Source organism: Pseudoalteromonas sp. TAE56, from assembly GCF_000497955.1.
GTDB lineage: Bacteria > Pseudomonadota > Gammaproteobacteria > Enterobacterales > Alteromonadaceae > Pseudoalteromonas.
Map to the genome: position 1 here is coordinate 1 of NZ_AUTN01000057.1, position 57,671 is coordinate 57,671.

General features: G+C 39.2%; 49 protein-coding genes and 2 pseudogenes (1 of these 51 running past the window's edge). 11 read left to right on the top strand and 40 right to left on the bottom strand.

Annotated elements, in window-relative coordinates:
* The first annotated feature begins 5 nt into the window (after positions 1-5).
* The 7 genes and pseudogenes from L656_RS1000000123385 to L656_RS0102180 all read left to right on the top strand — a co-directional run bounded on the left by L656_RS1000000123385 (position 6) and on the right by L656_RS0102180 (position 8,410).
* On the top strand, positions 6-311 hold the full coding sequence (locus L656_RS1000000123385; protein ID WP_446727526.1) for an Ig-like domain-containing protein: 306 nt from the start codon (positions 6-8) through the stop codon (positions 309-311).
* A complete protein-coding gene (locus tag L656_RS1000000123390) occupies positions 271-2,103 on the top strand; it encodes an Ig-like domain-containing protein (RefSeq protein WP_024598025.1) in 1,833 nt (610 codons plus the stop codon). Before L656_RS1000000123385 ends, L656_RS1000000123390 begins: the two co-directional genes overlap by 41 nt.
* Positions 2,104-2,125: 22 nt before the next feature.
* A pseudogene (locus L656_RS1000000123395) lies at positions 2,126-2,326 on the top strand (hypothetical protein); the annotation flags it as partial.
* Positions 2,327-2,575: 249 nt separating this feature from the next.
* Positions 2,576-3,694, top strand: coding sequence for a delta-60 repeat domain-containing protein (locus tag L656_RS1000000123400; RefSeq protein ID WP_024598027.1), 1,119 nt, complete (start codon positions 2,576-2,578; stop codon positions 3,692-3,694).
* A gap of 9 nt (positions 3,695-3,703) precedes the next feature.
* Entirely contained in the window at positions 3,704-4,537 is an 834-nt protein-coding gene (locus L656_RS0102165) for an MBL fold metallo-hydrolase (protein WP_024598028.1), read from the top strand.
* Positions 4,538-4,557: 20 nt separating this feature from the next.
* Positions 4,558-6,777 (top strand): CHASE2 domain-containing protein, encoded by a 2,220-nt coding sequence (locus tag L656_RS0102175; RefSeq protein ID WP_076915753.1) that lies wholly within the window; start codon positions 4,558-4,560, stop codon positions 6,775-6,777.
* A complete protein-coding gene (locus L656_RS0102180; RefSeq protein WP_024598030.1) occupies positions 6,749-8,410 on the top strand; it encodes an HD domain-containing phosphohydrolase in 1,662 nt (553 codons plus the stop codon). Before L656_RS0102175 ends, L656_RS0102180 begins: the two co-directional genes overlap by 29 nt.
* Positions 8,411-8,691: 281 nt before the next feature.
* Here L656_RS0102180 and L656_RS01000000121830 read toward each other — a convergent pair.
* The 13 genes and pseudogenes from L656_RS01000000121830 to L656_RS0102245 all read right to left on the bottom strand — a co-directional run bounded on the left by L656_RS01000000121830 (position 8,692) and on the right by L656_RS0102245 (position 21,886).
* Positions 8,692-10,124: pseudogene (locus tag L656_RS01000000121830) on the bottom strand (NAD-dependent succinate-semialdehyde dehydrogenase).
* A gap of 339 nt (positions 10,125-10,463) precedes the next feature.
* Positions 10,464-10,802 carry an ISC system 2Fe-2S type ferredoxin gene (fdx, locus tag L656_RS0102190; protein WP_002958430.1) on the bottom strand — a complete coding sequence of 113 codons (339 nt, stop codon included), beginning with the start codon at positions 10,800-10,802 and terminating at the stop codon, positions 10,464-10,466.
* A gap of 11 nt (positions 10,803-10,813) precedes the next feature.
* A complete protein-coding gene (hscA, locus tag L656_RS0102195) occupies positions 10,814-12,676 on the bottom strand; it encodes a Fe-S protein assembly chaperone HscA (protein ID WP_024598031.1) in 1,863 nt (620 codons plus the stop codon).
* A gap of 41 nt (positions 12,677-12,717) precedes the next feature.
* Positions 12,718-13,245, bottom strand: coding sequence for a co-chaperone HscB (gene hscB / locus L656_RS0102200; protein ID WP_024598032.1), 528 nt, complete (start codon positions 13,243-13,245; stop codon positions 12,718-12,720).
* Between the two features lie 95 nt (positions 13,246-13,340).
* Positions 13,341-13,664 carry an iron-sulfur cluster assembly protein IscA gene (gene iscA / locus L656_RS0102205; protein WP_007377674.1) on the bottom strand — a complete coding sequence of 108 codons (324 nt, stop codon included), beginning with the start codon at positions 13,662-13,664 and terminating at the stop codon, positions 13,341-13,343.
* A gap of 12 nt (positions 13,665-13,676) precedes the next feature.
* Positions 13,677-14,060, bottom strand: a complete 384-nt coding sequence (gene iscU / locus L656_RS0102210; protein ID WP_002958426.1) for a Fe-S cluster assembly scaffold IscU — start codon at positions 14,058-14,060, stop codon at positions 13,677-13,679.
* 41 nt (positions 14,061-14,101) lie between these two features.
* On the bottom strand, positions 14,102-15,319 hold the full coding sequence (locus L656_RS0102215; RefSeq protein ID WP_002958425.1) for an IscS subfamily cysteine desulfurase: 1,218 nt from the start codon (positions 15,317-15,319) through the stop codon (positions 14,102-14,104).
* A gap of 24 nt (positions 15,320-15,343) precedes the next feature.
* Complete coding sequence (gene iscR, locus L656_RS0102220; RefSeq protein WP_007586371.1) at positions 15,344-15,835, bottom strand: Fe-S cluster assembly transcriptional regulator IscR; 492 nt, start codon at positions 15,833-15,835, stop codon at positions 15,344-15,346.
* 236 nt (positions 15,836-16,071) lie between these two features.
* A complete protein-coding gene (gene trmJ / locus L656_RS0102225) occupies positions 16,072-16,797 on the bottom strand; it encodes a tRNA (cytosine(32)/uridine(32)-2'-O)-methyltransferase TrmJ (protein ID WP_024589846.1) in 726 nt (241 codons plus the stop codon).
* Positions 16,798-16,954: 157 nt separating this feature from the next.
* The gene (locus tag L656_RS0102230; RefSeq protein WP_024598033.1) at positions 16,955-17,710 is read right to left on the bottom strand and encodes a class I SAM-dependent methyltransferase; all 756 of its coding nucleotides are present in this window, start codon (positions 17,708-17,710) and stop codon (positions 16,955-16,957) included.
* A gap of 57 nt (positions 17,711-17,767) precedes the next feature.
* Complete coding sequence (locus L656_RS0102235; RefSeq protein ID WP_024598034.1) at positions 17,768-18,946, bottom strand: response regulator; 1,179 nt, start codon at positions 18,944-18,946, stop codon at positions 17,768-17,770.
* A gap of 139 nt (positions 18,947-19,085) precedes the next feature.
* Positions 19,086-21,125 (bottom strand): oligopeptidase A, encoded by a 2,040-nt coding sequence (gene prlC / locus L656_RS0102240; RefSeq protein WP_024598035.1) that lies wholly within the window; start codon positions 21,123-21,125, stop codon positions 19,086-19,088.
* An 86-nt stretch (positions 21,126-21,211) separates the two neighbouring features.
* Complete coding sequence (locus L656_RS0102245) at positions 21,212-21,886, bottom strand: DUF2461 domain-containing protein (RefSeq protein ID WP_024598036.1); 675 nt, start codon at positions 21,884-21,886, stop codon at positions 21,212-21,214.
* A gap of 78 nt (positions 21,887-21,964) precedes the next feature.
* Between L656_RS0102245 and gorA the strand changes: the two genes are divergently transcribed.
* From gorA to L656_RS0102260, 3 genes are all read left to right on the top strand, one after another.
* Complete coding sequence (gene gorA, locus L656_RS0102250; protein ID WP_024598037.1) at positions 21,965-23,326, top strand: glutathione-disulfide reductase; 1,362 nt, start codon at positions 21,965-21,967, stop codon at positions 23,324-23,326.
* Between the two features lie 264 nt (positions 23,327-23,590).
* Entirely contained in the window at positions 23,591-24,223 is a 633-nt protein-coding gene (locus L656_RS0102255) for a hypothetical protein (protein ID WP_024598038.1), read from the top strand.
* A gap of 107 nt (positions 24,224-24,330) precedes the next feature.
* Positions 24,331-25,167, top strand: a complete 837-nt coding sequence (locus tag L656_RS0102260; RefSeq protein WP_010553762.1) for a mechanosensitive ion channel family protein — start codon at positions 24,331-24,333, stop codon at positions 25,165-25,167.
* Between the two features lie 54 nt (positions 25,168-25,221).
* Here L656_RS0102260 and tldD read toward each other — a convergent pair whose 3' ends face one another.
* The 25 genes from tldD to L656_RS0102385 form a co-directional block, all read right to left on the bottom strand.
* Positions 25,222-26,661 carry a metalloprotease TldD gene (gene tldD / locus L656_RS0102265; protein ID WP_024589854.1) on the bottom strand — a complete coding sequence of 480 codons (1,440 nt, stop codon included), beginning with the start codon at positions 26,659-26,661 and terminating at the stop codon, positions 25,222-25,224.
* Positions 26,658-27,497, bottom strand: coding sequence for a carbon-nitrogen hydrolase family protein (locus tag L656_RS0102270; protein ID WP_024598039.1), 840 nt, complete (start codon positions 27,495-27,497; stop codon positions 26,658-26,660). The genes tldD and L656_RS0102270 overlap by 4 nt, the downstream gene beginning before the upstream one ends.
* A complete protein-coding gene (locus L656_RS0102275) occupies positions 27,494-31,351 on the bottom strand; it encodes a YhdP family protein (RefSeq protein ID WP_024598040.1) in 3,858 nt (1,285 codons plus the stop codon). The genes L656_RS0102270 and L656_RS0102275 overlap by 4 nt, the downstream gene beginning before the upstream one ends.
* The gene (rng, locus tag L656_RS0102280; protein WP_007586345.1) at positions 31,351-32,823 is read right to left on the bottom strand and encodes a ribonuclease G; all 1,473 of its coding nucleotides are present in this window, start codon (positions 32,821-32,823) and stop codon (positions 31,351-31,353) included. Before rng ends, L656_RS0102275 begins: the two co-directional genes overlap by 1 nt.
* Before the next feature lies 1 nt (position 32,824).
* Positions 32,825-33,394: a Maf family protein gene (locus L656_RS0102285; protein ID WP_024598041.1), complete on the bottom strand. Its 570-nt coding sequence runs from the start codon at positions 33,392-33,394 to the stop codon at positions 32,825-32,827.
* The gene (mreD, locus tag L656_RS0102290) at positions 33,394-33,873 is read right to left on the bottom strand and encodes a rod shape-determining protein MreD (protein ID WP_024598042.1); all 480 of its coding nucleotides are present in this window, start codon (positions 33,871-33,873) and stop codon (positions 33,394-33,396) included. Before mreD ends, L656_RS0102285 begins: the two co-directional genes overlap by 1 nt.
* Complete coding sequence (gene mreC / locus L656_RS0102295; protein ID WP_171972332.1) at positions 33,866-34,708, bottom strand: rod shape-determining protein MreC; 843 nt, start codon at positions 34,706-34,708, stop codon at positions 33,866-33,868. Before mreC ends, mreD begins: the two co-directional genes overlap by 8 nt.
* Entirely contained in the window at positions 34,708-35,751 is a 1,044-nt protein-coding gene (locus tag L656_RS0102300) for a rod shape-determining protein (protein ID WP_007586338.1), read from the bottom strand. Before L656_RS0102300 ends, mreC begins: the two co-directional genes overlap by 1 nt.
* A 134-nt stretch (positions 35,752-35,885) precedes the next feature.
* The gene (locus L656_RS0102305) at positions 35,886-37,934 is read right to left on the bottom strand and encodes an SUMF1/EgtB/PvdO family nonheme iron enzyme (protein WP_024598044.1); all 2,049 of its coding nucleotides are present in this window, start codon (positions 37,932-37,934) and stop codon (positions 35,886-35,888) included.
* 121 nt (positions 37,935-38,055) lie between these two features.
* Positions 38,056-41,799, bottom strand: a complete 3,744-nt coding sequence (locus L656_RS0102310; protein WP_024598045.1) for an H-type lectin domain-containing protein — start codon at positions 41,797-41,799, stop codon at positions 38,056-38,058.
* On the bottom strand, positions 41,796-42,287 hold the full coding sequence (locus tag L656_RS0102315) for a hypothetical protein (protein ID WP_024598046.1): 492 nt from the start codon (positions 42,285-42,287) through the stop codon (positions 41,796-41,798). Before L656_RS0102315 ends, L656_RS0102310 begins: the two co-directional genes overlap by 4 nt.
* Positions 42,277-43,116 (bottom strand): PulJ/GspJ family protein, encoded by an 840-nt coding sequence (locus L656_RS0102320; RefSeq protein WP_024598047.1) that lies wholly within the window; start codon positions 43,114-43,116, stop codon positions 42,277-42,279. Before L656_RS0102320 ends, L656_RS0102315 begins: the two co-directional genes overlap by 11 nt.
* Positions 43,116-43,667 carry a prepilin-type N-terminal cleavage/methylation domain-containing protein gene (locus tag L656_RS0102325; protein WP_024598048.1) on the bottom strand — a complete coding sequence of 184 codons (552 nt, stop codon included), beginning with the start codon at positions 43,665-43,667 and terminating at the stop codon, positions 43,116-43,118. Before L656_RS0102325 ends, L656_RS0102320 begins: the two co-directional genes overlap by 1 nt.
* Positions 43,654-44,145, bottom strand: a complete 492-nt coding sequence (locus tag L656_RS0102330; RefSeq protein ID WP_024598049.1) for a type II secretion system protein — start codon at positions 44,143-44,145, stop codon at positions 43,654-43,656. The genes L656_RS0102325 and L656_RS0102330 overlap by 14 nt, the downstream gene beginning before the upstream one ends.
* A gap of 8 nt (positions 44,146-44,153) precedes the next feature.
* Positions 44,154-44,696 carry a prepilin-type N-terminal cleavage/methylation domain-containing protein gene (locus tag L656_RS0102335; protein ID WP_024598050.1) on the bottom strand — a complete coding sequence of 181 codons (543 nt, stop codon included), beginning with the start codon at positions 44,694-44,696 and terminating at the stop codon, positions 44,154-44,156.
* Positions 44,697-44,718: 22 nt separating this feature from the next.
* Complete coding sequence (locus L656_RS0102340) at positions 44,719-45,303, bottom strand: pilus assembly FimT family protein (RefSeq protein ID WP_024598051.1); 585 nt, start codon at positions 45,301-45,303, stop codon at positions 44,719-44,721.
* Between the two features lie 4 nt (positions 45,304-45,307).
* A complete protein-coding gene (locus L656_RS0102345) occupies positions 45,308-46,528 on the bottom strand; it encodes a type II secretion system F family protein (protein ID WP_024598052.1) in 1,221 nt (406 codons plus the stop codon).
* Positions 46,515-48,242, bottom strand: coding sequence for a GspE/PulE family protein (locus L656_RS0102350; protein ID WP_024598053.1), 1,728 nt, complete (start codon positions 48,240-48,242; stop codon positions 46,515-46,517). The genes L656_RS0102345 and L656_RS0102350 overlap by 14 nt, the downstream gene beginning before the upstream one ends.
* A complete protein-coding gene (locus L656_RS0102355; protein ID WP_024594537.1) occupies positions 48,239-49,381 on the bottom strand; it encodes a tetratricopeptide repeat protein in 1,143 nt (380 codons plus the stop codon). The genes L656_RS0102350 and L656_RS0102355 overlap by 4 nt, the downstream gene beginning before the upstream one ends.
* Positions 49,378-50,280 carry an ExeA family protein gene (locus tag L656_RS0102360; RefSeq protein ID WP_024598054.1) on the bottom strand — a complete coding sequence of 301 codons (903 nt, stop codon included), beginning with the start codon at positions 50,278-50,280 and terminating at the stop codon, positions 49,378-49,380. The genes L656_RS0102355 and L656_RS0102360 overlap by 4 nt, the downstream gene beginning before the upstream one ends.
* 2 nt (positions 50,281-50,282) lie before the next feature.
* The gene (mshL, locus tag L656_RS0102365) at positions 50,283-51,941 is read right to left on the bottom strand and encodes a pilus (MSHA type) biogenesis protein MshL (RefSeq protein ID WP_024598055.1); all 1,659 of its coding nucleotides are present in this window, start codon (positions 51,939-51,941) and stop codon (positions 50,283-50,285) included.
* Complete coding sequence (locus L656_RS0102370) at positions 51,925-52,251, bottom strand: agglutinin biogenesis protein MshK (protein ID WP_024594540.1); 327 nt, start codon at positions 52,249-52,251, stop codon at positions 51,925-51,927. The genes mshL and L656_RS0102370 overlap by 17 nt, the downstream gene beginning before the upstream one ends.
* Positions 52,229-52,906, bottom strand: coding sequence for a hypothetical protein (locus tag L656_RS0102375; protein WP_024598056.1), 678 nt, complete (start codon positions 52,904-52,906; stop codon positions 52,229-52,231). The genes L656_RS0102370 and L656_RS0102375 overlap by 23 nt, the downstream gene beginning before the upstream one ends.
* The gene (locus L656_RS0102380; protein ID WP_024598057.1) at positions 52,903-53,502 is read right to left on the bottom strand and encodes a PilN domain-containing protein; all 600 of its coding nucleotides are present in this window, start codon (positions 53,500-53,502) and stop codon (positions 52,903-52,905) included. The genes L656_RS0102375 and L656_RS0102380 overlap by 4 nt, the downstream gene beginning before the upstream one ends.
* Positions 53,499-54,422: a hypothetical protein gene (locus L656_RS0102385; RefSeq protein ID WP_024598058.1), complete on the bottom strand. Its 924-nt coding sequence runs from the start codon at positions 54,420-54,422 to the stop codon at positions 53,499-53,501. Before L656_RS0102385 ends, L656_RS0102380 begins: the two co-directional genes overlap by 4 nt.
* Positions 54,423-54,498: 76 nt before the next feature.
* Here L656_RS0102385 and L656_RS0102390 point away from each other — a divergent pair, with 76 nt between their 5' ends.
* A complete protein-coding gene (locus L656_RS0102390; protein WP_024598059.1) occupies positions 54,499-55,407 on the top strand; it encodes a 1-aminocyclopropane-1-carboxylate deaminase/D-cysteine desulfhydrase in 909 nt (302 codons plus the stop codon).
* Here L656_RS0102390 and L656_RS0102395 read toward each other — a convergent pair.
* Positions 55,404-57,023: an EAL domain-containing protein gene (locus L656_RS0102395; RefSeq protein WP_029750602.1), complete on the bottom strand. Its 1,620-nt coding sequence runs from the start codon at positions 57,021-57,023 to the stop codon at positions 55,404-55,406. The two genes, L656_RS0102390 and L656_RS0102395, sit on opposite strands and share 4 nt — an antisense overlap.
* A gap of 525 nt (positions 57,024-57,548) precedes the next feature.
* Positions 57,549-57,671, bottom strand: partial view of a response regulator gene (locus L656_RS0102400; RefSeq protein WP_024598061.1) — the final stretch only. Its footprint extends 2,607 nt past the window's final position; only the last 123 of its 2,730 coding nucleotides appear in the window; its start codon lies beyond the right edge, outside the window; it ends in the stop codon at positions 57,549-57,551.

Here is a 57,671-nt window from a genome sequence, read left to right on the forward strand (position 1 = left end):
ATCAAATTCAATATACACCGGCAGCCGACAGCAATGGCTTAGCAACAGTTACATATACTGTTAGTGATAATAATGGTGGAACGAATACCGCTACGGTTACTATTACGATAACTGCAGTGAACGACGCACCTGTTGCTAATAATGATACCGCAACCATGGCTGAAGATGCAGCGCCAATATTAATAAACGTATTAGCAAATGACTCAGATGAAGACGGCGATAGCCTAACGATAAGTGCAGCCTCAGCTGATATTGGTTCGGTTTCAGTAGTTGGCTATCAAATTCAGTACACACCGGCAGNCAGCCGATAGCAACGGCTTAGCAACAGTTACTTATACTGTTAGTGATAATAATGGTGGAACGAATACCGCTACGGTCGCTATTACTATAACTGCAGTGAACGATGCACCTATTGCCAATAACGATACCGCGACCATGGCTGAAAATGCAGCGCCAATACTGATAAACGTATTAGAAAATGACTCAGATGTAGATGGCGACAGCCTGGCGATCAGTGCAGCATCAGCCGATATTGGCTCAGTCTCAGTAGTTGGCAATCAAATTCAATACACCCCTGCACCGAATGAAAATGGACTCGCCACTATAACCTATACTGTTAGTGATAATAATGGTGGAACGAACACTGCTACACTCACTATTACGATAACTGCAGTAAACGATGCGCCTGTTGCCAATAACGATACCGCGACCATGGCTGAAGATGCTGCACCAATACTGATAAACGTATTAGCAAATGATACTGACTCTGATGGCGATAGCTTGGTGATTGCTTCAGCCTCAGCTGATATTGGCTCGGTCTCGATAATTGGCGATAAAATTCAATATACACCTGCAACCAATATCAATGGACTTGCCACAGTAACTTATACTGTTAGTGATAATAATGGTGGAACCAATACAGCCACAGTAGCCATTACCGTAACAGCCGTTAACGATGCCCCCGTAGCGTCAGTTCAAATTTTTAGTATTAATGAAAATGCTACAGATGGTGACATTATAGGAACTGTTAGCGCGTCAGATATTGAGAACCAGACTTTAACTTATAGTTTAACTGGCGGTGACACTGCTTTATTTGAAATTAATAGTAGCTCTGGTGTTTTATCAACCGCAGGTGAAAGCCCATTTGATTTTGAAACAACTAATCAATATATCTTAAATATCACTATAACTGATGATGGCACCCCTAATGAAAGTTCAAACGTTAACATAACCGTTAATATTACTGATGAAGTTGAGCTTTTTATACCAACTGAAGATGTGGCATTTGGCCGCCCAATTACAGGAGAGCTTGATCTTTCAGACATTTTTTCTGGTGGCGAATTTAAAGACAGTATAGAGCTTAATGGCAACCTTTATTTTGTTGGTTTTACCAACAATGCTGATAAAGACCTTCTTATTGTCTCTTACTCAAACAATGGTGATATGAATACTGCCTTTAATAACACCGGCACTAAAATACTCGATTTAGATCAAGACGAAGAAGCCACCGCTATTATTTCTGACGGTACAGATCTTTTCATTGCCTATTCTAGTTTTGATGGCACCCATAATGAAGCTTGTATACTTAAAATGGATCTTGCTGGAACATTAAACACTGGTTCGGATGATGACGATGATGATGATGACGACGGTGATAGTGGCGCAGATATTCAGTGTACAACGCTTAATAGTACTACCGTTATTAATGACCTTGAAATTGATGGCGATAAATTACTGGCTGTGGGCAAACACTTTGACGGCACTCAAAACGATAGCCTATGGATACATTACAAAAAATCAGATTTAGATTTTGAGAACTCTACTCCAGCTATTGTAGATGTTAGCGGCGCTAATCGAGATGATGAAGGCTTTGCCGTTAAGAACTTTGATAAGTCTGATTACTTAGTTGTAGGGAGTGTTACCAATGCAGAGGGAACAAAAGACTCTCTACTTCGTTATTTAAAATCTGATGGCGATAATGACAATAACTTTAATGGTGGCGCTGCACTAACAATTGATATATCTGATAATGATACAGACGACGAACTTTTTGCGGTAGGNTACTGCCTTTGCCGGTGGGTATGTAACAAGAACCAGCGGTGAAAAAGAAGCCGTAGTATTAGCTATTAATGAAGATGGGGAACTAATTACCACTTTTGGCAGTGCTGGTATAGCAATTTACGATGTTGATGGTAATGGCGGAAATGGTAATGGCGGCGCTAAAATTTCCGGTATTAAACACGAACCTATTAACAATGGTATTAGTTTTTCGGGGACTACAGGCGTATCAGCCTCAGAAAAATTATTTTCAGCACGGATTAATGATGAAGGTACTTTAGATGGTGCCTATGGCACCTCCGGCATTAATATAATTGATGGTATAAGTGGTAAGCAATTTGCCAATACTTTAGCTATCGACTCTAATGACACTATTTGGGTAGCTGGTGTTAACGATGATTCAAATACAAAACCGTTTATTGCAGCAATTGACGACCAAGCCACATTATTTAGTAACTTTGAAACCAATGGTTACTTTACCTTTACTAATTCAGTAGATGCAACTAACGATGAATCAATGCACGTTTTACAGCTTAGCAATGGCCCTGATGCTGGGAAATATATTCTTGCATCAACTGCTAAATCGGGCTCAACGACTAAGTTAGTATTAACACGCTTTACGAGTGCGGGTGATATCGATACTGGCTTTAGCGAAAGTGGCCATAAAGAAATTGCCATAGGTTTGAGTAACTCACGCATCGCTTTAACCGAGCAAAGCGACGGTAAATTAGTTATTGCAGGCTCTAAAAATAGTGAAAATGGTGAAGCGGGTTTTGTAGCTAAAGTTGATCAGTCTGGTAATTTAGACACATCATTTGCAACAGACGGGGTATACACAAGCTCTGTAAGTGGCGCAGAATTGGTAAACCTGACAGATATTGCACTTGATAATAGCGGTAACATTATTTCTGTTGGATCAATCGTAACAAGCGGTACTCCTAGCCCAATCGTTATAATGTTAACGCCAGAAGGCACCCTCGAGCCTAACTTTGGCACTGGCGGAAGTATCATAGGCTCTGCCTTTGAGTACTATAACCGCGTACATACCGACAATGCAGATATTTTCATTGGTGGTAAATCAGTATTAAGTGGCACTTCAAAGCTAATTGCATTGAAGCTAAGCTCAAACGGTACTGAGGTCTTTAAATATGTAGGTGAAGAAACCACAGATACCGACAATAAAATAGCGCAGATTTTAACTGACACAACCGGGAAGTTATATTTAATAGCAAACCTTATTGATTCGCCAAATAAAGCCAATGTTATTAGGTTGCTTGTTACGGGTGCGCTTGATACTAGCTTTGCTTTAAATGGTGTCGGTGAATATACCTTGGCATCAAGTGGTGACACTGAGCTAAGCGGTGCGGCGCTCAATAGCAGCAATCAACTTATTTTAGCAGGCAAGGCTAACGATAAAGGAATGTTAGCGCGTATTTTAACTAACGGTACTTTAGATAATACGTTTGGAGCCAGTGGTGCCGGATTTTATGAAGCAAGCCAATGTGCCAGCACACATGTATTTACTTCAATTATCTTGCAAAATGATACTCAAGTTGTCCTAAGCAGCACCTGTAATGATACTAACTCTAACAATGTTAGTATTTCTAAATTCAATTTTGAAGAAGATGGAGCTTAGCCTAAAATTATGAAAGTTGAATTTTTTGGTGTTAGAGGCTCAATGGCTTCAGCTGGAAGTAATACCCACATTTTTGGGGGAAATACCTCATGTGTGTACATTGAACAAAATAATGGCAAAGATCTTATTTTAGACTCTGGTACCGGTATTGTAGAACTCGGTACACGTTTATTAGAAACACAAAGCCCTATCAATATTTTGCTAACACATAATCATTGGGATCATATTCAAGGGTTTCCTTTTTTTAAACCTATATACCAACCCAATCGCGATATAACTATTGCTGTGGGTAACGTTGATGATAAAAAAAGCCAAGATGCCATATTAAAGCAAATGAGTGGTTCGTACTTTCCGGTGTGTTATCAAGATTTACCTGCCAACATTACGCTTAATACTGATTTATCGCCTCAAAAGCAGTTTACACTTAATGGTTTTTTGGTTTCGACTGCTCAACTAAATCACCCAGGTGGTGGTACTGCTTATTGTATTAAAGCGGATGAAAAAAAGGTGGCTTACGTTACCGACAATGAGCTAAACCCGCCAGAAAAAGCAAAAACAAGCATTAGCGAATGGGTCAACTTTATTGAAGGCGCTGATTTACTGATTCATGATGCTCAATTTATAGATGCAGACTTGCCTCTTAAACATGGTTGGGGGCATAGCACTATAGATCAGGTTGCTGAGCTGGCTATAAAAGCGAGTATTAAAAATGTGGTTATTATTAGCCACGACCCATCAAGAACCGATGAGCAGTTATCAGCTATAGAAAAATACCTACAAATAAATTACGGAAAACAAGTAACGATTGAATGTGGTCGAGAAGGACGAGTTTTTGATTTTTAGCCTATCAAGGAGCGTTACTCATTAGTTCCTTAAAACCAATTACTTCAAAGCACTTTTTCATTGGCGCTGTTATTACATTATTAATCGCATCAATAGAGCTATTTTCAACTGGGTCGCTCGCAAAGTTAGTTAACCGCGTAGAAGGTATAATATACGACTCTCGGCTTTTACTAACACTTTCAGAGGCGCCTAGGCGCATTGATGAATCTGTAGTAATAATTGATATCGACGAAAAGAGCATGCAAGAACAAGGGCGCTTTCCTTGGAGTCGCTCAAAAGTAGCTGACCTTGTTACAAAGCTTACTGATGCAGGTGTTATTGTTATTGCATTCGATATATTTTTTTCTGAGCCGGAAGAAAACCCTGTTACAAAAATCATGTCCGAAATACCCGATTTATCAAAAAAGTACACTATTCCCTTTGCTGAAATTACTAAACAAGTCGATGCAGACTCAAAACTAGCAAGCGCACTATCTAAAAATGATACTGTTCTTGGTTTTTTATTAATTGATGAACAACTCACAAATCAAAACTTGCCAGCTAAAAGCAGTGTTGTATGGGCAAATGCGGATCATACTAATTCACAAATAAACCACTTCCCTGGTGCTATTGTAAATATTCCTAAGCTGCAAAATGCGACAACGGGTACCGGTTTTATTAATGCACATAGCGATGAAGATGGTTTTATACGTAAAGCAGCTCTTGTAAATCGAGTTGGCGATACACTCTACCCTTCTTTAGCACTTGAAGTTGCTCGGCTGTATACCCTTGCTGAAAACATAGAAACCCGTTCCAATATATTAAATGATATAACCTTATTCGAAGGTATAAAGTTTCAAGATAAGTGGATTCAAACTGATGAGTATGGGCAAGTATTAATTCCTTACAAAGGCCGTGCGCATAGCTTTCCTTATTATTCGGCTACCGATATTTTGACCCAGCGAATTGGCTCAGAGGAATTAGAAGGCACTGTAGCGTTTATTGGCACATCGGCAATTGGGCTCGCTGATTTAAGATCAACGCCTGTTGGTTTGCAGTACCCTGGTGTTGAGGTACATGCCAACATATTTGAAGGATTAATGCACCCAGAACTACTTCCATCTAAACCTAATTGGTCACTGGGAGCAAGCTTACTCATCATTGCATTAACTGGTAGCGTATTGTCGTTTTTTAGCCACGGTAAGAGCGCACGTTTTATTATTATTTTGTCTCTTATAGTCACAAGTGTCGTTATATTTTCAAACGTTTATTTATGGTCAGTACAAAAAATTAGTTTACCTTTATTAATGCCTCTTTTACTTATCATTATATTAGCGGGTTACTACATCATTGTTGGATCTATCGCTGAGATGAAGCACAGCCGAAAAATAAAATCGATGTTTGACCAATATGTACCTCCTGAGCGTATAGACCAAATGATATTACAAGGTAAAAGTTTATCTCAAAAAAGTGAGCGAAAAAATATGACGGTGCTATTTGCCGACATCCGTAGCTTCACTTCTTTATCCGAAAGTATGTCACCTCATCAATTAAGCGACTACTTAAACGAATATCTTACAGCTATTACCAAAATCATATTTGATCATAACGGAACTATTGATAAGTACGTAGGCGATATGGTGATGGCATTTTGGAACGCCCCACTAAAAGATGAAAACCACGCTCGCCATGCTGTTGAAGCCGCAATGGCTATGATAAACGGGTTAACGCAAATAAATCAGTTATTTGCAGAAAGCAGCCAGCCTGCAATAAAAATTGGTATAGGCTTAAGTACTGGCGACATGAATGTAGGTGATATGGGATCGGTTTACCGTAAAGCCTATACAGTTCTTGGTGATACTGTTAATTTAGGTGCTAGAGTAGAAAGCTTGACCAAATTTTACGGCGTAGCTATTCTTGTTACAGAAGAGACTATGAAGGAATGCCCTCATATTTCATTTCGTTTAATAGATAAAGTGCAAGTTGTCGGAAAAACAACGGCGGTACAGTTGTTTGAGCCTATAAACTTTATAGATAAGCTCGATGAAGAGCAGTTAAATGAAGTTGAAAAATCTCAGCAAGCCATAACTCTTTTTTATAATAAAAAATGGCCACAAGCACTTAGCTTATTTAAAGAACTACAAAGCACGACCGTATTTAGCTCTGACGTTTATAGTATTTTTATCGAACGTATTAAGGGCACTGATTTGCAAACACTCGCTAAGGATTGGAATGGTGCCTTCAAACATACTAAAAAGTAGTAAACATATGCGACAGCACATTATAGATAAAACAAATCTTCAGCATTTTATCGATATTAGCATTAGGCTAACAACAGAAAAAAATTCGTCTAAGTTACTTGATGAAATACTGCAAGTTGTGATGTCGATAGCAAATTCTGATGCTGGCAGCATTTACTCTATTACCCCAAACAAACAACTCAAGTTTGAAACGGTAATAAATAAATCATTGAATCTCTATTTAGGTGGCACTTTAGGGAGCCCTGTTGATTTTCCTAATATAGATCTTTTTATTGATGGCAAACCAAATGAAACAGCTATTGTTGCTCACTCCGCGAACTCTGGCGAAGTGATTAATATTCCTGACGTGTATGATGCCCTGCCCTTTGATATGAGCGCAGCTCGCAAAATGGATGCACGCACGGGTTATCGCTCTGAGTCCATGCTAACAATTCCCTTGAAAGATCATGAAGATGATATTATTGGTGTCATTCAGCTTATAAATGTTAAAGATGAGCAAAATAAAAATATTCCTTTTAGTGAAGAACTCGCCACTTTAATTCGATCTTTTGCCTCTCTAGGCGCTATTTCATTAACTAACTCAACACTGATTAAGGGAATGGAAGATCTTTTTTCAACCTTTGCTGAAACAATTGCAATGGCAATAGATGAAAAATCACCTCATACCGGCGGCCATTGTAAAAGAGTACCAGCGCTCACATTAATGTTAGCTGATGCAGTCCATGATATAGATAAAGGCCCATTGGCTTCATTTTCGATGAGTGAAGCTGACCGCCATGAACTTGATATAGCAGGCTGGTTACATGACTGTGGGAAAATCGCGACTCCCGATCACATTATGGAAAAGTCGACAAAACTAGAAACTATTTTTGATCGAATAAAATATGTAGATGCTAAATTTGAAATAATTAGCCGAGATTTAAAAATAGCGTATCAGCAAAAAATCATCTGTGCGATGAAGCTGCAAAAACCTATCGAAGTTCAACAATTTGAACGACTACTTGATACCGAACTTAAACAGTTGGCATTAGACCGTGCATTATTACAGCGTGTGAATGTAGGAGGCGAGTTTTTGGGTGATGCAGAACTTGAGCACATTGAACGCATTGCAAACAAATACCAACTCGTTATAAATGATATTAATACACCATTGCTCTCAGCTGATGAAGTTGAAAACTTAACAATACGAAGAGGCACGTTAACCGAAGCCGAACGTGAAGTAATGAAGCGTCATATGGATGTAACTAAAAATATTTTAGATGCTCTGCCGTTCCCTAAACACTTAAGCAATGTTACTGAATATGCTTTAGGTCATCATGAAAAACTTGACGGTACTGGTTACCCTAGAGGTTTAACCAAAGAGCAAATGTCGGTGCCTGCAAGGTTAATGGCTATTACGGATATTTTTGAAGCGCTGTCTGCGGTAGACAGGCCTTACAAAAAAGCAAAACCGGTCAGTGAATGTTTATTTATTTTGGGGTCAATGGTTGCTAAAAACCATCTTGATGCTGACATTTTTGCTATTTTTATTGAGTCACAAGTTTATAAAAATTATATCAATGAGTATGCAAATCCTGAGCAGTTAGATGAGATAGATTTTGATAACTTACCAGGCTACACACCTATAAGTTAATAGCTATAAAAGCGCATTTCCATCTAAAAAGCTTTATTGCAAACAAAACTATTCAAACAAAAAAATGCCACCTTACGGTGGCATTTACACACGGGGTTATTTCTACTTATAGAAATCCTTTTACTTTTTATTTGTTTTTTAGTGTTGTTTTATTAACAAAAAATATGGTCATAAAGGTAGCATTAAGCGCTTTATGTAGCAACCGTAAAAGAAAAAGTTCATTTTTCTGCCATATTTCTGAAATAAACCAAAACGCAATTAAATTTGCTTCTAAAAAACAGCTATATCTTTATACACACGTATTTTTCTTCTAGGTATTCATCAAGTCCTTGATGCCCGCCTTCGCGGCCTAAACCTGATTGCTTAACGCCACCAAATGGTGCAACTGGGTTGGATATAACACCTTCATTTACGCCGACCATACCAAATTCAAGCCCTTCACTAACTCGGTAGACTTGCTTGATGTTTTGGCTGTAAAAATAAGCTGCTAGACCAAATGGTACATCGTTAGCCAAGGCAAGCACTTCGCTTTCTTCATCAAAAGGAATAACCGTTAATACTGGACCAAATACTTCTTCGTGGTAAATATCCATCTCGGTAGTTACGTTGTTTACTATTAATGGGTTTTGAAAGCTGCCACCTAAGTCACTATTATCGCCAATCAACGTAGCGCCTTTATCGAGTGCGTCTTGTATTAACTGCTGTACTTTCTCTTTGGCTTTAGGATAAATGAGTGGACCAATATCGACATCGTCTTCAAAACCATTCGCCACTTTTAACGCTGCAACCTTAGGGGTGATTTTTGAAAGTACTTTGTCGAGAATATTACGCTGTATAAAAATACGGTTTGCTGCAACACATGCCTGCCCACTATTTCTAAATTTAGCCGCCATTAATCCTTCGACTGCTTCATCTAAATCTGCATTATCAAAAATAATAAAAGGAGCATTACCACCGAGCTCCATTGATGTACGTTTAATTGTATCGGCGCATTGCGATAGTAACTGCTTACCTACACCGGTAGAGCCGGTAAATGTAAACTTACGCACGACTTCTGAATCAGTCAGCATTTTACCGACTGTTTTAGCATCTTGTGATACGAGTACGTTAAATGCACCTTTCACAAAACCAGCTTGATCGGCCAGATAAGCAAGTGCAATAGCACATAGTGGCGTGTGTTCAGAAGGTTTAAGTATAAAACTACAGCCCGCAGCGTAAGCTGGAGCTACTTTACGAGTAACCATAGCAACAGGGAAGTTCCAAGGCGTTATACCCGNCCCGCCACAACACCTACAGGCTGCTTAAAACTAGTTAAACGATGCGAGTTATCTGTTGGCGGAATTACATCACCGTAACTGCGCTTGGCTTCTTCTGCAAACCATTTGATAAAACCAGCACCGTAGTTAATTTCGCCAAGCGATTCTTTGAGCGGCTTGCCTTGCTCTTTGGTCATTAGCTCTGCGAGTGTTTGTTTGTGCTTTATAACTAGCTCATACCAGCGCATTAACGTTTCGCTTCGCTCGGTTGCATTCGTAGTTTTTAACTTAACAAAAGCCCCTTGAGCTGCGGTTATTGCGCTATTTACACCCTGCTCGTCAATATCGCTTACATCAACAATACTTTTTTCGGTCGCGGGATCGTTAACGCTAAAGCGCGTATCAGTTTTATAAAATTCGCCGTTAATAAATGAGTCTGAGAAAGTTAAATTATTCAAAATAGATCTCCTAAAGGCTACGTATAAAAATTACAGGTACGTGTTAATTTAGTAACAAGCGAGGTGTAAAACCTCACCTACATCAACACATACGCCAAACTTGTAGGTGCGAATTTATTTCGCGCTTATGCAACATAGCGAGGTATAAAACCTCACCTACATCAATACATACACCAAACTTGTAGGTGCGAATTTACTTCGCGCTCATGTAATTTGGTTTTAATGCAGCTTTAATGCAAAATAAAGCGAGATATAAAACCTCACTTACAAAAATGAACGCATACAAACAAAAAAGCCGCTGTATCAAACAGCGGCTTTTAATATATACATCGTTAAAAACTAGTGCTCTTCATTAACGATATTGAGATTGTACTTAGGTATTTCAACCACCAAGTCTTCATCTCTTATAATTGCTTGGCAACCAAGGCGTGACTCTGGCTCTAAGCCCCATGCTTTATCTAGCATGTCATCTTCTAGCTCATCACTTTCTTCAAGTGAATCAAATCCTTCACGAATCACTAAATGACACGTAGTACATGCACACGACTTTTCGCAAGCATGCGCAATGCTAATACCATTTTTAAGCGCAGCGTCGAGTACTGTTTGGCCTGTAGGTGCTTCGATTGCAGCGCCGTCAGGACATAATTCAGGATGTGGAAGAAAAACAATTTGTGGCATTCTAATCTCTCTTAAATGTTGTCTACTGACTGCCCTGTAAGGGCTTTTTTAATTGATGCATCCATTCTGCGCGATGCAAAGTCGCTACTCGCATTATCGACTTTTTCGATAGCTGCTTTAATTTCGCCAGGCTCTTGTGCATTTTCGCGCACTTTTACCAGTTCTGCAATTTCAGTGCGTAAGTTAGCTAGTTGCATATCATCAAGCAATGCACCATCAGCTGCAAGTGATGCATTAAGCGCTTCTATTACACGCAGTGCTTCTACTTGTTGCTCTTTGAGCATACGCGCTTGCATATCACCTTTCGCGTTACTCATTGACTCTTTTAGCATGTTAGCTACTTGGTCGTCAGATAAACCAAACGAAGGCTTAACTTGAATTTCAGCTTGTACGCCCGTAGATTTTTCCATAGCTGAAACACTTAATAAGCCATCTGCATCAACTTTAAAGGTTACACGAATATGCGCAGCGCCTGCCGCCATTGGTGGAATGCCTTTTAAGCTAAACTTAGCAAGCGATCGACAATCATCAACAAGCTCACGCTCACCTTGCAGCACATGCAACGACATTGCCGTTTGGCCGTCTTTGAACGTTGTAAATTCTTGCGCGCGTGCTACCGGAATCGTTGTATTGCGTGGAATGATTTTTTCAACCAAACCGCCCATCGTTTCAAGGCCTAGCGACAACGGCAATACATCAAGTAACAACATGTCAGAATCAGGCTTATTGCCAATTAACACATCAGCCTGAAGCGCAGCACCTAGTGCTACTACACGATCTGGGTCGATTGAAGTCAGTGGCTCTTTATCAAAAAAGCTTTGTACTTGGCTACGTACCAGTGGCATACGGGTTGAACCGCCCACCATAATAACTTGCAGTACTTCGTCGTTTTCTATGCCAGCATCTTTTACAGCACGACGACACGAACGCAGCGTTTTTTTAACGAGTGGCATAGCCATTTCGTCAAACGTTTCGCGCGTTACTTCAACGGTGTATTTTTGGTCGTCAAACTCAAGACCCACATTTACTTTGGCGTATTGGCTTAGTGCCTCTTTACATGCTTTTGCTTTATTGATGAATAAACGTAAAACTGAAGGTGATAATGCTGACACACCTGTTTGCTGCTTAAAGTAATCAACTAGTAATGAGTCAAAGTCATCACCACCGAGGCTTGAGTCGCCACCAGTGGCCATTACTTCAAACACACCCTGGTGTAATCTAAGTACTGATATATCAAATGTACCACCGCCTAAATCGTAAACGGCAATTATACCTTCTTGGCCAGAATCTAAACCATAAGCAACCGCTGCTGCTGTTGGCTCATTTAGTAAACGTAGTACGTTAATACCAGCAAGTTCTGCGGCATCTTTAGTACTTTGGCGCTGCGCGTCATCAAAGTACGCAGGCACTGTAATTACAGCCCCTAAAATTTCTTGATTACCAAAGCTTTGCTCAGCACGTGCTCTTAATGCAGCTAAAATATGGCTTGATGCTTTAATTGGGCTGATTTTGCCAGCCGCAGTTTCTATTGCTAGCGCACCATTGTCTTCACAAAATTCATACGGTAATTGGCCATAACTTTGCTCTATTTCAGCCTGAGTTTTACCTAAAAAACGCTTAACCGAAATAAGTGTATTAGCAGGATCTTGCGTTGCTGCTTGTGCAGCCTCTGCGCCAACAGTAATACCGCCTGCTTGATAACGAACAACCGACGGTAACATAGCCGCGCCAAGTTCATCAGTTAACGTGCGGGCTTCGCCACTTTGTACTGTTGCAACTAATGAATTGGTTGTACCAAGGTCAATACCAATAGCTAGTTTATGTTCGTGTGGTGCCGCGCTCTGCCCCGGCTCAGCAATTTGCAATAATGCCATAATGCTCTTTAAACTCGTGTTGCTCGCTTTGCAGCAAGTAATTAATCGTCAAATAAACTGTCTTCAATGCGCTCTAGTTCGTCACGTAACTTATAAACAAACTTCAGTTTACGAATATTATCTGCGGCAAGTTGATATTGCTGCTCATCGTTACTTGCTAGTTGCTCGGCAAGTTGCGCACTGTACTGCGCGTTTAGTTGCTTAATTTGTTTTTCAAAATTTGCAATCGCAGTATCAGGATCGCTTGATGATGTTAGCTCTTCAAGCTCTTCGCGAAGTTCCATTTGCTGCATTAAAAACATTGGATCTTGCAAGGTTTGCTGCTCTGCACGAATATCAACACCTAGCTCACTCAACATATATTCAGCACGCTTTACTGGGTGCTTTAATATTTGTAGCGCATCGTTAATTTCGGCGGCGCTTTGCACAGCCATTAACTTATCGCGGCTGCTCGCATTCGCGTGGCGATCTGGATGTACAGTACGTTGTAATTCCAAGTAGTGCTTGTTAACTGTTACTAAATCAATATTGTAGTCAACTGGTATTGCAAATAACTCAAAATAGCGCATAACTTCAACCAATAAAATTCAGAAATTAATTTCAAAAATAACAAAGCCCTACATTAACTGGCAGGGCTTATTTATACTACAAAGATATTTAAATCTTAAACGGTAAAGCTTTCGCCACAACCACACTCGTCTGCTTGGTTAGGGTTTCTAAATTTAAACCCTTCATTTAAGCCTTCTTTAGTGTAGTCGAGCTCTGTGCCGTCGATGTAAACTAAGCTTTTAGCGTCAACAATTAAGGTAACACCTTTAGCCGCAAAAGTTTCATCGTCTTCGTTTAAATCGTCAACAAACTCAAGTACATAAGCAAGACCTGAACAGCCCGTCGTTTTAATGCCAACGCGCAGGCCTAAACCTTTACCGCGGTTTGCTAAAAATGATTGTACGCGGTTTGCTGCCGCATCTGTCAATGTCACTGCCATGAGTTTCTCTTCTTACTTCGCTTGTTTGCTTTTGTAGTCTGCAATTGCTGCTTGAATTGCATCTTCGGCTAAAATTGAACAGTGAATTTTCACTGGTGGTAATTCTAGCTCTGCACTGATATCAGTGTTTTTGATTGTCGCTGCTTCGTCTAGCGTTTTGCCTTTAACCCACTCTGTTACAAGTGAAGATGAAGCAATTGCGCTACCACAACCGTAGGTTTTGAATTTTGCATCTTCAATAACGCCAGTGGCAGATACTTTAATTTGCAATTTCATTACGTCACCACATGCTGGTGCGCCTACCATACCCGTTGCCACTGACGGATCGTTCTTATCTAGAGTACCTACGTTACGTGGGTTTTCTACGTGGTCGATTACTTTATCACTATAAGCCATTATTCTATCCTCATTACCTGCTAGGGTATGTGCTCACACTATTAGTGGTGAGCCCATTCAACTGAATCTAAATCAATACCTTCTTGATGCATCTCCCAAAGTGGAGACATCTCACGTAGGCGACCGATAGAGTTTTTCATTAATTCGACGGTGTAATCAATCTCTTCTTCGGTAGTAAAGCGACCAATACTAAAACGAATTGAGCTATGTGCTAATTCGTCGTTACGGCCAAGTGCACGTAATACATAAGAAGGCTCTAAGCTTGCAGATGTACAGGCTGAACCTGACGATACTGCAATGTCTTTTACTGCCATAAGTAACGACTCACCTTCAACAAAGTTAAAGCTGATGTTTACAATGCCAGGTACTGATTGGTCTTGTGTGCCGTTAAAGTATACTTCGTCCATATCAGCCATAATGCCGTCGATTAAACGATTACGTAAGGCGCTGATGTGTGCGTGATCTTTTTCGAAATCTTGCTTAGCGATTTTAAACGCAGTACCCATACCCACTAATTGGTGAGTAGCTAGTGTACCTGAACGCATACCACGTTCATGTCCGCCACCGTGCATTTGCGCTTCAAGGCGAGCACGTGGTTTACGACGAACGTAAAGTGCGCCAACACCTTTAGGGCCATACACTTTATGTGCAGAGAACGACATAAAATCAACTTTAAGCTGTTGCACGTCAATTAATACTTTACCCGCGCTTTGCGCTGCATCTACGTGGAACATAATTTTACGTTCGCGACACATTTCGCCAATAGTCGCGATATCTTGAATCACACCTAGCTCGTTATTAACGTGCATGATGCTTACAAGTACTGTGTCGTCACGCATTGTGTCGGCAAGTTTTTGTAAATCAAGTAGGCCGTTTTCTTCAACGTCCATGTAAGTTACTTCAAAACCTTGGCGCTCAAGCTCACGACATGTGTCGATTACAGCTTTATGCTCAGTTTTAGCGGTAATAACGTGCTTACCTTTTTTCTTGTAAAACTGTGCTGCACCTTTAATAGCAAGGTTATTTGATTCTGTTGCACCCGATGTGAAAACAATTTCACGTGGGTCTGCATTAATTAAATCAGCAATATCTGTACGCGCTTGGTCAACAGCTTCTTCTGCTTGCCAACCAAAACGGTGTGAGCGTGACGCAGGATTACCAAACTTACCGTCCATTGTCAGGCATTGCATCATTTCTTTAGCAACACGTTCGTCAACAGGCGTGGTCGCTGCGTAATCTAAATAAATCGGTAACTTCATTTCTCTCTCCGCTGCAGGTCAACCTTAAAGTTGACAGCTTACTTGAATGTTTTCCAACTGCTTAATTGCATTATTGATACTGTTATCTTGGCGCGATGCTATTTCTTTCACATCTGATTTTTCCACCAATTCAGCAAGGGTAATATTATTCAAAAATTCTTCTATGCGTGCGCTTAAGTCTGACCACAAATTATGTGTTAAACAGCGCATACCACTCTGACAGCCGGTATCGGCACCTTGGCAACGTGTTGCATCGACCGATTCGTCTACGGCGCTAATAATATCGCCAACAGAGATAACGCTCGCTTCACGTCCTAGTAAATAACCACCACCAGGTCCACGAACAGAACTTACTAGGCCATTTTTACGTAAACGAGCAAATAATTGTTCAAGGTAAGACAAAGAAATTTCTTGTCTTTGTGAAATATCAGCAAGGGCTACAGGACCTACACCTGTGTGTAGTGCAACATCCAGCATAGCTGTAACGGCATATCTGCCTTTTGATGTTAACTTCATAACGCCCCCTGCACAAAAGAGTGCAAATTTTAATTACCAGAGTAAATTAGTCAAGTATTATCACTTGATAAAAATTTGATTTAGAAACTCATACTTTTAAATTGTAGAGTAAACAAATTTTCAATACTTGACCTCTTTGGTCAAGTATTACAGCTATTGTAATTACCTGAGTATTTTAGTCAAGTATTAGCTAGTTATTTACCTATTGGTTTTTATAACTAATAGCTATACCTAAGTTACTTAGGGATAGCCTTATTAATTGAGGTGAGAATACCGCGTAAAATATTCATTTCGGCATCTTCAGGGTGAGCTCGGTTAAACAAACGGCGTAATTTAGTCATAACTAAACCAGGATGTTGTTTGATGATAAAACCTGTTTTGAAAAGTGTATCTTCAAGGTGATCATAAAACAGCTCTGTTTGCTTTGAGCTTGGGTAAACAGCATCGTCTTCTTCAACCTTTTTAGGTTGTTGATTTAAAAATGCCATACGCGTTTCGTAGCTAAGTGTTTGTACGGCCATTGCTAAATTAAGCGAGCTGTATTCTGGATTAGCAGGAATACATACATGGTAATTACAAAGCTGTAATTCTTCGTTAGTTAACCCACTGTTTTCACGACCAAATACTAGCGCTACAGGGCCATTTACCGCTTCAGCAACGAGTTTTTCACCACATTCACGTGGTTCAACCATTGGCCACGAAAGCGTACGAGAGCGCGCACTTGTGCCAATCGTTAATGTACAGTCAGCGATAGCTTCTTCAACGGTACCTACAATAACTGCATTGCCTAAAACATCAGTTGCGCCTGCAGCTAATGCACTTGCTTGGCTGTCTATTTCGCAAGCAGGATCAACTAAATAAAGTTTTGATAAACCCATGGTTTTCATGGCGCGAGCCGCCGAACCAATATTGCCCGAATGTGACGTGTTAACTAAAACAATGCGAATATCATCTAAGATCATTACTGTGCTACTTTGCTATGCCAAAAAATTGCGCAAATTCTAACATGAAAGTGCAATAAGATCCTAGATTCAAAAGGCTAGATCCTAAGATCTAGCCCAATATAACAATTCTTACATGGATCAGTTCTCGGGATATAACGCCGATTTGTTTTGATGCTTAAACCATTGCTGCTTTTACATAGACATCAAAACGGTTCTTTTTGGTTTTAATTTGCATACTTGGGGTTTTGTCATTTAAAAATGGGGCGTAATCGGGGCGTTTTACTACTACGCGCTTGCTGGCGAGTGGGTAGGCGAATTCGAGTAAATCGTCAGCGTCGGTATCTGCACCAACAAGCTCTTGAAATACACGCATTTCTTTTTTAACTAATGCTGATTTTTCGCGGTGCGGGAACATAGGATCTAAATAAACCACATCGGGCATGCTTTCACATTGCGATAGTAGGGTATGGCTTGAACCAAATATTAGGCTCATATTTTCTTTCATCCACAAACCAATTTCAATATCGCTATAGGCTCGCTTTAAGCCATCGTATAAAAGTGCAGCTACAACCGGATGACGTTCATGTAATATAACTTTGCACCCTAGCGAGGCAAGTACGAAGCCATCTCGCCCAAGGCCTGCGGTAGCATCGAGTACAACAGGCGTTGCACCTTTATTTAAGCCAACCGCTTTGGCAATTGCTTGCCCTTTACCACCGCCAAACTTACGCCTATGGGCGGCAGCACCGGTTACAAAATCAACGTTAATTGCACCTAGTTTAGGCTCGTCGGTTTTAAATAGGCTTAACCCTTTATCGTCGTAATGTAAGCTAAAGCCACTGCAATTTTGCGCCCATTGGGCTAAACCAAAGCGTGTTTCTAATTCATTTAAATAAGGGCGTAACTCTTTAAAAGCACACTGAATAACCACAATAAACTCCGACGATAAAATACGCCTGTAGTATATCAACCGCTTTACTTTAAAGCACTAAAATAGCTCTATATCACTATGATGATTAGTATTAACCTTTACTGCTTCCGCTTTAGTACGTAAATTAGATATAAGTTCATTGCGGCTTTCGGCAACCTGTTTAAGCTGATATTTGATAAAGGCTAAATCACTATTAGCCGATACAAATAACTGCATCGTTTGATCCAGTTGGGATATATATAAGGTGAGATCCGCGGGATTTGCTTGTGTTTGTTGTAGCTTAATGGCGCAGTCAAGTTCATGTAGCTGTTCTATAAATATTTTAGTACTTTTGTTTTGCTCTACATTTTGAGTAGTTAACTGCTTAACAATGTCTTGAAGGGCTGTACTTATTTGAGCTGCCTGCTCATAACTGCTTTCGCTTCTTTCCATGGTAACAACCTTCTCGTTGGTCACTTCTAATATATGCGGGAAAAGATCTTTGTAGCGCCCGTACAAAGCATCGTTATCAACAGGCATATTTTTTATCAAAAGGGATACTTTGGGATAATTAATAATAGTACTGCTACCAATATCAACAAATCGTTGAGCATGTCGATGCTGCTCTAGCAGCTCTTGCTCTAGCGGGCAAACACCACTTTGCTGGCTGTAAAAAATACCTTTGCTTTGATACCAAAACACAACCACAACATCTAAATTTAAAGGTGCAAAAAAAGTAAAAAAGTATTCACTCAACGATTGAAAGTTATTAGCGTGATAACTTTGTCCAACGTAGCGCATTATACGCCCCATATCGCCCGACTCTGTCATTGCTATTTCAGCTGTTTTATTCGCTTTTGCTATATCCAATTTAAGTTTTGCGCATTTTTGCCTATATTCGTAAAGTACCTTTATTCGCGCTATCAACTCTTCTGCGTTAAAAGGTTTTGTAATGTAATCGGATGCGCCGACGCTGTAACCTTTTACCCGATCGCTTAGCTCTATTTTAGATGAGAGAAACATAACGGGAATATCTTGAGTATTTTGACTTTGCTTTATTGTTTTACATACGTCATAACCTGACATACCTGGCATTTCAATATCGAGTAAAATAATATCTGGGTTGTATTTATTGGTTAGCCTTAATCCTTCATAGCCATCTTTTGCATGAATTATTTTACAAAACCCTGCTAAAGACTCTTCAATTATATGATGAACATACTTGTCGTCATCAATTGCCAATACCAACTTTGCCATGCCTTAGTCCATTTTATTAGGTGTGCTAAAAGCATAGTACGGTAGGATGAAATTACTAAAAATTATTAGATAATAATTTTAAAATAATAAAAAAGCGCCATTAAGGCGCTTTAATTTGGTTTGTGCTAAATATTAATTTTTAAACAGCAATACCGCTATGACGTAGTAACGCGTCGACATTTGGCTCACGACCACGAAACTTTTTAAATAATTCCATTGGCTCTTCGCTACCGCCTTTTTCTAAAATGTTTTGCATAAAGGCTTGCCCTGTTTCAGCGTTAAAAATACCTTCTTCTTCAAATTTAGAAAACGCATCAGCAGAAAGTACTTCAGCCCATTTATACGAGTAATAACCTGCACTATAACCGCCGGCAAAAATATGACTAAAACCATTTTGAAAACGGTTAAACTCAGGCGGTTTAACGATTGATGTGCGGCTACGTACATCGTTTAGTACTGCTTGAATTTGGCATTGATCACCCACTTTGTAATCGTTATGGATTTTAAAGTCGAATAACGAAAACTCAATTTGACGTAGCATTTGTACGCCTGAGTTATAGTTTTTAGCAGCAAGTAACTTATCAAGTAACTCTTTAGGTAACGGCTCACCCGTTTCATAATGACCTGAAATAAAGCTCAGGGCTTCTTCGTCATAACACCAGTTCTCTAAAAACTGACTAGGAAGCTCTACCGCATCCCATGCAACACCATTAATACCCGCAACAGGAGCAGCATCAACTTGTGTAAGCATGTGGTGAATACCATGACCAAACTCATGAAATAAAGTAGTTACTTCGTCATGAGTAAACAGCGCCGGTTTATCGCCAACCGCCTTATTAAAGTTACACACTAAATAAGCCACTGGAGTTTGTAGTTCGCCGTTAGCACGTACTTTACGACCCATACAGTCATCCATCCACGCACCACCACGTTTGTGGTCGCGTGCATATAAATCTAGATAAAAGCGCCCACGAAGCGTATTGCTACTATCAACAATTTCAAAAAAGCGTACATCTTTATGATAAGTATCAAAATCAGTAACTTCTTTTACGCTAATACCAAATAAGCGATTAACGGTTTCGAATAATCCACTTAATACTTTATTTGCAGGGAAGTAAGGACGTAGTACTTCGTCTGAAATTGCATACTTTTCTTGCTTAAGCTTTTCGCTGTAGTAACCAAAATCCCATGCTTCTAATTCAGAAATACCGTGTTTTTGTTCAGCATACGCCTTTAGCTCGGCCACTTCTTGCTCTGCTTGTGGTTTTGATTTAGCCGCTAGGTCTTCTAAAAATGAGAATACTTGTTCTGGTGACTCTGCCATTTTAGTCGCGAGTGACTTTTCAGCGTAGCTGTTGAATCCTAGTAACTGTGCAAGTTCATGACGAAGCGCAAGCTCCTCTCTCATAATATCTGAGTTATCAAACTCACCGGCGTTAGGGCCTTGATCTGATGCGCGCGTAGAAAACGCAGTGTAGGTTTCCCTGCGTAGTTCGCGGTTATCTGCGTAAGCCATTATTGGTAAATATGATGGAAAATCGAGTGTAAATAACCAGCCATCTAATTCTTTACTTTTTGCGGTGTCGGCTGCAAGTGCAAGAGCTGATTCTGGCAAGCCAGCTAAGTCGCTCTCATCAGTAATATGCTTGTGCCACGCTAAAGTCGCATCCATTACATTGTTGCCAAATTTTGAGGCAAGCTCAGATAAACGTGCGCTTATTTCACCATAGCGTTTTTGTTGTTCTGGCGCTAAAGCAATACCCGATAATTTAAAATCACGCAGCGCATTAGTAATTGTTTTTTGCTGTGCTGTAGTCAGCGTTTTAAATTCGTCGCTGTTATAAAGCGTATTATACGCGTTGTATAAACCTTGATGCTGACCTACAAATGTTGAATATTCAGATATTAACGGTAAGCATTGCTCGTAAGCTTCGCGTAATTCGTCGTTATTCATTACTGAATTTAAATGCGATACAGGGGAAAACATGCGCGATAATTTATCGTCAGCTTCTTCAAGGGGTAATACTAAGTCATCCCACGTGTACGAACCTTTAGCTAACACGTCATCAATGGCTTTACGACAAAGCTCAATACCGTCTTTTAGTGCGGGTACTACATACTCAGGCTTTATTTTTGAAAATGGTGGTAAGCCTTCAAGGCCAATTAGTGGGTTGCTCATAAATACTCTCTTTGCGTTAATGCATTAAGTTTTAAATTGGGTCTAAAAGTAAAAAAACAACTCAACTGCTTTTAAGTTGTGTAATTTTAATAGGGTTGCTCCAGAGCAAAACACAAATAACCCATTAATGAGTCAGCCACTTTATAACGCTCTAGTACCGTATCAACTAAATTATTGCTACATACTTGCTTTTGAGTCAGCGGGCTAATGGCTATAAAGTCTTTTCGCTTGAGCTCATTTATTAATGGGTGCTCTTTTTCAAAACCTCTTGGTGGGCGTTTTAGCGACTCTCCTGACATTTCAAAAATAGATTTAAATTGCTCATTATAAATTGCTTTTTTATAGCTATTTGGGTTTTCATCTATGCAGGTTCTAATTGCGTTAAGCGCCTTTGATTCTGGTCGCCAAATACCAGCACCTATAAAACATTCGTCATTTGCTAAGTGAAAATAAAAACCCGGGGCGTGTACGTTTTTTCCCATAAAATGGCGAAATTGAATCCCTACATTAATTTTATATGGGGTTTTATCTTTACTAAAACGCGCATCCTTATGGATTCTCATTAAACTACCGCCCACTTTTTTATCTGATGCGACAAAATGGCTCGAAACCTCAGTAAGTGGCGCTTGCATTTGCCTAATGAAATCTAAAGCAGGCTCTCTTACGTATTCCTCATACTGTGATTTATGGTCGTTAAACCAGTCTCTATTATTGTTTTGATCAAGCTGAGCAAGAAATTCGAATGTTTTTTTACTAAACATAGGTCACCTAAACACTCTTTATTTTTAAAACTTAATGTTATGCTAATGCGCATAAAACTCAACGCCTAAGGACATAAAATGACACAACACTTTGATTATATTGCAATCGGTGGTGGCAGTGGTGGTATTGCCTCTGCAAATAGAGCGGCAATGCGTGGCGCTAAAGTAGCACTTATAGAAGCAAAACACATGGGCGGCACGTGTGTAAACGTAGGCTGCGTACCTAAAAAAGTAATGTGGCACGGTGCTCAGGTTGCCGAAGCTATTAATTTATACGCCCCAGATTACGGCTTTAATGTTGAAGTTAAAGGCTTTGATTGGAGCAAGTTAGTAGAAAGCCGCGAAGCCTACATAGGCCGAATTCATAAAGGTTATGACAGTGGTCTTGCTAGCAATGGCGTTACTGTAATTAAAGGCTTTGCTAAATTTGTAGATAATAAAACAGTTGAAGTAAACGGCGAGCATTACACAGCCGATCACATATTAATTGCAGTAGGCGGGCGCCCAAGCATTCCGCATATTGAAGGTGCTGAGCACGGTATCGATTCTAATGGCTTTTTTGAATTAAAAGAGCAACCTAAACGCGTTGCAGTAATAGGCGCAGGTTATATAGCTGTAGAACTTGCTGGTGTATTACATGGTTTAGGTACTGAGACGCATTTATTTGTACGTAAGCATTCTCCGCTTCGTAACTTTGACCCTTACATAGTTGAAACGCTTGTTGATGTTATGGCTGCTGAAGGCCCTACTCTTCATACAGAATCTGTACCCCATAAATTAGTTAAAGAAGACGATGGCTCAGTAACGCTACATTTAGATAACGGCAAAAGCCATAACGTAGATCAGGTTATTTGGGCTATTGGCCGCGAGCCAACAACCAATGCTATTAACGTTGCTGCAGCTGGCGTAGAAGTAAACAGCAGTGGTTTTGTAAAAGTTGATGAGTATCAAAATACCACAGCTAAGAATGTATACGCGGTAGGCGATATAATCGAAAACGGTATTGAACTTACACCGGTAGCAGTTAAAGCAGGGCGTACTTTATCTGAGCGTTTATTTAATAAAGAACTCCCAGATGATTTAAAAATGGATTACAGCTTAGTTCCTACGGTTGTATTTAGTCATCCACCGATTGGTACTATTGGTTTAACTGAGCAAGAAGCTATTTCTCAGTATGGCGAAGAAAACGTTAAAATTTATCAATCTGGTTTTACGGCTATGTACACAGCGGTAACTAAACATCGCCAGCCTTGTAAAATGAAACTTGTATGTGCCGGCCCAGACGAAAAAGTAGTTGGTCTACATGGGATTGGTTTTGCGGTTGATGAAATGATTCAAGGTTTTGCAGTTGCCATGAAAATGGGCGCAACTAAAGCTGATTTTGATGCAGTTGTTGCTATTCACCCGACTGGCTCGGAAGAATTTGTAACGATGCGCTAGGCGCTAAACTCTAAGTTCTTAATTATAAAAAGCCCTTGCTAAGTAATTAGTAAGGGCTTTTTAATGCTTGTTATATTTTGCACAACAAACCACTTAAAACGTCACATTAAAAACATCCATTCAACATTAAATAAATATCTAAGCCATTATTTTAACAGCAAAAATTTTAGACCAATAAAAATATTAAAAGTTTAAATTTTGTTTTGGCTTTAAGGCATTTTTACAATTAAAATCTCGCGCATTTATAGTTTCTCTTGGTTATTTATGTTTTTACTGCGATCTTTTATTTATTTATTATGCCTAGCCGGTGTTGCTTATTTAATTCAACTAGAAGGCTTTGAATTAAAACAGTATGCACTTTACAGTGAAGAAACTCTTACTGAACATATGCAAGATGTTTTAACTTTTTTAAGCTGTATTTTGTTTTTTTACGCTTCGCGAATTAACTTTCAACTCAAAATACCGGCAGTATTACTTGCTGCGTTATCGGCAATGATGTTTGTAAGAGAGTTTGATACCTACCTCGACTTATACTTTTTTGATGGCGCTTGGCAAAGTATCGTCTATTCAATTTTAGCTGGCGTGTTTGTTTATTTAATAACAAAGAGAGGAAGTATTTTTGACTCTTTAAAAGCCTATAGCCTCACTCCTAGTTATGGAATTTGCTTATCAGGCATGGTTACTTTACTCGCATTTTCGCGAATGATGGGCAAAGGTGCATTTTGGCATTCAGTAATGGGCGATGACTACGTACGTGCGGTAAAAAACATTGTTGAAGAGGGTATAGAAACGCTTGGCTATACTTTAATCTTTATTTCAGCCATTGAGTTTGTACTCATATGCCGAAAAAAAATGGCTAAAAATCACAAACATTGCACTGATGAAGTAACTCAATAGCGTCGCTCGATTTTTATTGGTTACTCTTTTTGCACTAAATTTGCTAATTGGTTTAATAAATCAATATACTTAGCCTGTTTTTATCAACTCGCGTTTAATTGGATATTATGACTAAAGATATATTGCTGCATCCGTTTCTTCTTTCAATTGTAATGATCACAATTGCATTTGTACTAAAAGTACTTGTTGATAAGCTCGCTAAAAATCGCGCAGAAAAAAAAGAAAAAGATATTCGCTACATCGCACACAATATTAAGCACTTTATTAATTTTGTAATGATGATATCGCTGCTATTTGTGTGGTCTACTGAAATTCAAAACTTTGCACTTTCTATTGCTGCTTTTGCTGTGGCGATTGTGCTTGCTACGCGCGAGTTTATTCAGTGTGTAATAGGCTTTTTTTACCTCGTAACAACTCGCCCGTTTAGAGTCGGTGATTGGATACAAGTAGGTGATTACTTTGGTGAAGTAGCTGAAACTGATTGGATAAAAACAACCATGCATGAAATTGATATACATACTTATCAATTTTCAAGAAAAACCATATACATACCTAATAATAAGCTGATTACCAGCTCTATTAAAAACTTAAACTTTGTAAAACGCTTTGTTACACATCATTTTATTATTGTTCGTCGAGAGAGCTTTAACCCGTACCCTATTCACGACACACTCACTGAACAAGCTAAACTGTACTGTGAAGAATTTCAAGAAGTAGCAAGTCGTTATAATTCAATGATTGAGCGTAAACTCGATGCAAAAATATCTGGTCCAGAGCCGGTAATTCACTTTGGTACAACCGATTTAGGTGAATTTAAAGCAAGCTTCACCTTGTTTTGTCCGACAGAAAAAGCGCTTGAGATAGAGCATAAATTAACAGAGTGCTTTTTTGCGTTATGGTATAAAGAAGCTGAAAAAAATAAAGAGGATGAAGGAGAAGTATAAACCCCGCCTTCATTAAAACAAAAAGCGCGAATTTACTTCGCGCTTGAGTAATATTTAAGCTGTACCACCGACCGTTAACTGATCAATTTTAAGGCTTGGTTGGCCTACGCCTACCGGTACGCTTTGACCATCTTTACCACAAACACCCACACCTTTATCAAGTGCTAAGTCGTTACCAACCATCGATATTTGCTGCATTACTTCTGGGCCATTACCAATAAGCGTTGCGCCTTTAATTGGTTGGGTAATTTTACCATTTTCGATTAAATACGCTTCTGATGCGCTAAATACGAACTTACCTGACGTGATATCAACTTGTCCGCCGCCAAAATTAGGCGCAAATACACCTTTTTTAACGCTACTGATAATATCAGCTTGGCTGTGCTCACCACCTAACATGTAAGTATTAGTCATGCGAGGCATTGGTAAATGTGCATACGACTCACGTCGTGCGTTACCGGTAGGATTTACACCCATTAAACGCGCGTTTAGCTTATCTTGCATATAGCCTTTTAAAATACCGTTTTCGATGAGTACGTTGTAAGCGGCTGGTGTGCCTTCATCATCTACATTAAGTGAGCCACGGCGATCAGCCATTGTGCCATCATCAACCACAGTACACAGCTCAGATGCTACTTTTTGGCCCACTTTACCACTAAACGCAGACGCGCCTTTACGGTTAAAGTCGCCTTCAAGGCCATGCCCTACCGCTTCGTGTAAAAGCACGCCAGGCCAACCATTACCAAGTACAACTTCCATCGTGCCTGCAGGTGCATCAATAGCCTCAAGATTTACTTTAGCTTGGCGTACCGCTTCTTCTGCAAATTCCATCCAACGCGGTTTACCGTCAACAAGTTCTTTAAAGTAACCATAATCTAAACGTGCACCACCGCCTGCACCACCGCGTTCACGGCGACCATTTTTTTCAAGCAGTACTGAGCAGTTTAAACGAATAAGCGGGCGAATATCGGTGGCAAACGTACCATCACTTGCTGCGATTAATACTTCTTCGTATACCGCTGACATTGAACTAATTACTTGCTCTGCATCGGGTGCTAGTTCACGAATATAGTTTTCAAGTTCGCGTAATAAACTCACCTTGTCGGTATCGCTCATACTCGAGATTGGCTGATGCGGTGCAAACTGCTCTTTAGCTTTAACATCACTAAATACTTTAATCGCTCTATCTTCACCAGCATCTGCAATGCTACGAGCCGCTGTAGCCGCTTTATTAAGCGCTTCAAGATTTATTGCATCAGAGTAAGAAAAACCTGTTTTTTCGCCGCTTACAGCACGTACACCAACGCCGCGCTCGACGTTATAAGAGCCTTCTTTAACTAAGCCGTCTTCAAGCACCCATGATTCGTGGTGGCTAGATTGAAAATATAAATCGGCGTAATCCACTTTATGCTGATGTATATAAGCGAGCGTTTTTTCGAGCTCTTCTCTATTTAGCTGGCTGTCGTGTAGTAAATGCTGTTCAACCGAATTCATAATAAATGCTCTCTAAATCGTTGATGAGACTGCACGGGCATATCTCGTCTAATTTTTTGTAACTGGTCTAAGTCTGCGTTGCAACTTATAAAACCGGTGCCTGTTGGCAATTCACTCAGGATATTTCCCCAAGGTGAAATAATAATACTGTGGCCATATGTTTGTCGGCCATTTTCATGTGTACCGTGTTGAGCCGCTGCAACCACATAACATTGTGTTTCTATTGCGCGCGCTGTTAATAACGGCTGCCAGTGTGCTTGCCCTGTAGGGACTGTAAATGCACTTGGTACTAAAATAATATCGGCGCCTTGGCGTACTAGTTCGTTGAATAAGCCACTAAAACGCAGATCATAACATACTGTTAAGCCTATTTTACCAAAGGGAGAATCAACAACAACCACATCGCTACCTGCTTGGGTAAAATCTGACTCTCGATAGCTACCTGTTTGATCATCCACGTTTACATCAAATAAATGTATTTTGTTATACGTTGCAACCAGCTCGCCTTGATTATTATATAAGTGCGATGCTGCGTAATATTTATGTTCGTTAAATGGCTCAGGCATTGTTCCTGCATTTAACCAAATATTATGGTGTTGGCACAATTCACTAAGTTGTAGTTTGTATCGCTCAACTTGCTTAGCAACACGTAACGTATCGTTACCACTTTTACTAAACACTAAAAAAGCCTCAGGCAAACAAACAAGTAATGGCCTTGTTGTTGGGAGGGTTTTAAGTACGCGCTTTAAGCTTGCTAAGTTGTCATCAGGGTTTAGCCCTGAACACATTTGTAGGGCAACTATTGTAGGTGTGCTTATGTTTGCTGTTTTGTTCATTGCGTTGCTGTTACTTGTGCATCTTTAAGCTTTAAATCGACTGATGCTTGTGGCTGATTTTGCGCAGCTTGCGGTAACGTAACTTCACGACTTTTTCTGTCGAGTTCTTGAACTATAGGATCGTTCATTTTACCCGTTACTTTAAAATTTATCTCTGAGATAACGCGTGCAGAGTGAATAACTTTATCAATTGCTAAGGCAGCAAGCCCTGTTACTGGATTTACCATCCATGCAACTATAACCGGAATGCTCGAGGTTACTTGTGGCGCTACAGCAAGGTCATAGTCTATATCTAGCGTATTTAAATTTGCGTAGCCTTTAATAGTTAAATCAGCGGGCACACCGTCCATTTTGGTATCTTTAGTGTAAGCGATACCTTCTTCTAGCTGCATAGAGCCTTGCATGCTGTTATAAAAAAAGCCCTTTGAAAAGACATCTCTAAAATCAAGTTTTAGCTTACGTACTAATGAATCAAGACTCAGTAACGAAAATACGCGTGCACCACCATCGCTTATTTCAGTTAAATGACCTTCGCCTAAATCCCAAATAACCTCACCACTTAACGTTTTCACATCAAAATCATAAGGAGCAGCTTGCCAAGTAAGATCATAATTTAAATCGGCTTTTGAGTCCTTAATTGCAGAGGTAATATCAAACTCACCAAACAATGCGCCTATGTCATCACTTTTAAGCTCGCCACTTAGCGTTGTTAAGCCATTTTGCCACTGCCCTTTAGTGCGCAGCACATGATCGCCTTTATCGACCACAAGCTCTGATATTGATAAGCGCTCGCCATCACCTAATAATGACGCACTCACTTTATCAAGTTGGTAGCGGTCAATTTTGCAATCACTACATTCAAACTCAATGGCAGGTATTTTAGTAAGCCAGCTCAAGTCTTCCTCGGGAAGTACATCTGTTATTTCAAGTGCTTGTTCATTGTGCGGTGCAAAATTAAGCCTTAAGTAATCGGCATTAATTCGTATTGACTGGCTAGGCTGTGACGTAGGAATAAACACCCCAGCTCTAAGTTCTTTAGCATTTAGCTTTAGATATAAATCGTCTTTTGATGGTGCTAAACGCATTTCAAAGTCATTAAAAATGATGTTACTCGCATCAAGCATACCTATATTTGCGACCACCTCATTGAGCGGTGGCATAATCCCTTTTGATTTTTTATCTGGGTTTGCTTTACCGGCTTTAACTATTTGATCAATCAGATCAAACCAAGGCACTAATTCACTCTTTTCAAGATTTATATTTACGCTTAAGTCTTTTTGGTTTAATCCTAAATCTTGTTTTCCGAGCACAAAATGGACATTGCTAAACTGTGATTTGCCATTTTCTAAAATAGCATTAAAGTAAAACTGTTGATTAGCGTTTGCTGTAATGAGATTAGAAATGTCATCACCTTGTACAACTGCATCAAGCGCCCACACTTGTTCGCTATTTTTACTATAAGGTGCGGGTAAGTTGCTCGTTAAGCCAAGTAGTTCTGAGTTTACCTGTGCACGGTAATTAAAGCCTTGCTCGGTAAAATTAAGTACTAAGCCAATATCAACATCACTATGCCCGCTTAAATAATTTTTTAATATACCTTGTCCACTATCTATTAGTGTATCGGCGTCAATTTTGGCGTTTATATCTATATTTGCTTGGTAATTTTTTGCATCACTTTTACTGCTGTAATTAATAGTTAGCGGCATGCCCAGCCACTTCGCAGTCGCATTTTTAAGTGTGATGTTGTCGTTTTTAAAATTAAGCTCGCCAGTTAAGTTTTTAAGCTCAATTCCTGGCGTTGCTATAAATACTGGCAAGTCATTTAAATTAACCTTGCCGCTAACACTGGCTCCGCCTTTAAATTTTGAACCTACTAAAAGCTCAATACTGGCATCGGCTTCCCCTTTGCCCTGCACAACTTTAAAAATTTCAGCGAGAGGTTTGGCAATAGGTGTCGCTGCGAAAAAGTCATGTAACTTTTTCATTTGTGCTTTTTTATCAATTTGCACAATAAGTTCATCTGCATTCATTAAATCTGCAATGCTTACCTGTACACTATTACCAATATCTAAATTAACCAACTTACCTTGCTGGCTATATATATCCATACGCTCATTTTCAAAACGAAGCTGTACATTGGCATTAGTGACCAAAGGCCAATCAGGATCAAACTCATAGGTTGCGTTGTCTATTTGCGCTAATACATTAAACTGGCCACTGCCATCGGTGAATGGAAAACCAGATAAAGGTCCTGCAAATAAGACTTGTGCTTTAGATACTTCTCCGCCTTTAATTGCACCATTCAAATAGCTAACGAGCTCAGGGCTCATTGCTTTTAATGGGAAGTAATGACCTGCAATTTTGGCATCTGGGGCGAAGGCTTCAGCGTAAAGATCTAATCGAGGATCATCTGTTAGACTAATTTGTAATTCTGCAGCAAGAGTAACTTCATTATTATCAAACCATATATTGTCACTACTTATATGCCAGCCATCATCTCGCTTAGCTAAATCTAGCTCTACATTTAGCTGATTATAATTTATGTCGTTACTAAAGCTTTCGCCTGTAACTAATGTGCCGTTTTCACCAAATAAATTTATTCGACCACTACTTTGATTAAGTAAACCACTTACTCTAAGTCCTTGTGCTGCAGGTACCGAGCTTAATTCTTGCCAACCAATATTGTCAGCCTCAAACCATAATTGCCATTGCTGTGCATTAGAAAAATTTAAATAAGCTTGATCTATTTGCCCGCTAGGTTGGCGCTCTAAAAATGGTTCAAGTGCATTAAAATTACTTAGCCCTGCTAGGTTACTCAGTAATTCAAAATCAACTTGATGGAGCCACACTTTATTTTGCGACCCTAGTTGAGCTTCAAACTCTAAACTTGGCCATGCTTTATCGTTACTATTAAATGTTAAACCGGTGCTTTTTAAGTGCCAGCTATTTTGTTCTGGATATAAATGGAATCCACCTTCACTCAGGCTGACTTGTTGGCTTTGCTCATCTCGCTGCCAACGCACAAAGCTTGGTAGCCACTGCATTTTTATATCGCTTACAAGGCCTTTATCTAGTTTTAGCCACGCTTGTAAATTAATATCGCTATGCAGTTGTTGCTTTTGCGTATTTATATATTGTGCTAACCAGTTAGATACATCGACCTTATTAGCCTGCACATAAATGTCGCCCGCAACTTGCTCTAGGGTATCGCCAGTAAGTGCAATGCGCGCATCAAAGTCACCAACCGAAATACCCGGCAGTGCTAAGCTCCCACTACCAAGATGCTGCTCATCTTCATTTTGCCAAACAATATTTTTGAGAAGTAACTTACGTTCTTTACCATCTTCTAGAACAAAGTTAATACTGGAATTTTCTATTGCAAAATGACCCGTTTTACCCAAAAACAGTTCTTCAATTAGCTCTTTTTGCTCAAAAGAGACTTCGTCGTTGTCAGCGGTTTTAAATAAGTTGGTGATATTTACACTGGTATGAAACCCATTAATAACAAAATAATTAGATCTAAGTTGCAGTGCTTTTAAGCTTTCCCATAAGTTTAGCTCTAAGCTGGTTTTAGCAATGGTGAGTGATATTGGCGCGGTTTCGTTATCTTTAAACGATAAATTTTCTAGTACTAATGCAGGACCACTTCCTTGCCAACTTGCTGATATTTCGCCTATAGATAAGCTTATTTCAAACTTTTCGTGTAAATAGCTTTCTATATTACCTTTGTATTCGTTTGCATACGGGAGGGTATATTTTAAAATTGAAACAATAACGGCCAGTAATACCAAAATTATGGCGCAGGTCTGCCATAACTTTCTAAAACAAAAAAAACAGACCGCTTTTGCTTTCATTACATCATTACCACATCAAACTGTTCTTGGCTGTATAAGCTCTCTGTTTGAATATTGACTTGCTTACCAATAAATAGTTCAAGCTCGGCAAGGTTATGATACTCATCGTTTAGTAGGGCTTCGCTCACAGCAGGCGCTGCATACACCATAAACTTATCGGCAGCGTATGCTCGGTTAACACGCACTATTTCACGTAGTATTTCGTAGCAAACCGTTTCAACTGTTTTTTGCGAACCACGACCAGAACACGCAGGACATACATCACATAAAATATGCTCTAAGCTTTCGCGTGTACGTTTACGAGTCATTTCAACAAGCCCAAGCGCTGAAAGCCCATTAATATTCGTTTTAGTGCGATCTTTTGCGAGTGCCGATTCAAGTGAATGTAATACTCGGCGCTTATGATCCTCACTTACCATATCGATAAAGTCGATAATGATAATACCGCCTAAATTACGCAGCCTAAGCTGGCGCGCAATTGCAGAGGTTGCTTCTACGTTGGTATTAAAAATCGTTTCTTCTAGGTTACGATGTCCTACAAATGCACCAGTATTAACATCAACAGTCGTCATTGCTTCTGTTTGATCAATAATTATATAACCACCGGATTTTAGCGTAACTTTACGATGTAGTGCTTTTTGAATTTCGTTTTCAACGTCAAACAAATCAAATATAGGTCGCTCACCTGGGTAGTATTCGAGTACTTGAGACAGTTGTGGAACAAACTCTTCAGTAAATAACTTTAGCTCTTCATGAGTAAGTTTAGAGTCAACGCGAATGCGCTCCATATCTTCGCCTACGTAGTCACGTAGGGTTCTAAAGGCAAGCGTTAAGTCTTCATGTAGAATACTGGCTTTACTGGTTTTTTTGCGACGAGCTGTAATTTTTTCCCATAGTTTTCTTAAAAAACCGGCATCGTGTCGTAATTCTGCTTCGCTAGCGCCTTCGGCTGCTGTGCGAACAATAAAACTGCCATTTTCATCGCCATATTCTGCGACTATTTTTTTAAGGCGTGAGCGCTCTTCTTCAGTTTCAATACGCTGACTAACCCCTACGTGGGTCGCATCTGGCATAAACACTAAATAACGAGAAGGAATGGTAATATCAGTGGTAAGTCTTGCGCCTTTAGTGCCTAGCGGATCTTTTACCACTTGCACCATAATGTACTGGCCTTGACGAACTAACTCTCTAATATCTTGTACTTTTTTTATTGGTACGTCGTCTACACCTTCAACAATGGAGGCACTATTTACAATATCGGATGCATGCAAAAACGCCGCTTTTTCAAGGCCGATATCAACAAAAGCAGCCTGCATACCCGGAAGTACACGACTTATTTTTCCTAGGTAAATATTGCCTACAATACCTAGATTACCAATTCGCTCTAGCTGTATTTCTTGCAGTACACCGTTTTCTATTAGGGCAACACGGCTTTCGCTCGGTGTGACATTGATCAGTAATTCTGTACTCATGTTACCTTCTTAAGAATGTTTTTAATAATTGTTCGGTCTCATATAAAGGTAAGCCTACAACGGAAAAATAGCTACCTGCAATGTGGGTAACAAAACGCCCGCCTAAGCCTTGAATGCCATAGCCACCGGCTTTATCTTGTGGCTCTCCTGTCTCCCAGTAGGCATTAATTTCTTCATCTGTTAGGGCTTTAAAAGTAACATCAGTGCTTACAACACAGCTAATTACATCATTTTGCGTCGCAAGTGCAACAGCGGTGAGAACTTGATGTGTATTACCTGACAGGCGTTTTAATGTGTTTGTAAAATCGTTTTTATCACGAGGCTTACCCAGTGATTCGTTGTCGATAACAACCACGGTATCACTACCAAGCACAGGACGATCAGTATATCCAAGCTCAACACCGCTTTGTGCTTTTAAGCGCGCTAAACGCTCAACAAGAGCTCTAGGTTGCTCGTTTGGAAGTGGGCTTTCATCTGCATCAACACTAAACTGTGTAAATTCGACACCTAATTGGCTTAATAACTCTTTACGGCGGGGAGAGGCTGATGCCAAATATATTGAGGTAGTCATTACCTGATCCTAAAATGTCTGCGATATTTACGAAGCAGTAAAAAAACCCAAAACCAGCTAACCATTCCGGTTGCTACTGGCCATAAATACTGTGGATTAAAGTAAACATCTAACAAAAAATGATTTAGCCAAAATTGCATTAAATGGTACAGCGTTAAAAATAAACCAACTAATAAGCTTTGTTGCCAAAGCGAAAAGTTACGAATTTTTTGAAAGTTACTTGCGGTTATAAATATACATACTGAGAATGTAAGCGAGTTCACACCTAGTGGTGAGCCAGATGCTAAATCTATTAATAAACCAACAACCCATGCAGTACCAATATTTAAACGATGCGGTACTGCCAATGACCAATACATAAGTACAAGTAAAACCCAATCAGGCCTAAATGGTTCAAATGAAAATGGCAGTGGCATTAGTGCCATTATTAACGCAAAAAAGATGCTTAGCGCAATTAACAATGAATAACGGTTAATCATCGCTGATTTGCTCCTGTTGATTACGCCATAAAATAACCAGCAAACGAATGCGATCTAACTGTGCAATTGGCTCTGCAAAAACTTGTGCAAACGGGCGGCCTTCATCACGATTTATTTCGGTTACTACAGCCACAGGGTATCCTTCAGGAAATGTGCCACCTAAGCCAGATGTAACAAGTACATCGCCAATTCGCACATCTAAACTGTGTGGAACGTGCGAAAGCTTAACTACATTAATTTTACCTATGCCTTCAACTACTGTTCGTACATCGTTTCGAAGTATACGTACAGGTGTTGCGTGTGTGGTGTCGGTCATTAGTAGTACGCGTGAAGTAGTTGAGCCAACTTTTGTAAGTTGCCCTACTACACCCATTTCATCAATTACAGCTTGGCCTTCACTGAGCCCATCAGTAGTACCTCGATTAATAACAACCTGATGACTATATGGATTTGAATGTACAGAAAGTACTTGAGCAATAATTTTACGATTTGGTTGCTTTGCTGATGAGCCTAATAAGGCGCGTAGTTTTTGGTTTTCTCTGGCTAGAAATTGATACTGCTGAAGTTGCTCGCTTTGTAGCATTTGCTTTTTTTTCAGCGCTTCGTTTTCGGTAAGAAGTTGATCCCGCGTATGTAGACTTTTAGCACTTAAGCTAAATAGTTCGTAGGGTAAATTAGCAACATAAATGAGTGGGCTAACTAAAGTATTTAGGCTGGTACGAACAACGGTACCACCTTGCGTATATCTGTCTCCAACTATGAGTACGATACTCAAAAGCACTGCGACAAAAAGTCGCAGTTGCAAAGAGACTGTGCGTCCAAACATTAATTTCATTAGTCGTAACTAAAAACGTCACCACCATGAACATCGATCATTTCAAGTGCCTTACCACCACCACGTGCAACACATGTAAGTGGATCATCGGCAACAACAACCGGAATACCCGTTTCTTCCATTAATAAACGGTCTAAATCTTTTAACAATGCGCCACCGCCAGTAAGTACCATACCGTGCGCAGAAATATCTGATGCCAGCTCTGGTGGTGATTGCTCAAGCGCAACCATTACTGCACTCACAATACCCATTAACGGCTCTTGTAGAGCTTCTAAGATTTCGTGTGAGTTGAGTGTAAATGAACGCGGAACACCTTCTGCAAGGTTACGACCGCGTACTTCAATTTCGATTGGCTCATCAGTTTTAAACGCAGAGCCAATTTGATGCTTAATATTTTCTGCTGTCGCTTCACCAATTAAGCTACCAAAGTTACGGCGTACATAATTAATAATAGCTTCGTCAAATTTATCACCACCAATACGAACAGATGATGAGTAAACAACACCATTAAGTGAAATAATAGCAACTTCAGTTGTACCACCACCAATATCAACAACCATAGAGCCTGTTGCTTCTGATACTGGTAAGCCTGCACCAATAGCCGCTGCCATTGGTTCTTCAATTAAGTAAACTTCACGAGCGCCTGCACCCATTGCAGATTCACGTATTGCACGTTTTTCTACTTGAGTAGCCCCACATGGTACACAAATAAGTACACGCGGACTTGGGCGCATAAAGTTATTGTTGTGAACCTGTTTAATAAAGTGTTGTAACATTTTTTCTGTTACAAAAAAGTCGGCTATAACACCGTCTTTCATTGGACGAATCGCTTTTATATTACCCGGTGTACGACCTAACATAAGCTTTGCTTCTGTACCTACAGATGCAACGCTTTTAGGCCCACCAGCACGTTCTTGGCGGATAGCAACTACTGAAGGTTCATTTAATACAATGCCTTCGTCTTTTACATAAATTAGGGTATTGGCTGTACCCAAGTCGATCGATAGATCGTTAGAAAAAATACCACGGAGTTTTTTAAACATGAGGCTGGATGACCTTTGAAATACGTTCTTATATTAGCTGCCTCACTTTAACATGCTCAACTGTATGAGCAATATAAAGCGCAGCGCCTTTGTGAATTTATGAAAAAAGGAAGCAAAGCTTCCTTAATTGAATTTTATCGTTCGCGAACTAAGCGAAAACCAATGTAGTTAGATCTAAAATCAGGCGCTAAAATTAAACGCGTAGATGCACGAGCAAGGCTTGGTGCAAAGTTCCACGCTCCGCCTCTTACTGCTACATCAGACTCACCTGATTCTTTATCGGTCCATTCCCATACATTGCCTACGGTATCGTATAATCCAAATGCATTTGGAGAAAAAGAACCTACTGGTGATGCACGTCTGTTTGACCATTCACTACCACACCAACCACAGTTAGCTAGGTTTTTACCAATTTCGTTACCCCAAGGGTATTCTGTTTCGGTTCCTGCGCGTGCTGCGTATTCCCACTCAACTTCGTTAGGTAAACGAAATTGCTGTCCTGTTTGACCCGATAACCACTCAGCGTAAGCTTTTGCATCGTTATAAGTTAAACATACAGCAGGAAAGTCACTACCTTGCTCAAAACCAGGATTACGCCAATTTAAATTTGCTTCCCATACTGGTTCGCCATTTAAATAATACGCACACCCTTTATTTTTTTCCGCTTGAGTTTTATAACCTGTATTTGCTACAAACTTTTCGTAGGCACCCACGGTTACTTCTTTACTTTGCATAGCGAAAGAATTTGCTATTACTTTTTCAATTACTGGACGTTCATTAGCTAAACCATTGCCGTTGATATCGCCCATTTTAAATTTGCCTGCAGGAATAACGACAACCGGCGTTTCAACGTTTGCATTTAATACATTAACGTTTTCACTAACCTGGCGTGTTGTTACTTCTGGTTGCTCTCGAGTATAGGTCGGTGCAGCAATCGACTTAGGCTTTTTTACTAAATTTGCATTAATTGTTTGCGCTTTATTCAAATCAACACGTGCTTGATAAGGTTTATAACCAAGTTTACGTATTTCAATGTTATGAATGCCCGGCGGTAAACGTGTAATCAAGCGTGTTGAGCCAAAGCTTACACCATCGATAAACACTTCATCGTCGTATACGTTTGATCGTAATGTCAGCTCTACAGATTGATCCTTCTTCTTATTAAGGATAGAAGGGTAATCTTTTTTCACCGATGCAGGTTTAACTGAATAATCACGTATTGGCTGCTCATTTAAACGAGAAACCGACACCGTGTTGCTATTATCCGCGCTATTACTGAATGTTAACTGACTATCAGTAAATGTATTGTTATACGCTGGTTGATAAGCAGCCGTAAGCGGCGTGCCATACTCAGAACAATAGCGGTTATCTATGCTTAATAAGCTACACAAACGACTGCTATTAACTTCGCCACGCATAGTTACGCTTAAGTTAACGTTGTAATTACCTTGGCCGCTAAATGCACTGTTAACTACATGGCTACTTAATATTTGTACTTGAGCGCCCGCCAAATTACGTTTTGGCTCAACAATGCGCTCTTCTGTTAAGTTTGCAAAAATTTGATCAACAAAGCGTTTAGTTGCTTTTTGTAGACCCATTTGCTGACCGCGTTGCTCACACGCTGCTAGCGTTTCTGTTCGCTTACAGTTAATAGTATGGTTAACCTCAAGCGTACCTTCACGTGTGAACTCGTTACGTAAACGCTCTACGCGGGCTGTAGTTAACTGCTCTTTTAAACTTTCTAATGTATTTAAAAGCGTATGCTTAGCAACACGAATCTGTTCTATGTCTTTACGGTGGGATGCAATTGCCGCCAACTGCATAGAAATATCATCTTTATTTTGCTTATGATCAATCACCGCTTTTTGATAGCGTGATTGAGCCGCACTAATATTAATAGTGGGATCATCAATTAAACGACGGTACATTTCGTTCATCGCATCGAGCGCTTGGTTTTTTTCTTTATCTAGCTCTGTAGAACGAGAACGAAGTAGCTCTAATTGATTTTGTAACTGACTTTCTTCTTTAAGATGTTTTTCAAGTATTCTTGTCGAGTTATCGTATTCTGTCTGTTTAACACTAATCTCTGAGTCAATTCCAGTCACTGTAGCTGTGTCTTGTGCAAATGCACTACTAGCTAACAAACTAGCTGAAATTAACAGAGATAAAGGAGTAATTCGCATATATTCCAGTCCCAAAAAGCGGCAATTATTTGGTCGTTATTATTTTTTATAATTAAAGCCTTATGCTATGTACTTGCAGCACAAAACACAAGCTTTGTTCAATTATTATATTAGTTTACAACTATTCGCGTGTTTCACGCCAGTAAATAACCCGATCATTTCCTCTAAAGCGTCCAAATTGTAAAATAGTACGAGGATCAAGCTGTGTTCCATCGCCCTGCCAATCCCACTTTAACCAATCATAAGTATTATATTCTAAGGTAAATTCACCCAAACCATTTGGCTGTGCATAAATACCGTTATCTGCCGGATACACTCCCGCCTCTAGCTGGCCAGATGCATCATTTCCGTATTTATAGGTTAATTGTGGGCTGCTAGGTGCTATTTGAGTGATTTGGGTATGATCAAATACACTACAATTATCTTCAGCGTTATTTACAAATCCACTGCCGTTGTAATACTGAGCCTGCATAGGAATAAGTAAAGGGTCGAGATCGGAGCCTGCGTTATTACCAAGTACTAAGCGTCCAAATCTAAACTCTATTGGTAATGCATTTAGTCGTACGCTATTGCAACCACCCGAGCATGCTGTTTGTGTATTAGGTTTATCATTTGCATCAATGAGTGTTGCCCCTTCTATGTCAGAAAGCGTTGCCATTAAGCTCACCATAGCGAACGGTCCGTCTGCTTGTCCTACACCTAATCTTTTAAGTGTCGTGTTGAGTTGGCTCATTTGCCATTGACCATCGTTTGTATCTCCCCAGTTGTTATTTCCTAGGTTTACTAAGCGGCTAGCAAAATTAGTTGCAGGTACATAGTTACCTACTTCATTATTTTCGGCATTAACGTCTACACTCGATTTATCAAAGCCCTCTTTATAATTAGCCATTAGCTCACCATTTTGATTTTGTGCTTGTACTGTAAAGCTAAGTTCAAAGGGTTGATCAAGGTAAGTTAAATTACTGCCGTATTGCGTGCATTTTGCGGCAGCTTGAACCCCCACTACCTGATACTGCGAAGGTGCAAAGCGACCAACGTTATATAGCTCACCTTTTACGTCTCCGGCACCAAAATAATCGGCATCTTGAAGGCCTGCGGTTAAATCAATTATGCCAACTTGGTCGTAATTATATTGCGATATAGATTCACTCAAACTACCTGTGTCACTAAAAGGTGATGTAATCATCGCTTCAAGCGTACCTTGAGTGCCTGGCGTAGGCGCTTTAAGTAATGGATCTACAAGCGGTTGCTCTGTAATAAAATGCTTAGCAATGGTGTTATTTGTAATATTGCTGTAGTTGTCTGGGAAACCATCGTTGTTAGTGTCTTGCCCTGTTTGCCACTGCACCGCATTCATTTTTAAATCAAATGCTTCGCCCGTTAATCTAAATAAACTTCCATCAGCGTCTGCTGCATAACCATCACTTGCAACTTCCATCGCTAATCCAAATGGTTTTACAACATATTCATTTGAACTACCTGTTAGATTTACTGATAAATTAGTTAGTGGGTCTAAAATTAAGTTGGTTTTTACATTTAAACTCAACCTTCCTGCATCGGGATAATTTATAACAATCGGGGCTTTAGACTCACTATCAAAGTTAAGTATGAATGATTTAGAGGCTTGCTCTACCGCAAAGGTATTATTGTTATTACTAAGTGAAACCGTATCGGAGCAACTTGCACCAGCACTGCATGTGTACGATAAATCTAAGCTTACATCGCCACCGGCGGGAAATGCGGCTTCGCATACACCTGTTGTAGTACTTGTTTTTACCGCTTGAATAGATAGCGCTTTTGCATTAAATCCAGTATTTGAAGGCTTTGCTGATAACTGAGTAGGAATTGTAGTATTACCATCGGTTTCGTTATTAAAAATAAACCCTGCATCAGAAAACGTAACTTTACAGCCGCTTAATCCAACATTATTACCTGCAATATAACAACGAAGCGGTGCAGAAGGATCCGCAGTGTTATATCCAAATGTAACACTGCCTGTGGTGCGTTTAGCAAATTCGACAACTGCTGAGCCTGTAAAATTAATATTCTCCCCTGTAACCCAGCTTTGCTGACCACTATTATCTGGAGAAAGATTCAAACTAGAGGGCTCTGCAAATAATAAATCGCAGGCGTCATTAGCGCAGGCTGTGAGTGTCATCTCTTTAGCTTCACACGTTAGGCCTTTGTTATCGCTTATTGTTAAACGATAATGATCTAGGGTTTCTGGTGTATAAATTCCACAAAAACCAGGGATGCTTTCTGGTACTGGTAGAGCGTCAAACGTTGAGCTCCCTTCGGTAATAATTTGAGTACCCGATGTAATTGAGCCCTGATACGTTACATTTTGAGCGATTCTTACCTCACCAGTGGCAACAATATAGCCCGCAATATTTGCATCGGCTGCNGCAATAGCAACCGCACCATCCACATAAATAGCCAAGTATGCGCCAGTTTCTACTACTATATTTGTTTTACCTATATTCAAAAATGAAGTTGATAAAAGTGATGTTGTGTCTTTTAAAAAAATACGTGTAGGCGCTGTTACTCTGTACTCTGTTTCCAGCATACTTAACTGCAACTCATCGTAATAATAATCGCCAGCTAAAGATGTTGGTATGGGACCTGTTGAACTACCATCGTTTGTAACCGTTGGCACCTGCGCCGCTTGATTGGGCTCTAAAGAGTTATAACCACCAGCAACACACGCCTGACCATTACATAAAGGAGGGCTCGTCAGCGCTGTAGAAATTAAATTTGTTGTAGTGACAAACTGCGCATTACCATCGGTTATTTCTACCCCCTGCACCAGCTGTACTTCACCGTTGTTATAAGTAGAAATAGCGCCCGGGAATAACGTATCACAATCTAAAATATCACCATTAAATACAAAGGTACTGGTCATGGCGAGTATTGATGCTTCCTCGTTTACGTGACGGCGCTCGTTATCGCCATCACGATCTTCGTCAACAACAAGCCCTAGCCTGTCAGTTCTTAGGTTACAGCTGCGTAGCCACCCGCCATCATCTTCTTGGCGTGAGTTTTTACTTGCAACCACCAAAGGAGCCACACTAAAGTTATTAGTAAAACTAAAGTAATTACAGCCATCGCTCCAACCGTCAATTTCAAAGCCTGTGAAAAAAGTTTCCCACGATACCTCAACGCCATTATCGTCAGTAAATGTGCGGTTACTTCCTGGCTCCACTGCCATGTAAGCAAAAGTTTCGTTTTTTATGAGCCCAAGTGCTGTTTCAGATGCCTCTAAAGCAATATTAACGCCGCTGGCAGATAACGAATTACTTTCTACTGCAACTGTTAAAAACGGAATTAATGCCTCAGAAGGTGGATTGCTGTCTATGCTATTGAGTGTTTGTAACGAATGGAAAAAGTTTGGCCTTTGAGTAAACGGTTCAGCAAATGTTAAAGACTTATAGCCTTTAGGTGTCAGTGGAGCAAAGCCAGACTTAGAGCCATACTGTAATTCGAGTAATAAGTCTGTACTGCCCACTTCCATAATTGTGCCGTCTGGAAATTGATGCACACCATACTCAACAGCTAAATAGTGCGCCCCCATACTAATATGTCCACCATCTTCTCCTGAAGGTTCAAGCGGTAAGGCCTCAAAGCTAGTTGTGGTTATATTACGTATTCTTATTATTGCAGGGTTTCCACCTTGGTTTGTTGAGAGCATAAAGACAGCAGGAGGCGTTATATATTGCTGTTGAAAATTTACTTTTGTCCAAACAGGCGATGTGTATGTATCTTGCAGCTCTATATAACGGCCCTCGATTTTTGGAGGCACTGCATTTGCGTGATTACAAAGTAACACGCAGCTAAAAAATATAATGACTAATGCACTTTTTATCATGGTAAAGTTTTAGCCTCCACACTGAGTGTTCTTTGTGTTTCCCAATAATCCTTTCTACAATCATTTCCTACAGGGCAATTAATTGCGGCGCACGTTGCACTACTTTGTAAGTAATAAATATTAACAAGCCCGTTTGTTGTGCTGCTGTCGGGTAGGTCTATATATTCATCGCAACTCACCAGCACGTTACAATTAGCTAAATATGCAGTTTGAAAGGTTAAATTAGTTGTAACTGATGCACAGCTTTGCACTGAGCTATTTATTGGAAATAGTTGCGTTAAACCACTTTCTAGGCCGCTTTGTGCTGCCATAAAAGCGCGAGCCCCGTAGTACTCAATCGTATTTTGTTGTGATGCACCAGAAAGCACTTTAACTAATGCTAACCCTAGTGCTAATAAAGCAACAATAATTACCAAAGAAACAATTATTAAGTTCCCTTTTTGTTTACTGGGTAAGGCTTTTCCGTGATGATTTTTTTTAAGGTACATTAGGAATATGCACCTCATGGTTAAAATTCATTACTTCAGTATCGTTAAATTGCATTTGCGCATTCACATTAAGCACAGCGTTTCTTTTTAGGGAGAGTGAATCAAGAGTAAAAAACAAATCGCTAGCTAAATTATTGGCAATGTAAATACCTAATAAATCACGTTTAACACCACTGCTTACTTGTAAGCTCACGGCACCTAATTGATTAACAGTAAAACCGTAATTGGTATATCTATATAAATACTGCCCTTCAACGCAAAAACTTACAGGTTCTGAAAGTAAATAAAGGCGTTTACTCGGAGACTCTTGGGTAAATGCTTTGCTAAATTGCCACTCATCAATTTCGCTCGCTGAACTATTAAATGCTGATACTTGCAAACGCTTACTATTATTCTCATCGTATATATCAGCACTGCTTAATGGGTAAATAGTTGCCCAATCTCCAGCTTGCGGCTGCGTTAAATTATTAAGTTCAAAATCAACAGCGCTAACATTAAAAGGCGCTATGGTAGGTAGGTAATTTGTATAGTGAGTCGCTGATAAAAACGGCGTAAATTCTAAGCACTGCTGAGCACTACACGCTCCGCTAGTGCTGTTATCGCAAGAAAGCCTTAAAGAATTTGGCGTAGCGTGGCGAAGCTCTTTACTAAGTCGCGTTATTAAAAAACGGGCCTGGGCTACTGCTTCTTGGCGTTCAACCCCTTGTGAGTAAATACTGACCCCAGCACCAATAAACGAAAATGCACTTACGGCTAAAATACCAATAATAACCATGACAAGTAATAGCTCTATAAGGGTAAATGCATTTTGGTATTTAGCTCTTTGCATTAGTAATTCCCTTTATATGCACTAAATCCGTAAACTTCGCCTAAGGGTGATGTTACTTCAATAGTAATACGCTTAAAGGTTGTGCCATCATTGATGGTCAATTCGTTAAAGTCGCTATCGTACTCAACAGTAACAACTAAATTAAAGTCGCTGTACTCGCTTAACACCTCACCTAAGCTATTAGTAATAGGCTGGTTAGACAGTGCAATATAGTCATCTACATCGTTATAACTGGTTCGGGTTTCTAGGCCTGCCCCTAAGCTATCGACGCCTAAATCGCCCTCTGCGGTACAAGGCTCAGCACCCAAGGTTGTTTCGCCGCAACGTCTAAAAGGTGCGCTTCTATCGCTGTGCTCATCAAACGATTTACTTTGAATTTCGTTCATTAGTGATTGACCAAATTCAGAGGCTCTTAAAGCCACAATTGGCTCTGCACTTCTTTTTGCTTGCGGGGCAATGAGCGCGGTAATAATGCTCAATGCAATCGCAAACATCACTATGCCAATAATAAGCTCAATTAAGGTAAAACCTTTTACTTTAAGGGCACGCATATATAAGCCCTTCACCACTTATGCATACGCCAGCTAATCCAACGTCTATTCGACACTGCGAAGTACAGGTTTGATTTGATTTACCTAAAGGATCAAAACTAATTTGGGTAAATATATTCGCGTTACTATCTAAAGCGCTAAATGTTACATCACTTCTTTGCGTGTTTATTTGTACCACTAAATGATCGGTGTTGTTGGTATCAGCGCCACCGATACATGTATCAGGTGTGGGGGGAGCAATAAGTGTGGAGGTTATATAAAGCGTATGGCAACTTGTTGTCGCTGTATTTTGCATTGCACGTAACTGCACTGTTCTCAGTGCATTTAAAGTACGGTCTCGATATGAGTATGCATCTTCTGTAGAGCTGCCCAGAAATTTGGGAACTGCCGTTACCGACAGTATTCCCAATATCACTAGAGTAATAATTAACTCAATGAGTGTGAAGCCACGCAATCGTTGCTTACTACTGCTTATCATTTATGTAATTAACAGCCCGTAGTAACTAGTGTTATTACTGGAGGAGTTACAACTACAGGGCCTGTCGTCGCAGTAGCTTGTGTGTATTCAATGCGACAATCATCAACAGTAGTTGCATCCACAGTGTAACTATTTGGAAAAATAGTTACTGTTGTATCGTTTACAAATAAATTGAAATCAGCTGAATCAATTGCATTTGGTGTTCCATCTGCAAAGTTGACATCTAAAAATGCTTCAAAGGCTTCTTCTGTTGCTGCTGGGTAACCATAAACTGTATCGACTGCATCCCCTGTATCTACAGTAACTTCAGCCGTTGCCTTTTTGTGATCACTAGCAATAATAGATTTGCCATTTACAATATTCATACCACTGCGAATAGAGCCTTGTAAGCCTTCGAGTGTTGAAGCATTTGCATCACCTTGCAAGTTTAAAAAACGAGGGGCTGCAGTAACAGCTAAAATGCCCAAAATAACAATTACGATGATCAATTCAACAAGTGTAAAACCTGCTTGTTTATTCATTGGTAAACTTTTTAACGATTGCGTTTTCATAGATAAGCCTCTTTTTAATTACTTAGTTTTTAAATATTTTTACTTTGCCTGTTTTAGCAAAGTATGAAAAACCTGTTAAACCTGATATTTCACCCGTATTGGTAGGTATACTTTTAATATCAATGGTATGAGTTAAATAATAGACGCATTGCGTACTTTCTGCATTGTACCTAACTAAAAAACTTACACTTTTTATTATCGATATTTCACTACTTAAGGTACTGCTTGGTGCATCTTGTAAAATTACATTTAATACTTGGCGACATTTATTAGCATTTATAGCTTCTGCACGAGTATCTTTTTTTTCTGTTCCATCACCCGTTGGTGTACCTAACGATCCATCAACACCAACTATTACTCCTCCATAATTAACAAATGTTTTATTTGACCTACTGCTTGGTCTTCCTTCTAATTCCCATTGACCCCTAACCATGCCAACGGCCGATGAGAAAGCACCTGCAATAGCGTCTGCGCTTGCATTATGCGCTTGATTTTTAATACCTATATATTGAGGTATAGCAAAGCTCAAAATTACTGCCAGTAAAATAACAACAATAACTAACTCAAATAATGAGAAACCTTTTGAGTAAGCCTTTGACGCAATCACTTGGTTAATTACCTTTAATCGCTGACATCATGTTCCACATAGGCATAAAAATACCCAACGCTAAAATCAGCACCATAATGGCAACAAACACAGTTAAAATAGGTTCGATTTTTGCAGTTAAACTACGTAGATCGTAATCAACTTCACGCTCATAATAATCAGCAGCCTCTTGTAATAGCTCATCAACCCGACCAGTTTCCTCTCCCACCGCAACCATCTGTAATACAAGCTGAGAAAACAGTTCAGAGCTTTTTGACGCTCTAAGTAAACTATCGCCCTTTTCTATATCTTGGCGCATAGTAACAATCGCTTTTTCCATATAACTATTATCTACTGCATGCGCAGTAAGCGATAATCCAGTGGTCATGGGAACACCCGATCGCAATACCATAGCTAAACTTTGGCTGTAGCGAGCAAGCAAAGTACGTTTTAGAATATCGCCAATAAAGGGAATTTTTAATTTATATTGATCCCACTTAAAGCGCCCAGTATCTGTATTTAAATAACGCTTCCAAGCGAATACCGCGCCAATACCCATGATCAACAACAACCACCAGAAATTAACAAAAAAACTGCTAGTACCAATGAGTATTTGTGTCATTAACGGCAATTCGGCATCAAACTTGGCAAACATGCTCGCAAAGGTAGGTATTACAAAAATATTTAAAATAATCATGGCTCCTACTAAAGCCAAAATAACAAAAGTGGGGTAGCGCATTGCTGCTTTTATTCGTTTGCGGGTTTCTTGCTCTTTTTCAAAATAAATAGCGAGTTGGTAAAATGCATCCTCTAATCGACCAGAACCTTCACCAACCATAACCATTGACACGGTTAAACGGCTAAATACTTCGTTATGTATCGCCATTGCACTGGATAAGTCACGGCCTTGCTCAAGTTGCCTGGTAACTTCCATCAATACATTTTTAAATTCTTTATTTTGTGTTGTATCTGCCAGCCCAATCATTGCTCGTATAATTGGAATACCTGCTTTTAATAGCGAATACATTTGCCTAGAAAACATAATCATGTCGTCTAACGTTATTTTTTCGACAAATAAGTTATCAAAAATTTTAATATTATTTTTTGTTTCAACTAAAGAAATTGATATTGGTATAAATTGACGCTTCATTAAACTATCGGCTACGCCAGCTTGGTTACTTGCTTCTAATTGGCCTTTAACCAATACACCTTTGCTGTCTTTCGCTTTATAGTTATATAGTTGCATCAATATCCCCTACTATTTCTGGGATATATTCAGCCACTTTAAATACTTCATCTAAAGAGGTAATACCTTGCTTAGCGTAATTTAGTGCCATTGTTGAAAGTGGTGAAAAGTTAGCACTATTTTTAGCTGCCTTTGCAAAACCTTGTGTGTCGTTAACCCGTAATGCATCCATCATCGCATCATCCATTTCGAGTAACTCAAAAATACCTACACGCCCTTTATAACCAGTGTGATTACATGCGGTGCAACCTTGCCCTTTAGAAAATTGAGCACCTGTAATCTCTTCGCCTAAATATTTTAACCAACTTAATTCTTGGCGATCTGGCAAGTACGGTACTCTGCAGTCATTACATACTCGTCTTACTAATCGCTGAGCAATAATCGCGCGCAGTGAACTTGCAACTAAATAGGCTGGTGCGCCCATGTCGATTAAACGCATAGCACTGGTAATTGCATCATTGGTATGTAACGTTGATAGTACGAGGTGGCCTGTTAAAGCGGCCCTTAATCCAATATCTACGGTTTCTTGGTCACGCATTTCGCCAACCATTATAATGTCAGGATCTTGCCTTAGAGCGGTCCGTAAAATACTTGCAAAGCTCAGCCCTATTTTATTATTTATTTGTACCTGGTTAATACGGCCAATACGATACTCAACGGGATCCTCTACTGTAATAATTTTACTTTCTTGTTGGTTTAACTCACTTAATGCACCGTATAGTGTGGTTGTTTTACCCGAGCCTGTTGGCCCAGTAACTAAAACCATGCCATGAGGGCGTTTTATAATGCTGCGCACACGTTTTAATATGTGTACTGGCATGCCTGTTTCATCTAACGATAATAATCCTGCTGATTGATCAAGCAAACGCATTACAACTGATTCGCCATGCTGAACGGGCATGGTAGATAGGCGCACATCAATACTATGGCTGCGCACTTTTATATTAAAGCGACCATCCTGAGGGAGGCGTTTTTCAGATATATCTAATCCCGACATAAGCTTTAAACGTAGCACGAGTGCCGATGCTATTTTTACTTGGTTAAGAGTGTGCTCTTGCAATATGCCATCTACACGTTGACGAATGCGAAGCAAACCTTCATCTGGCTCAATGTGAATATCGGATGCGCGAACTTGTACAGCATCTTCAAATATTGATTGCAGTAGCTTTACAACGGTTGCATCAGATGTTTCATCACCTAAAGAGTTTAAATCAAACTCTTCTACGTCTTGATATTCTTCATGGAGTTGTGCTGCAAAGTTAGTAATTTCATCTGTACGACGATATACGTTGTCAAACGCAGCCATTATTTGACTTTCTTGTACAACAGCTAAATCTATTCGTTTAGGAGCAAGCATAGTTGCAAGTTGATCAAGCCCCCTTAGATCAGCAGGATCGCTCATCCCGACTAAAACAGAGTCACCATTGTCTTCAATTACTAATGCTCTGTAGCGACGTGCATAAACCTCAGATAAAAGCTTAGATACATCAGCTGATATTTTTCGCTGTGATATATCTAAAAAAGGTACTTGTAATTGCTGCGCTAAAAAACGTAATAGTTGTGGTTCACTAATAAACTCAAGTGTAATAAGCGTCGAACCTAATTTACGACCCGTCGCAGCTTGAACGTTTAGCGCTTCGCTTAGTTGCGCTTCGGTGATCATGTGCTCATGAACAAGTAAGTCCCCTAAGCGCATTTTTAAACTAGGTCTCATACGGCCTCCTTTAGCGCAACTAAACGCTGTAATGCATGCTGCGTCATAGCTGTATTTAGTCCACCTAAATCTAGAGCCACTTTGTAAAGCTGTTTAGCATCGAGGTACTCTCCTAATGCATCTTTTGAGGTTGCAAGTGCCAGCCACCACTTAGCTTGACTAGGCTGTAGTTGTGTAAGATGTTTAAAGCTTTCAAGTGCTTTATGGTGCTTACTCGCACTTTGCGCAGCAGTACCTTGTAGCACCCAAAAATCAAGATTCGCTTGAGCCTCAAATTCATCACTTAAAAGCAGTAATACTCCTTCATACTGCTGTTGCATAATGAGTATTTTGCTTAGCATTACACGCCATTCAAGTACGTTAGGGTTTTGGCGAATACCTGCTTGCAAAACCTGTTGCGCAGAATTTATATCTTGTTGTTTAAAGTAAGTTGCAGCTAGTAAATTTCGAGCTTCAACGTGCAAAGGCAATTGCGCTAAAATAATATTTAAATCACTAATGGCTTCATTGTATAAGCCAAACTGTATTGCTTGTTTAGCTGCGGCTAATTGCTCAATCAATAAAGCCTGTGGCGACTTAGCTTCTGCCACGCTTTTAGTCATAGTATTTTGAGACTTAGTTTTAATCATTGGAGTAATTTTTGGTTTGCTGACAATAGCTTCGCTAGTTACCAGTACATTATCTTTAGCTAGTGCAGGGCCTTGTTTAACCTCGGCAATTACAACTGGCTCAGCCGTTGGTTGAGAAACCAGTAATGTTGCTTCACTCAACTTGGATTCAGCTAAATCATTCACTTCTGGTTTTATTTGCTCAACTTGCACAACCGTTTTCACAACATCTTGCTCAACTAAAGGTTCTACATTGCTTTTTTCATCTTGATAATCAGATAAATTAGAGCTTAGAACCGCGACCATTTTTTGCTGTGGTAACACAGACTCACGTTGAGTCTCTTTTTTGTCGGCGGTCGGTAAATATAGGTATGCTAAAAAAATGACACTTAGCATAATAAGTAAAATTACGGCTTTAAATGCAATATTTTTTACATCATATATCGGCTTTAAACTTATACCTTCTTGAATACTTACTTGTTTAGCTTCTCGTTGCTCAATATTTTTAAGCATATTATTTATAACGCTCATAACAACTGCCTCCATACCCATATGGCAGCAATAGCTAAAACACTAAACATTAAAGCACTGTAGCTCCAATATTGTCCGGTTCGATACTTTGCGCAGTCTTCGGTATCTTTTATGGCAAGTTGAATATGGCGATTTGTTATTATATTTAACCCTTCACCGTAAGCTTGTAATAGTGCTTTGTGGCATAAAATATTAACTAACCTAGGAATTCCACGGCTAGCTCTAGCAATTTTGAGCCCCATACTATTATTAAATAAAGGAGGCCTATTAAACCCTGCAACTTGTAAGCGGTGATTAATATAATAAACAACCTCAGCGCCAGTCATCGCCCGTAATTTATACGAAAAACTGATACGTTGGCGTAATTGCCTTACTTTGTTGTTTGCCAGCTTTTCATCAAGTTCAGGTTGTCCAAATAACACAACTTGAATTAGTTTTTCGCTTTCTGTTTCTAAGTTTGTAAATAATCTCAGCGCCTCTAGAGTCTCCCAACTCAAGCATTGCGCCTCATCTATCAAAAGCACTACACGCTCATTATCTTCTTGTAAGTCGAGTAAGTGATGATTTATAAGCTGCCCTAGTGCTTGCTGATCTAATGCTTTATCTACGTCCATACCCAGCTCAATTGCAATTGCCCATCTAAGCTCTTCTGGGCTTAAATAAGAGTTAGGTAAATAAGCCACAATGTAATCTGGCTCAAGTTGGTTTAATAGCTTTCTACAAAGTAGCGTTTTACCAGTCCCAACTTCACCAGTGACTTTAATAAACCCTTCACCCATTTCAATAGCTGTTGTTAACACTTGCATCGCTTCATGGTGCGGTTCAAGTGCACAAAAAAACTCTGTGTTAGGGGTTAACGTGAAAGGCATTTCACTTAAATTAAAAAAGCTTAAATACATAGTTAGTTTTCATACCATGTTTTTAAAAGCTGACGGCTTTCACCTTGTTGTTTTTTCCAAGTATCTGGCATAACAACCGTTGGTTTGATTAAAATAATCAGTTCTTTTTTCTCTTGGCGTTTACGAATACTTTTAAATAAATTGCCAAATAGTGGGATATCCCCCAACACGGGGGTTTTTGATTCTTCATCCTGTGTTGATGTTTGCATCAAACCACCAATAACCACTATTTCGCCACTTTGAGCGCGAATAACAGTATCTGATTCTCGAATGTTACTTTGTGCTAGAGGCAACTCAAAACGTTGATCGTCTAATGTAATTACTTTTAGCTGCTCTTCTGTTTCAGTTACTGAAGGGTGAACATGCAAAATAACTGAGCCGTACTTGTCAATTTGCGGCGTTACATCTAGGGCAATACCAGAAAAGAACGGCGTTAAATCAATTTCAGGCGAGGTCGTTGTAGCAGTACCCGTTACCGTCGTACTTGATACATTAGTAACAAAATATTCGTCTTGCCCTACTTTTATAACTGCTTTTTGATTGTTTGTAGCGGTAACTCGAGGGTTAGATAGCATTTGCACATCACCTTGCGTTTCAAGCAAATTAATAACCCCGTTAAAGTCTCCTTTTTGAATGGTTAGCGATGACGCTCCACCAATTGCGGCTGAAATACTATTACTAATAGTAGAACCCGCTGTTGTAGCAAACGAAATACCGCCTTCTAAACCACTCGCTATACGCTCCCAGTTAACTCCCTGTTGGTACTCATCTTTTAAAGTTACTTCTATTATTTTTGCTTCTAGAATAACTTGGCGTTGCAGGTTTTCTTGGCTTTGACGCAAAAACTCTTTTAGCTGACTAATTTCGCTTGGTAATGCATTTACGGTTACCAAACTAGCTTGTGGGCTTGCAACAACATAGCGCCCATCGCTTGCGCCAATTAAAGACTTAAGGGCGACTTCTAATTCTTTCCAAAAGTCATTTTTATTAATTGTTTGGATTCGAGAACCGTTTAAATCTAAGCTTTGATTATCGCCGCCAAACTCATTATTTTGCTGGTTACTACTACCTGAATTTGAACCATTCGAACTACTGCCACTTTGTGCAAATTGGCTAACCCCACCAGCAACCACACTCACTGTAGACTGACCATGGCGCTGCATCATTAAATAATTTACAGGTATTGTTTCTGTGCGCATTTTGGCTGGCAGTACTTGTACAATTCGTCCTTCATTAACAATATCTAAAGGATACATACGCTTAATAACAGCAATGACTTCGTTAAACGTAACGCTTTTAAGATTTAAACTAATTGTGCCATTTACCTCAGGATGCACAGCAACACTAAAAGGCGTATCGTCTGTTAAGCCTGCAAAAAAAGTACCTATTTCAACGTCATTAGCGGCTACATCAAAACGCTTTATAGATAACTCATCACTTATAGTTTGCTCATTATTTATTGATGATAGTAGGCTTTGGGTAAGCTCACTCGGCATCTGTAAAGGCGCAATCGCTTTAGCTTCTACTGGTTTTTCAGCCAGCTCTTGTTCTATATGAGTTTTAACTTCTTTACCAGGCTTAAAGCTATGGCAAGCCGTTAAAAATGTAGGTAACAATAGAAGAACAAGCCACGGGTAAGATAAATTATTTTTTAATTTCATAGTCATATAATTCTAATTTTATTTGTTTATCGTCATTTGCTAGCACAACCTGTTTTGAGTTTATGCTTAGCACCCGAAAATCGTCTACAGCATCACCCACTCGATAAATATGGCCAGAAATAATAGCCTTAAATGCTGTACTGTTTTTAATAATAGATTGCAATTTAAGTTCTGTGTTTTGAGTTACACTCTTGTTGTTATTTACATACATATTTGGTTGAGTAGGATCGCGTAATTGCGCTAATGCACTGGGTGCGAAAGTGAACAAAAGTAATAAAAAACATAAATTATAATGCGATAAATTTTTCATTAGCGCTCACTGTAGCAATTTGTAAAGTTAATTCAGCTTGAGGGTACTCTAGTACCTGATAACTAAACTCCTGTATTAATAACTTATCTTGATTATTTTTTAATGCGGCTAAATATTTTTGTAAGCTAAAGTAGCTACCTTCTAAAGTAACGACCATCTGATGCTCAAAAAATAATGTTTGCGTATCATGTTCACCTAGTTTTTCTACATCGATAGCTTGTGCTGGTTTGACATTAAAGCTACTCACTTTTACGTCGCTACTATCTACGAGCAAATCTTTTAAAACGGCAGGTACATTTTTAGCCGCTACAAAGCCTTGGCTAAAACTATTAAGTTGATTATTTATTTCTGCTAACTCATCTCTGGTTTGTGCAATTTGACTGCGTAAAACCTTAGTGTAGTCGTAGTTTAATGCTTGATTTAACATGGAGAGTTGCGCATTTATCTGCTGTAACTCCTGCAATGCTGCATTTTGTTCAGAGCGAATATGAGCAACTTCATCTTGCTGTGGAAAAATAACAAACCACAGGCCGAGGTAAATCACCATGAATAAGCCTACAAATACAGTGGAATACTTCTCACGCTTTTGCAGCGATGCAAATTGAGCTCGATACTTTGCCCAAATAGGCCAACCTTTGTCTTTCTTGTTGTTCATGGTTTAGCGCCTTTATCAGCAAGGTCGGTCGCCACATTAAATTCACTCAGACCATCTTTTGTTGACAGTTCTAAAACTGAAAATTCTTTATCAATAAAAAAAGGTGACTGCTTTAAATTATTAAACCACATAGGTAAAAATTTTGACTGCGATACTTGCCCTTGAAACGTGACACTTTGCCCTACAAATTTAATATGGGTAAGCCAGATATTAGGCTCGTGATACTTGGCTAAATCTTGCATAACCTGCGCATAGTCGGTTGCGGATTGATCTGAGCTTTGCTCTAAATAACTAAATATTTGCTGCTTATGCAAAACCTCTTGCTGAAGTGTTTTTAGCTCATTAATAAAAATTGTTTTATTTTGCTTCTCTGCTAGCTGCTGTTTTACAACTTCTAACTGAGCTTTTCCTTGTTTGAGATATTCCTTTTTTTGTTCTAAATCAAGCTCACTTGAATAAGTTTTATAACTATAAAAAGCCCACGTGATTACAATAATTAATAGCGCACCTAACCACAGTGTAATCATTCCCGATAAAGGGACTGGGTCTCGGCGTACTCGTAAGGTTTTTTGATAAAAATTAATCCGGGTTTTCATAGCACAGACTCCGGATCTGTTAATTGATAGGCTGCTCCGAGCGCATAATAAAAGTTTGGCTCTAATTGCTGCGCTAATTCTAAGTTAGGCGCAAAATCTACAACTTTTACTTGTAAAAACTCTGCAAGACCGGCTCTAAGAGTTAATGAAGATAAATCATCGCACTGTAGCTGTATGCTGCGAATTGGCGGTTGCTTGAGCTGGCTTTCAAAAAAGTCCATCGAACGCTGAATTTCTAACCCTAACGCCTCTACTAGTTCTTGGTTTTGATCCTTATCTGAAATGCCTAAAAAACCATTTAATCGCCTAGCTAATACTAATTGTCCATCACGAATAATTAAGATTCGAGGTTCATGATTAGCATGCTGCACAATCAGCATATGCGCCTCTTTGTATGAGCCAAATAAAGTTACTAAAACCATTTCTTCAGAGGTCATTGCACGCAAAACTGGTTTAGTTTGTTCAAAACTGTCTATAAACGGAAGTAGCTGCAGCTTATTGGTAATAAATACATTCATTTTGCTGCTTTGCATTGGTAACGTTATTGGATAATCGATAAAGTCAGCTACAATGTTTTCAGAGGCTATATCAACTAAATCTTTTGTAGTCCAAGGCAGCGACTGAATGATTTCTTCATCACTAAGGTTTGGTTTATCCATTTGCACTATTTGATAAAAGTAGTGCGGTATGACTAAATTAACCGCACAAATATCAGTAGACACCTCATTTGTACAAGCAACAATTGCAGCGGTATAATCGGTTTGCTCAGACACATTTACACTGTGAGAACTGTGAACCATCCATTGGTCGCGTTGTTTTTTTAAACATACCGCGTTAACAGTATCTGCGTAAGTTGCAACACCAATAGCTGTATTTGGATCTAAACTACGATTTAACCATGAAAACAGCTTTTCTTTCATATAGCTACTATTGTTAATTGAGTATGAAATAAGTGTCGTACATTTTAACTACTTTGCCAAATTGAAAACCAATAAAATGCATGAAACATTCAAAATAGATGAAAATAACTATATTCAACAATTAGATAGCTCGTTTCTAAAAAAGAGAAATATTTGTTTAGGTATAAAACGTGATGATTTACTCCATCCGCTAATAAGTGGCAATAAATGGCGTAAATTAAAATACAATTTAGCGTATATGCAAAAGATAAATAAAACAGAGCTTCTGACTTTTGGTGGTGCGTTTTCAAACCATATTCACGCCTGCGCAGCCGCAGGAAAAGAATTTAATATAAAAACTCACGCGATTATTCGCGGACCAGAACTGGATAACAACAACCCAACAATCCAATTTGCAAAACATTGTGGTATGAACCTACATGTTGTTAATCGTATAGAGTATCGAAAACGCCAAGACACCGATTACCTTAATGCTTTGCAAGAGCGCTTTCCAAATGCTTATATCATTCCTGAAGGTGGTACAAACGAGCACGCCTTATTAGGATGTAAAGAGTTAGTACAAAGCTTACCCGAACATAACTACTTAGCTTGTCCTACAGGTAGCGGTGGCACGCTTGCTGGATTAATAGAAGGCAGTGTTTCAACTACACAAATTATTGGTATAGCGGTATTAAAACAAGCTGATTATTTAAATGAAGAAATAAAAAAGCTGAGCGCTAAAGCTAATAATCAAACTAACTGGCAGTTACTCACAGAGTTTCATGGTGGTGGTTATGGAAAATTTTCACCTGAGTTATGGCAGTTCTGCCAAGATATAGGCCGCACACACAACCTACCGCTTGAGCCTATTTATAGCGGAAAAATGATGTATGCATTGTGGCAACTTATTGAGCAAGATTATTTCCCATCTGGGAGTAAGATTATTGCGGTCCATACCGGCGGACTTCAGGGGCTAAATGGTCTTAAATATAGAGGCTTAATTTAATGAAATACCGCTTGCGTAAACTCTTGAAGTGGCTCTGAAAAGTAAAACCCTTGAGCTCCAACCACTCCCAACTTGGCAAGCGTAAACAACTCTTTTTGAGTCTCTACGCCAACGGCATATACAGGTAAATTTAAAAGGTTTGCGGCTTCGACTATCTTTTTTATCTGCCTTTGATTTTGAGTTTTTTCATTTAACAAATGAATTAGATCGTATGATAATTTAAGTCCGCAAACTTGGTTATAATCAGCTAATACAGCTACTTTCTCACTACTTTTTACATTATCAATCACAACTTGTGAACGGCTTTTTTTAATTATATTTAGTGCATTAGTTATCGATTTTCTATGAGTGAAAAATTCTGTCTCACTTATTTCAAATTGTAATTTAGCACTTAATTTAAGTTCAGCTATTTGACTAGGTAGCCACTCCCAAAATACATCGTTAAACCAATTTTTAGTGTGTAGATTTACACTAACTGTTTGAGCCGAAGATTCACTCAGCATTAGCTTTTTAACTTGTGTTATTACGGCTTTATCTAATATTAAAGCGTCTTTATTACTATAAACCTGATTAATAAAATAACGAGCAGCTAGTAATCCAAGTTGGCTATGCCTAACCCTAATAAGCGCTTCATGTTCTAAAATCTCCCCACTAGAGAGCTCAAATAAAGGTTGGAAAAATAATATAAACTTATTCTTTTTAATATTTTCGATAACCTGTTTACTCGAGAGTGGTTTTTCTTGGTAATAATTTAACGCTAAGCGGTGATAGTGCTGTACTGAGCTGCTTTGCGATAGCATAAGTGCTGATTTTGCTAACTGATAAACCGCAATTTTATCTGCGCCTACTCGATAGTCGCACGCACCTATTTTAATGTTTTTATGAGTCATACTTTTTTGATAATTTTGGCATAGTAAAAACACGCTCTGATGAAGCTTTTCAACGTAGCTGTCTAACTCGGGAGTCGATATATGTGGCAAGGTGATGGCTAAGTAATTGGAATTTAGTATTTTTACCGACACATCTTTAAATCCAGTCAATTTTCTAGTGATTAACACTTTAAAAATAGCTTCTTTATCGGTTTTCTTATCAAAGTCACATTCAATGAGTAAAAATAAGCTATGTGATGATCTATTAACCCCATACAAAGAACTTAATTCGCATTTTTTTACTTGTTTAATTAATCGTATTTTATTTTGTTTTTGTTTAATAATTTTAGTAGGTTGTATCATTGTATTTTTGGGCGTAATTTTACGACTTACATTCAATAACCCCCACCAGCGATAAGACCAGCCAGCGGCGCCTAATATGATCAAGTTTAGCAATATAAATAAGTAACTTTGTGTTACCCAAGCAGGATAGTGATAGAGGCTCAAATTTAATGTTTTGTAAGAAAAAACTTCGCGCTCTATATTCACTAAATGCTTAAAATGCTCTGCAGGCTTTGGCACTTCCAACATAAAACCTTCACTTTTAGCCAATGCAGCCAACACTTCATTGTTTATAGAAGGAGATAAATTCAGCTCGTAAACGTGTTTAACGAACTGCTGCCCAGAAGCATGAACTTTTTGATGTAATGCATCATTTAAAATAAAATTAAAACTAATAAGTATCATTAAAAATAAGACAAAAGAGATACCTTTGAAGTACTTGAAAAGCCAGATTTTACTCTTTTGCATAGCCTGCCACTCGTTAAATTATTAACTAAAGTGTTGTTCAATATCTATAGAAGTACAAGGCTATAAACTAAGTTTAAACGTTTATTAATAGTGCTAAACAAAAAACACTCAGATAAACGAGAACTTACACAAACAAACAAACAAACAAACAAACAACTATGCCCTTTATTTTATAAATAGATTAAATTGAATCCTCAAGCTTAAGCGAGTTTTTTTGTACTATGCGCAGCGAAGCTGTGTGCTTTGTTTATAGTGCCCAACTCACTAACTTCTGACATTGATAATTCAACCTTTGCTGAAATAAACATATGGGAAAAGGATGTATGAGATCTCATATAGCAACCGGTGAGGAAAATTCTATTTTATGAATTGTCTTTTTAAGTTATCCAAAATAAGCTCAAGCCAACGGACGATATTACGATAGGTACTTAATATGGATAATTATTAAATCACTTTAACGGCTCAGTTATTTAAACAGCGGATTATAGTTTCACGTAAATTTTTAGCTTTAATAGGCTTTGCAACATGGGCGTTCATGCCAATGGATAAGTATCGTGTAATATCATCTTTCATAACATTAGCTGT

What these genes read in the sequence shown, in the direction of transcription:
- L656_RS1000000123400 (WP_024598027.1), top strand. Translation starts at nt 2,576, where the DNA reads ATGCACGTTTTACAGCTTAGCAATGGCCCTGATGCTGGGAAATATATT.
- L656_RS0102165 (WP_024598028.1), top strand. Translation starts at nt 3,704, where the DNA reads ATGAAAGTTGAATTTTTTGGTGTTAGAGGCTCAATGGCTTCAGCTGGA.
- L656_RS0102180 (WP_024598030.1), top strand. Translation starts at nt 6,749, where the DNA reads ATGGTGCCTTCAAACATACTAAAAAGTAGTAAACATATGCGACAGCAC.
- fdx (WP_002958430.1), bottom strand. Translation starts at nt 10,802, where the DNA reads ATGCCACAAATTGTTTTTCTTCCACATCCTGAATTATGTCCTGACGGC.
- hscA (WP_024598031.1), bottom strand. Translation starts at nt 12,676, where the DNA reads ATGGCATTATTGCAAATTGCTGAGCCGGGGCAGAGCGCGGCACCACAC.
- hscB (WP_024598032.1), bottom strand. Translation starts at nt 13,245, where the DNA reads ATGCGCTATTTTGAGTTATTTGCAATACCAGTTGACTACAATATTGAT.
- iscA (WP_007377674.1), bottom strand. Translation starts at nt 13,664, where the DNA reads ATGGCAGTGACATTGACAGATGCGGCAGCAAACCGCGTACAATCATTT.
- iscU (WP_002958426.1), bottom strand. Translation starts at nt 14,060, where the DNA reads ATGGCTTATAGTGATAAAGTAATCGACCACGTAGAAAACCCACGTAAC.
- L656_RS0102215 (WP_002958425.1), bottom strand. Translation starts at nt 15,319, where the DNA reads ATGAAGTTACCGATTTATTTAGATTACGCAGCGACCACGCCTGTTGAC.
- iscR (WP_007586371.1), bottom strand. Translation starts at nt 15,835, where the DNA reads ATGAAGTTAACATCAAAAGGCAGATATGCCGTTACAGCTATGCTGGAT.
- trmJ (WP_024589846.1), bottom strand. Translation starts at nt 16,797, where the DNA reads ATGATCTTAGATGATATTCGCATTGTTTTAGTTAACACGTCACATTCG.
- L656_RS0102235 (WP_024598034.1), bottom strand. Translation starts at nt 18,946, where the DNA reads ATGGCAAAGTTGGTATTGGCAATTGATGACGACAAGTATGTTCATCAT.
- prlC (WP_024598035.1), bottom strand. Translation starts at nt 21,125, where the DNA reads ATGAGCAACCCACTAATTGGCCTTGAAGGCTTACCACCATTTTCAAAA.
- L656_RS0102245 (WP_024598036.1), bottom strand. Translation starts at nt 21,886, where the DNA reads ATGTTTAGTAAAAAAACATTCGAATTTCTTGCTCAGCTTGATCAAAAC.
- gorA (WP_024598037.1), top strand. Translation starts at nt 21,965, where the DNA reads ATGACACAACACTTTGATTATATTGCAATCGGTGGTGGCAGTGGTGGT.
- L656_RS0102255 (WP_024598038.1), top strand. Translation starts at nt 23,591, where the DNA reads ATGTTTTTACTGCGATCTTTTATTTATTTATTATGCCTAGCCGGTGTT.
- L656_RS0102260 (WP_010553762.1), top strand. Translation starts at nt 24,331, where the DNA reads ATGACTAAAGATATATTGCTGCATCCGTTTCTTCTTTCAATTGTAATG.
- tldD (WP_024589854.1), bottom strand. Translation starts at nt 26,661, where the DNA reads ATGAATTCGGTTGAACAGCATTTACTACACGACAGCCAGCTAAATAGA.
- L656_RS0102270 (WP_024598039.1), bottom strand. Translation starts at nt 27,497, where the DNA reads ATGAACAAAACAGCAAACATAAGCACACCTACAATAGTTGCCCTACAA.
- L656_RS0102275 (WP_024598040.1), bottom strand. Translation starts at nt 31,351, where the DNA reads ATGAAAGCAAAAGCGGTCTGTTTTTTTTGTTTTAGAAAGTTATGGCAG.
- rng (WP_007586345.1), bottom strand. Translation starts at nt 32,823, where the DNA reads ATGAGTACAGAATTACTGATCAATGTCACACCGAGCGAAAGCCGTGTT.
- L656_RS0102285 (WP_024598041.1), bottom strand. Translation starts at nt 33,394, where the DNA reads ATGACTACCTCAATATATTTGGCATCAGCCTCTCCCCGCCGTAAAGAG.
- mreD (WP_024598042.1), bottom strand. Translation starts at nt 33,873, where the DNA reads ATGATTAACCGTTATTCATTGTTAATTGCGCTAAGCATCTTTTTTGCG.
- mreC (WP_171972332.1), bottom strand. Translation starts at nt 34,708, where the DNA reads ATGAAATTAATGTTTGGACGCACAGTCTCTTTGCAACTGCGACTTTTT.
- L656_RS0102300 (WP_007586338.1), bottom strand. Translation starts at nt 35,751, where the DNA reads ATGTTTAAAAAACTCCGTGGTATTTTTTCTAACGATCTATCGATCGAC.
- L656_RS0102305 (WP_024598044.1), bottom strand. Translation starts at nt 37,934, where the DNA reads ATGCGAATTACTCCTTTATCTCTGTTAATTTCAGCTAGTTTGTTAGCT.
- L656_RS0102315 (WP_024598046.1), bottom strand. Translation starts at nt 42,287, where the DNA reads ATGTACCTTAAAAAAAATCATCACGGAAAAGCCTTACCCAGTAAACAA.
- L656_RS0102320 (WP_024598047.1), bottom strand. Translation starts at nt 43,116, where the DNA reads ATGCAAAGAGCTAAATACCAAAATGCATTTACCCTTATAGAGCTATTA.
- L656_RS0102325 (WP_024598048.1), bottom strand. Translation starts at nt 43,667, where the DNA reads ATGCGTGCCCTTAAAGTAAAAGGTTTTACCTTAATTGAGCTTATTATT.
- L656_RS0102330 (WP_024598049.1), bottom strand. Translation starts at nt 44,145, where the DNA reads ATGATAAGCAGTAGTAAGCAACGATTGCGTGGCTTCACACTCATTGAG.
- L656_RS0102335 (WP_024598050.1), bottom strand. Translation starts at nt 44,696, where the DNA reads ATGAAAACGCAATCGTTAAAAAGTTTACCAATGAATAAACAAGCAGGT.
- L656_RS0102345 (WP_024598052.1), bottom strand. Translation starts at nt 46,528, where the DNA reads ATGCAACTATATAACTATAAAGCGAAAGACAGCAAAGGTGTATTGGTT.
- L656_RS0102350 (WP_024598053.1), bottom strand. Translation starts at nt 48,242, where the DNA reads ATGAGACCTAGTTTAAAAATGCGCTTAGGGGACTTACTTGTTCATGAG.
- L656_RS0102355 (WP_024594537.1), bottom strand. Translation starts at nt 49,381, where the DNA reads ATGAGCGTTATAAATAATATGCTTAAAAATATTGAGCAACGAGAAGCT.
- L656_RS0102360 (WP_024598054.1), bottom strand. Translation starts at nt 50,280, where the DNA reads ATGTATTTAAGCTTTTTTAATTTAAGTGAAATGCCTTTCACGTTAACC.
- mshL (WP_024598055.1), bottom strand. Translation starts at nt 51,941, where the DNA reads ATGAAATTAAAAAATAATTTATCTTACCCGTGGCTTGTTCTTCTATTG.
- L656_RS0102370 (WP_024594540.1), bottom strand. Translation starts at nt 52,251, where the DNA reads ATGAAAAATTTATCGCATTATAATTTATGTTTTTTATTACTTTTGTTC.
- L656_RS0102375 (WP_024598056.1), bottom strand. Translation starts at nt 52,906, where the DNA reads ATGAACAACAAGAAAGACAAAGGTTGGCCTATTTGGGCAAAGTATCGA.
- L656_RS0102380 (WP_024598057.1), bottom strand. Translation starts at nt 53,502, where the DNA reads ATGAAAACCCGGATTAATTTTTATCAAAAAACCTTACGAGTACGCCGA.
- L656_RS0102385 (WP_024598058.1), bottom strand. Translation starts at nt 54,422, where the DNA reads ATGAAAGAAAAGCTGTTTTCATGGTTAAATCGTAGTTTAGATCCAAAT.
- L656_RS0102390 (WP_024598059.1), top strand. Translation starts at nt 54,499, where the DNA reads ATGCATGAAACATTCAAAATAGATGAAAATAACTATATTCAACAATTA.
- L656_RS0102395 (WP_029750602.1), bottom strand. Translation starts at nt 57,023, where the DNA reads ATGATACTTATTAGTTTTAATTTTATTTTAAATGATGCATTACATCAA.